At 63.8% G+C, this 56543-nt stretch carries 54 protein-coding genes and 4 pseudogenes (1 of these 58 running past the window's edge); 31 read left to right on the top strand and 27 right to left on the bottom strand.

Features of this window, described 5'->3' with window-relative positions; genetic code table 11:
• The 6 genes from AC1DFE_RS19225 to AC1DFE_RS19200 form a co-directional block, all read left to right on the top strand.
• Positions 1 to 743, top strand: partial view of an aldehyde dehydrogenase family protein gene (locus AC1DFE_RS19225; RefSeq protein WP_476907462.1) — the 3' portion only. Its footprint begins 637 nt before the window's first position; only the last 743 of its 1380 coding nucleotides appear in the window; the start codon falls outside the window, past its left edge; it ends in the stop codon at positions 741 to 743.
• Between the two features lie 29 nt (positions 744 to 772).
• The gene (locus AC1DFE_RS19220) at positions 773 to 1699 is read left to right on the top strand and encodes an MBL fold metallo-hydrolase (RefSeq protein WP_476907461.1); all 927 of its coding nucleotides are present in this window, start codon (positions 773 to 775) and stop codon (positions 1697 to 1699) included.
• Positions 1700 to 1742: 43 nt separating this feature from the next.
• Positions 1743 to 3023, top strand: coding sequence for an MFS transporter (locus AC1DFE_RS19215; protein WP_476907460.1), 1281 nt, complete (start codon positions 1743 to 1745; stop codon positions 3021 to 3023).
• An 87-nt stretch (positions 3024 to 3110) separates the two neighbouring features.
• A complete protein-coding gene (locus AC1DFE_RS19210; protein WP_476907459.1) occupies positions 3111 to 4556 on the top strand; it encodes an MFS transporter in 1446 nt (481 codons plus the stop codon).
• Between the two features lie 108 nt (positions 4557 to 4664).
• On the top strand, positions 4665 to 5063 hold the full coding sequence (locus tag AC1DFE_RS19205; protein ID WP_476907458.1) for a YidH family protein: 399 nt from the start codon (positions 4665 to 4667) through the stop codon (positions 5061 to 5063).
• A gap of 3 nt (positions 5064 to 5066) precedes the next feature.
• A complete protein-coding gene (locus AC1DFE_RS19200) occupies positions 5067 to 5414 on the top strand; it encodes a DUF202 domain-containing protein (protein WP_476907457.1) in 348 nt (115 codons plus the stop codon).
• Positions 5415 to 5715: 301 nt separating this feature from the next.
• On the opposite strand, the gene AC1DFE_RS19195 is transcribed toward AC1DFE_RS19200, so the two are convergent.
• Positions 5716 to 6015, bottom strand: coding sequence for a hypothetical protein (locus AC1DFE_RS19195; RefSeq protein ID WP_476907456.1), 300 nt, complete (start codon positions 6013 to 6015; stop codon positions 5716 to 5718).
• Positions 6016 to 6041: 26 nt separating this feature from the next.
• On the opposite strand from AC1DFE_RS19195, the gene AC1DFE_RS19190 reads away from it, so the two are divergent.
• Positions 6042 to 7286, top strand: coding sequence for an FAD-dependent oxidoreductase (locus tag AC1DFE_RS19190; protein WP_476907455.1), 1245 nt, complete (start codon positions 6042 to 6044; stop codon positions 7284 to 7286).
• A 644-nt stretch (positions 7287 to 7930) separates the two neighbouring features.
• Here the strand turns inward: AC1DFE_RS19190 and AC1DFE_RS19185 are convergent.
• The 13 genes and pseudogenes from AC1DFE_RS19185 to AC1DFE_RS19125 all read right to left on the bottom strand — a co-directional run.
• Complete coding sequence (locus AC1DFE_RS19185; protein ID WP_476907454.1) at positions 7931 to 8080, bottom strand: aldehyde dehydrogenase family protein; 150 nt, start codon at positions 8078 to 8080, stop codon at positions 7931 to 7933.
• 73 nt (positions 8081 to 8153) lie between these two features.
• Positions 8154 to 9437 (bottom strand): annotated as a pseudogene (locus AC1DFE_RS19180) (aldehyde dehydrogenase family protein); the annotation flags it as partial.
• On the bottom strand, positions 9434 to 10171 hold the full coding sequence (locus AC1DFE_RS19175; RefSeq protein ID WP_476907453.1) for an HD domain-containing protein: 738 nt from the start codon (positions 10169 to 10171) through the stop codon (positions 9434 to 9436). The gene AC1DFE_RS19175 and the pseudogene AC1DFE_RS19180, both read right to left, overlap by 4 nt.
• Positions 10172 to 10201: 30 nt before the next feature.
• Complete coding sequence (locus AC1DFE_RS19170) at positions 10202 to 11503, bottom strand: NAD(P)/FAD-dependent oxidoreductase (RefSeq protein ID WP_476907452.1); 1302 nt, start codon at positions 11501 to 11503, stop codon at positions 10202 to 10204.
• Between the two features lie 2 nt (positions 11504 to 11505).
• Positions 11506 to 11826: a 2Fe-2S iron-sulfur cluster-binding protein gene (locus AC1DFE_RS19165; protein WP_476907451.1), complete on the bottom strand. Its 321-nt coding sequence runs from the start codon at positions 11824 to 11826 to the stop codon at positions 11506 to 11508.
• Between the two features lie 45 nt (positions 11827 to 11871).
• Positions 11872 to 12648, bottom strand: coding sequence for an SDR family NAD(P)-dependent oxidoreductase (locus tag AC1DFE_RS19160; protein WP_476907450.1), 777 nt, complete (start codon positions 12646 to 12648; stop codon positions 11872 to 11874).
• Complete coding sequence (locus AC1DFE_RS19155; RefSeq protein ID WP_476907449.1) at positions 12641 to 14509, bottom strand: PEP-utilizing enzyme; 1869 nt, start codon at positions 14507 to 14509, stop codon at positions 12641 to 12643. Before AC1DFE_RS19155 ends, AC1DFE_RS19160 begins: the two co-directional genes overlap by 8 nt.
• 104 nt (positions 14510 to 14613) lie before the next feature.
• Positions 14614 to 15729: a PEP/pyruvate-binding domain-containing protein gene (locus AC1DFE_RS19150; RefSeq protein ID WP_476907448.1), complete on the bottom strand. Its 1116-nt coding sequence runs from the start codon at positions 15727 to 15729 to the stop codon at positions 14614 to 14616.
• 3 nt (positions 15730 to 15732) lie between these two features.
• Entirely contained in the window at positions 15733 to 17013 is a 1281-nt protein-coding gene (locus AC1DFE_RS19145; RefSeq protein WP_476907447.1) for a cytochrome P450, read from the bottom strand.
• Positions 17014 to 17169: 156 nt separating this feature from the next.
• Entirely contained in the window at positions 17170 to 17964 is a 795-nt protein-coding gene (locus AC1DFE_RS19140) for an IclR family transcriptional regulator (RefSeq protein ID WP_476907446.1), read from the bottom strand.
• 60 nt (positions 17965 to 18024) lie between these two features.
• On the bottom strand, positions 18025 to 18189 hold the full coding sequence (locus AC1DFE_RS19135; protein WP_476907467.1) for a hypothetical protein: 165 nt from the start codon (positions 18187 to 18189) through the stop codon (positions 18025 to 18027).
• Entirely contained in the window at positions 18170 to 18577 is a 408-nt protein-coding gene (locus AC1DFE_RS19130) for an HD domain-containing protein (protein WP_476907445.1), read from the bottom strand. The genes AC1DFE_RS19135 and AC1DFE_RS19130 overlap by 20 nt, the downstream gene beginning before the upstream one ends.
• A 7-nt stretch (positions 18578 to 18584) precedes the next feature.
• Positions 18585 to 18959 (bottom strand): annotated as a pseudogene (locus tag AC1DFE_RS19125) (cbb3-type cytochrome c oxidase subunit I); the annotation flags it as partial.
• A 1274-nt stretch (positions 18960 to 20233) separates the two neighbouring features.
• Between AC1DFE_RS19125 and AC1DFE_RS19120 the strand changes: the two are divergent.
• A complete protein-coding gene (locus tag AC1DFE_RS19120; protein ID WP_476907444.1) occupies positions 20234 to 20632 on the top strand; it encodes a VOC family protein in 399 nt (132 codons plus the stop codon).
• A 417-nt stretch (positions 20633 to 21049) separates the two neighbouring features.
• Here AC1DFE_RS19120 and AC1DFE_RS19115 read toward each other — a convergent pair whose 3' ends face one another.
• Positions 21050 to 21202, bottom strand: a complete 153-nt coding sequence (locus AC1DFE_RS19115; protein WP_476907443.1) for a hypothetical protein — start codon at positions 21200 to 21202, stop codon at positions 21050 to 21052.
• A gap of 346 nt (positions 21203 to 21548) precedes the next feature.
• Between AC1DFE_RS19115 and AC1DFE_RS19110 the strand changes: the two genes are divergently transcribed.
• The 6 genes from AC1DFE_RS19110 (at position 21549) to AC1DFE_RS19085 (ending at position 25888) form a co-directional block, all read left to right on the top strand.
• Complete coding sequence (locus AC1DFE_RS19110) at positions 21549 to 21947, top strand: cation-transporting P-type ATPase (RefSeq protein WP_476907442.1); 399 nt, start codon at positions 21549 to 21551, stop codon at positions 21945 to 21947.
• On the top strand, positions 21904 to 22563 hold the full coding sequence (locus AC1DFE_RS19105; RefSeq protein ID WP_476907441.1) for a P-type ATPase actuator domain-containing protein: 660 nt from the start codon (positions 21904 to 21906) through the stop codon (positions 22561 to 22563). The genes AC1DFE_RS19110 and AC1DFE_RS19105 overlap by 44 nt, the downstream gene beginning before the upstream one ends.
• An 11-nt stretch (positions 22564 to 22574) precedes the next feature.
• Entirely contained in the window at positions 22575 to 23135 is a 561-nt protein-coding gene (locus AC1DFE_RS19100; protein WP_476907440.1) for a hypothetical protein, read from the top strand.
• Positions 23136 to 23282: 147 nt separating this feature from the next.
• Positions 23283 to 24257: an HAD-IC family P-type ATPase gene (locus AC1DFE_RS19095; RefSeq protein WP_476907439.1), complete on the top strand. Its 975-nt coding sequence runs from the start codon at positions 23283 to 23285 to the stop codon at positions 24255 to 24257.
• Between the two features lie 390 nt (positions 24258 to 24647).
• A complete protein-coding gene (locus AC1DFE_RS19090) occupies positions 24648 to 25514 on the top strand; it encodes a universal stress protein (RefSeq protein ID WP_476907438.1) in 867 nt (288 codons plus the stop codon).
• Between the two features lie 83 nt (positions 25515 to 25597).
• Positions 25598 to 25888, top strand: coding sequence for a hypothetical protein (locus AC1DFE_RS19085; RefSeq protein ID WP_476907437.1), 291 nt, complete (start codon positions 25598 to 25600; stop codon positions 25886 to 25888).
• 62 nt (positions 25889 to 25950) lie between these two features.
• On the opposite strand, the gene AC1DFE_RS19080 is transcribed toward AC1DFE_RS19085, so the two are convergent.
• Together AC1DFE_RS19080 and AC1DFE_RS19075 are read right to left on the bottom strand one after the other, a co-directional pair.
• Positions 25951 to 26367: a VOC family protein gene (locus AC1DFE_RS19080; RefSeq protein WP_476907436.1), complete on the bottom strand. Its 417-nt coding sequence runs from the start codon at positions 26365 to 26367 to the stop codon at positions 25951 to 25953.
• Positions 26368 to 26437: 70 nt separating this feature from the next.
• Positions 26438 to 27151, bottom strand: coding sequence for a helix-turn-helix transcriptional regulator (locus AC1DFE_RS19075; RefSeq protein WP_476907435.1), 714 nt, complete (start codon positions 27149 to 27151; stop codon positions 26438 to 26440).
• A gap of 85 nt (positions 27152 to 27236) precedes the next feature.
• Between AC1DFE_RS19075 and folE the strand changes: the two genes are divergently transcribed.
• The 12 genes from folE to AC1DFE_RS19015 all read left to right on the top strand — a co-directional run bounded on the left by folE (position 27237) and on the right by AC1DFE_RS19015 (position 36001).
• The gene (gene folE / locus AC1DFE_RS19070) at positions 27237 to 27869 is read left to right on the top strand and encodes a GTP cyclohydrolase I (protein ID WP_476907434.1); all 633 of its coding nucleotides are present in this window, start codon (positions 27237 to 27239) and stop codon (positions 27867 to 27869) included.
• Between the two features lie 46 nt (positions 27870 to 27915).
• Entirely contained in the window at positions 27916 to 29169 is a 1254-nt protein-coding gene (locus AC1DFE_RS19065; RefSeq protein ID WP_476907433.1) for an NAD(P)/FAD-dependent oxidoreductase, read from the top strand.
• Positions 29169 to 30167 (top strand): dihydropteroate synthase, encoded by a 999-nt coding sequence (folP, locus tag AC1DFE_RS19060; RefSeq protein ID WP_476907432.1) that lies wholly within the window; start codon positions 29169 to 29171, stop codon positions 30165 to 30167. Before AC1DFE_RS19065 ends, folP begins: the two co-directional genes overlap by 1 nt.
• Positions 30164 to 30970, top strand: coding sequence for a pyrimidine reductase family protein (locus tag AC1DFE_RS19055; protein ID WP_476907431.1), 807 nt, complete (start codon positions 30164 to 30166; stop codon positions 30968 to 30970). Before folP ends, AC1DFE_RS19055 begins: the two co-directional genes overlap by 4 nt.
• A gap of 96 nt (positions 30971 to 31066) precedes the next feature.
• The gene (locus AC1DFE_RS19050) at positions 31067 to 31543 is read left to right on the top strand and encodes a hypothetical protein (RefSeq protein ID WP_476907430.1); all 477 of its coding nucleotides are present in this window, start codon (positions 31067 to 31069) and stop codon (positions 31541 to 31543) included.
• Positions 31540 to 33417: a glycoside hydrolase family 15 protein gene (locus tag AC1DFE_RS19045; protein ID WP_476907429.1), complete on the top strand. Its 1878-nt coding sequence runs from the start codon at positions 31540 to 31542 to the stop codon at positions 33415 to 33417. The genes AC1DFE_RS19050 and AC1DFE_RS19045 overlap by 4 nt, the downstream gene beginning before the upstream one ends.
• A 24-nt stretch (positions 33418 to 33441) precedes the next feature.
• Complete coding sequence (locus AC1DFE_RS19040) at positions 33442 to 33843, top strand: DUF488 domain-containing protein (RefSeq protein ID WP_476907428.1); 402 nt, start codon at positions 33442 to 33444, stop codon at positions 33841 to 33843.
• A gap of 343 nt (positions 33844 to 34186) precedes the next feature.
• Complete coding sequence (locus tag AC1DFE_RS19035; RefSeq protein WP_476907427.1) at positions 34187 to 34495, top strand: DUF3040 domain-containing protein; 309 nt, start codon at positions 34187 to 34189, stop codon at positions 34493 to 34495.
• 64 nt (positions 34496 to 34559) lie between these two features.
• A complete protein-coding gene (locus AC1DFE_RS19030) occupies positions 34560 to 34700 on the top strand; it encodes a hypothetical protein (protein ID WP_476907426.1) in 141 nt (46 codons plus the stop codon).
• Between the two features lie 86 nt (positions 34701 to 34786).
• Entirely contained in the window at positions 34787 to 35068 is a 282-nt protein-coding gene (locus AC1DFE_RS19025) for a YegP family protein (RefSeq protein ID WP_476907425.1), read from the top strand.
• Between the two features lie 130 nt (positions 35069 to 35198).
• A complete protein-coding gene (locus tag AC1DFE_RS19020; protein WP_476907424.1) occupies positions 35199 to 35672 on the top strand; it encodes a hypothetical protein in 474 nt (157 codons plus the stop codon).
• A 110-nt stretch (positions 35673 to 35782) separates the two neighbouring features.
• A complete protein-coding gene (locus AC1DFE_RS19015) occupies positions 35783 to 36001 on the top strand; it encodes a hypothetical protein (protein WP_476907423.1) in 219 nt (72 codons plus the stop codon).
• Positions 36002 to 36511: 510 nt separating this feature from the next.
• Here AC1DFE_RS19015 and AC1DFE_RS19010 read toward each other — a convergent pair.
• From AC1DFE_RS19010 to AC1DFE_RS18995, 4 genes are all read right to left on the bottom strand, one after another.
• The gene (locus AC1DFE_RS19010; protein ID WP_476907422.1) at positions 36512 to 37537 is read right to left on the bottom strand and encodes a DUF695 domain-containing protein; all 1026 of its coding nucleotides are present in this window, start codon (positions 37535 to 37537) and stop codon (positions 36512 to 36514) included.
• A 418-nt stretch (positions 37538 to 37955) separates the two neighbouring features.
• Positions 37956 to 38162, bottom strand: coding sequence for a hypothetical protein (locus AC1DFE_RS19005; protein WP_476907421.1), 207 nt, complete (start codon positions 38160 to 38162; stop codon positions 37956 to 37958).
• Between the two features lie 259 nt (positions 38163 to 38421).
• Positions 38422 to 38796, bottom strand: coding sequence for a hypothetical protein (locus AC1DFE_RS19000; protein WP_476907420.1), 375 nt, complete (start codon positions 38794 to 38796; stop codon positions 38422 to 38424).
• 556 nt (positions 38797 to 39352) lie between these two features.
• Entirely contained in the window at positions 39353 to 39943 is a 591-nt protein-coding gene (locus AC1DFE_RS18995; RefSeq protein WP_476907419.1) for a DUF1508 domain-containing protein, read from the bottom strand.
• A 1290-nt stretch (positions 39944 to 41233) separates the two neighbouring features.
• On the opposite strand from AC1DFE_RS18995, the gene AC1DFE_RS18990 reads away from it, so the two are divergent.
• Positions 41234 to 41464, top strand: coding sequence for a hypothetical protein (locus AC1DFE_RS18990; protein ID WP_476907418.1), 231 nt, complete (start codon positions 41234 to 41236; stop codon positions 41462 to 41464).
• Positions 41465 to 42468: 1004 nt separating this feature from the next.
• A pseudogene (locus tag AC1DFE_RS18985) lies at positions 42469 to 44625 on the top strand (amylo-alpha-1,6-glucosidase).
• A gap of 218 nt (positions 44626 to 44843) precedes the next feature.
• Here the strand turns inward: AC1DFE_RS18985 and AC1DFE_RS18980 are convergent.
• Together AC1DFE_RS18980 and AC1DFE_RS18975 are read right to left on the bottom strand one after the other, a co-directional pair.
• Entirely contained in the window at positions 44844 to 46187 is a 1344-nt protein-coding gene (locus tag AC1DFE_RS18980) for an MFS transporter (RefSeq protein WP_476907417.1), read from the bottom strand.
• 24 nt (positions 46188 to 46211) lie between these two features.
• Positions 46212 to 46463, bottom strand: coding sequence for a hypothetical protein (locus tag AC1DFE_RS18975; protein ID WP_476907416.1), 252 nt, complete (start codon positions 46461 to 46463; stop codon positions 46212 to 46214).
• Positions 46464 to 46730: 267 nt separating this feature from the next.
• Here AC1DFE_RS18975 and AC1DFE_RS18970 point away from each other — a divergent pair, with 267 nt between their 5' ends.
• Positions 46731 to 47555 carry an IclR family transcriptional regulator gene (locus tag AC1DFE_RS18970; RefSeq protein ID WP_476907415.1) on the top strand — a complete coding sequence of 275 codons (825 nt, stop codon included), beginning with the start codon at positions 46731 to 46733 and terminating at the stop codon, positions 47553 to 47555.
• 118 nt (positions 47556 to 47673) lie between these two features.
• Here the strand turns inward: AC1DFE_RS18970 and AC1DFE_RS18965 are convergent, their stop codons facing one another.
• Both AC1DFE_RS18965 and AC1DFE_RS18960 read right to left on the bottom strand, forming a co-directional pair.
• Positions 47674 to 48552, bottom strand: a complete 879-nt coding sequence (locus AC1DFE_RS18965; protein WP_476907414.1) for an IclR family transcriptional regulator — start codon at positions 48550 to 48552, stop codon at positions 47674 to 47676.
• 145 nt (positions 48553 to 48697) lie between these two features.
• On the bottom strand, positions 48698 to 49471 hold the full coding sequence (locus AC1DFE_RS18960; protein ID WP_476907413.1) for an N-carbamoylsarcosine amidohydrolase: 774 nt from the start codon (positions 49469 to 49471) through the stop codon (positions 48698 to 48700).
• Positions 49472 to 49954: 483 nt separating this feature from the next.
• Between AC1DFE_RS18960 and AC1DFE_RS18955 the strand changes: the two genes are divergently transcribed.
• Entirely contained in the window at positions 49955 to 53821 is a 3867-nt protein-coding gene (locus AC1DFE_RS18955; RefSeq protein WP_476907412.1) for a hydantoinase B/oxoprolinase family protein, read from the top strand.
• Between the two features lie 117 nt (positions 53822 to 53938).
• Positions 53939 to 55303 (top strand): MFS transporter, encoded by a 1365-nt coding sequence (locus AC1DFE_RS18950; RefSeq protein ID WP_476907411.1) that lies wholly within the window; start codon positions 53939 to 53941, stop codon positions 55301 to 55303.
• A gap of 286 nt (positions 55304 to 55589) precedes the next feature.
• On the opposite strand, the pseudogene AC1DFE_RS18945 reads toward AC1DFE_RS18950, so the two are convergent.
• Positions 55590 to 55886: pseudogene (locus tag AC1DFE_RS18945) on the bottom strand (glycogen debranching N-terminal domain-containing protein); the annotation flags it as partial.
• 434 nt (positions 55887 to 56320) lie between these two features.
• Positions 56321 to 56543, bottom strand: a 223-nt coding sequence (locus tag AC1DFE_RS18940) for an MFS transporter (protein WP_476907410.1), incomplete at its 5' end; no start/stop codon positions are given.

Here is a 56543-nt window from a genome sequence, read left to right as displayed (position 1 = left end):
TTTCCATTGCGCAGCAGGCCGCCACCACGGTCAAGCGCGTCACCATGGAGCTCGGCGGCAACGATCCTGCCATCGTGCTGGACGACGCGGACCTCGCCGTGACGGCCCGCGGGATCGTCGGCAGCGCCTTCCGCAACGCCGGTCAGGTGTGCATGGCGGTCAAGCGCGTCTACGTCCCGCGTAGACGCAGCAGGGAACTGGCCGAGGCCATCGCCGCCGAGGCATCCCGCCACGTGCTGGGCCACGGCATCGCGGACGGCACCACCATGGGCCCCATGCACAACGAATCGCAGCTCAAGCTGGTCCGGGGCCTGGTGGACTCCGCCGTCGGCAGTGGCGCCCGCATCATCACCGGCGGCACCCCCGGATGCGACCTGCCCGGATACTTCCTCTCCCCCACCGTAGTGATCGACGCCGAACCGGGCATGGACCTGGTGGAGCAGGAACAGTTCGGGGCAGCGCTGCCGATTGTTGCCTACGACGACCTCGACACCACCATCGCCGCGCTCAACGCCGGGGAATTCGGCCTCGGCGCGTCCGTCTGGAGCCCGGACCCGGACCGCGCGTACGCCACCGCCTCCCGGATCGAGGCCGGAACAGTCTGGGTCAACCAGCACACCGTGGTGGAGCCGGATGCCCCGTTCGGCGGCTGGAAGGCCTCCGGCGTAGGCCGCGAACGCGGCCGCTGGGGGCTGGAGGAATACCTGGAAACCCGCGTCATCAATGCCCGCCCCCATTCCTGATCCCGCACCAACCCTGTGAAGGACTTACAGTGAGCGTCGAACTGATCACCCTTGGCACCGCCGCCGGGCCAGCCATCCGCGGACCGGAAAACGGTATCTCCAGCGCCCTCGTGGTGGGCGACGCCTTCTACATGGTGGACTTCGGTTTGGGCTGCTCCCGCGCCGCCCACGAGGCGGGACTGCGCGGCAAGGATTTCGCGGCCGGCTTTGTCACCCACCTGCACTCGGATCATGTGGTGGAACTTCCCGGCTTCCTGCTGTGGAACTGGGGCAACCCGGTGGAGGGCTTCACCGGACCGGTGTCCGTGGTGGGCCCGGGCAAGGATCACACCCGCGACGGCGGCGCGGGGCTTGCAGGCACCAGCGAACTGGTCTCGCACTCGCTGAAGGCGTTCTCCTATGACATCGACATCAGGGTCCACGACGAGGCACGCCCGGATCTGGCCTCCCTGCTGCGCACCGTCGACCTCAACACGCCGACGCACGGCACGCCCGCGGCGGCCCGCCCGTTCGACGTCTACGAAGATGACCGGGTCAAGGTCACGGGCATCCTGGTGGAGCACCCGCCGGTAAGGCCCGCGCTGGCATTCCGCTTCGATACCGACGCCGGATCGGTGGTATTCTCCGGCGACACCGCCGAATGTGAAGCCATGGCCGTGCTCGCCACCGGTGCCGACGTCCTGGTGCACGAAGCGGTGAACCTGGGCTTCTACGCGGGCAAGGGCTTCTCCCCGGAGTTCCTGAACCACCAGCGGATCGCGCACACCCCGCCCGAGGGCGCCGGGCGCGTTGCCGCAGCCGCCGGCGTGGGGCGCCTGGTGCTCTCGCACCTGGCCGGCCGGGCCGAGCCCGAATGGTGGCGCAACCGGGCCGCCTCCAGCTTCGACGGCCCCGTGGACGTGGCAGTGAGCGGGCAGCGGTTCGGCATCGGCAGCCCCGTCCTGGCCCCTGCCTGAGGAATCCTGCTCCCACCCCGTCATCCTCCTGTAAGGACAGCTCTTGGCTCTGCCGTCGCTCACCACCGGAACACCAGCTTCAGGAACGACCACGGCGGACGCGTCCTGGCTTGCCGTGCTCGCCGCAGGCACCGCGGCGGCCATGCACATCTGGAAACTCCCGGCCGCCCTGGCCGCCATCCAAGCGGATCTGGGCACCACGCTGGTCCAGGCCGGGCTGCTGCTGGGCATCATCCAGCTGGCCAGCATCGTGGGCGGCCTGGCCACTGCCGTGGGCGGGGAGATGGTGGGCCTCCGGCGCCTCCTGGTCTCCGGCCTGATTCTGCTCAGCGCCGCCTCCGCGCTCGGAGCGGCCGCCCCCAGCACGGAATTGCTGATGGCCGCACGGACGCTGGAGGGCGTCGGGTTCCTGTTGGCCGTCGTCGTCGCACCTGCCCTGATCCGCAAGGTGGCTCCGCCGCAGCGGCTGAATGTGGCGCTGGCGAGCTGGGCAACGTTCCAGGGCATGGCCACGCTGATCGGCCTGTCCGCGGGTGCGCTGTTCCTCCAGGCCGCCGGCTGGCGCGAGTGGTGGCTGGTGATGGCCGTTGTTACGCTGCTCCCGGTGCCGCTGCTGGTGCGCCGGGTGCCCCGGGATGTGCTCCCGGCCGACGCCGGGTTGCGCTCCGCACTCCGCCGCGTCGGCCGGACCCTGGCCACCCGCCGGCCGTGGATCATCGGGGTGGTCTTCGCCTGCTTTACGGCGCAGTGGATGGCCGTGCTCGGCTTCCTGCCGGCCATCTACCGGTCGGCCGGTCTGGATGGCCCCTGGCCCGGCATCCTCAGCGCCGTCGTCGGCGGCGTCAACGCCATCGGTGCGGTCAGCGCTGGCCCCTTCATTCAGCGCGGCCTGTCCGAACGGAAGATCATCCTCTGGACCTTCCTGGCGATGTCCGCCGCCTCCGTGGCAACGTTCGCCGTGGACTGGGGGACCATCGGGAACGGCATCCTCATCCAGTTCGGGCTCATTGCTGTGTTTTCCGCCGTCGGCGGCCTGATCCCTGCCGCGGTAACCAGCTACTCGATGCGCATCGCCCCCGCCGACGGGTCCGTCACGGCTGTGCTGGGGCTGACGCAGCAGATCTTCAACGTGGGAAATTTCCTGGGCCCCATGCTCTTCGCCCTGCTCGCTTCTCGCGCCGGTGGCTGGGGCACCACTTGGTGGCTGACGTGCGCATTCAGCGTCCTAGGGATGGGCCTGCTCACTTTCCTGGGAGAGACCGACGGCGGCACAGCCCTGGGTGATTCGCCCCAGAAAGCGGCTTTCCACCCAACGGAAAGCTAGAATGTAAGGCTCATCACACGAGCCTAGAGTCAAGGAAAACGCCGCTGCAATCCAGCAAAGGCTCCCTCTTCAACGATTGGGCATACTGTGTCTGAAACTCCCCATCCGGACGTGGCTTCGGGCTCCGCGACCTCCCGCGATCCCCGGACCTGGTCTCGGGCCAAGCGCAACCGCTACGGCTGGTTCATCACGTTCAGCTTGCTCTTCCTGATGATGCTCAGCTGGGCGGACAAGGCGGTGCTGGGCATCGCCGCCGTGCCGCTCATGAAGCAGCTGGGCATCACGCCGGAGCAGTTCGGCCTGGTGGGCAGCGCCATGTTCCTGACCTTCGGCGTGGCGCAGATCGTCGCTGCACCGATCGCGAACAAGGTCTCGAGCAAGTGGATCCTGCTGGTGCTGTGCCTGCTGTGGTCACTGGCGCAGGCCCCCATTCTGTTGTTCGCATCGCTGCCTGCCCTGTGGGCCAGCCGCCTGCTGCTGGGCGCCGGCGAGGGCCCGCTGGCGCCGGTGCTGATGCACGGAATCTACAAATGGTTCCCGGAGAAAAAGGGAGCCACCCCTGCCGCCTTGGCGTCCTCAGGTGTGACGCTGGGCATCGTGGCGTTCGCCCCGGTCCTAGCATGGGTGATCGGGCAGTTCGGCTGGCAGACCGCGTTCGCAGTGCTGGCCATCGTGGGTCTGGCCTGGACCCTCTTCTGGTTCATCGTGGGCAAGGAAGGCCCCTACACCAGCCGAAAGGCCGAGCAGGACATCGACGGCATTGCCCCTGAAGAAGTCCCTCTCGTGACGGAGACCAAGATCCGCTACTGGCGCACCATCCTCTCCCCCAGCTGGATCTTCGCAGTCCTGGCATCCTTCTTCGGCTACTGGACGTTCACCCTGGCCATGTCGTGGGGGCCAGCGTACTTCCAGACTGTGCTGGGCTTCAGCGGGCAGCAGGCAGGGACCATGATCGCTCTGCCCGCCGGGTGGGGCACCATCGCCACCGTGGGCTTGAGCGCGCTGACCCAGCGCCTGCACCTGAAGGGAGTTCCTACACGGAAGGCCCGCGCCCGGGTACTCGGCGCCGCCGGCGCCTTCGCCGGCGCCTGCCTGGTAGGAGCAACAATGACAACGTCCCCTGTCCTGTCGATCACCCTCATGGTCTTCGGCTTCGGCACGGCACCAGCGCTGTTCGCTATCACCTACCTGGTAGTGGCTGAGCTGACCACCATTGGCCAGCGTGGCGCCAATCTCTCCATCGCCAACGCGGTACTCACCACCGGCGGAGTCTTCGCACCTGCAGTCTCAGGTTTCCTGATCGGCGGTGCGCCAACCCCCGCTGAGGGTTACCGTGCGGCCTTCGCCCTGGCCGGTGCCCTGATGTTTACCTTCGGCGTCCTGGCTTTGGTGTTCGTCAACCAGCAACGCGACCGCCGCAGGCTTGGCCTTGACGCCGCCGCTGTCCCCAATCCGGGTGCGTCCACCCCGGTTGGCTCCGCCCCGAGTGCCGGAGCGGAGCCAGCATTCCTAAAGACGGTCACTAAGTCATAGGCATAAGGCACTACGGCCCCGAAGACGGCGGACGGTGGCAATCAACTCTGTTCCCGCATCCTGCCCTGAGCTGAAAAACCATATGACCAAATCTGGAAGGAACGACCCATGGAGGATCTTAAGTCACGTAGCGGCGGCGGGCGCACCGGCCTCTCGCAGCGGATCCTGGGTGGCGGCATCGAACCGGACCCACGATTTACATTGGCCAACGAACGCACCTTCCTGGCCTGGATCCGCACCTCGTTAGCAGTGCTCGCCGGGGGCGTTGCCGTGGAAGCATTCATGGCGGACCTCTTCGGTCCCGAACTCCGCAAAGCCATCTCCGTTCTCCTGCTCGTGCTCGCACTGCTGATTGGCGGTGGCGCGTTCTTCCGCTGGCTAAGTGTTGAACAGTCGATACGCCGTAAAGCTCCGCTCCCTTTGCCTTGGATAGCCCCCGTCCTGGCTATCGGGGGGGCACTCGTCGCCGCCATGATGGTGGTCTTCGTCCTCGTCCGTCCCCTCTGATCCGTGTCTTCGCGACATGACACGCCAACCCACAGCGACGGCGGCCTGCAGCCAGAACGCACAGAGCTGGCCTGGGGCCGGACCACAATGTCCATGACGGTCGCGGCTGCCGTCTTCCTGCGGTGGATGCCCCACCATGGCTGGTTCGTAGGCACCCTCGTCGCGGCCTCAATTGTCACAGCCACGGCCATCAGCAGCACCCGCAAGAAACGGTTCCATCGCGCCATCCATGGAATTAACCAGGAAGCAATCACACCCACCATGACCTCTATAGCCGCCCTCTCCGCCAGCGTCGTCGTCCTCGCAGGGCTGGGAATTCTCACCGTATTGCTCTTGCCGGTGCAACCATGAGCTGAACCGGTGATCAAATAATGAACAGTTTCCTCCCCGCCCGAATGTGCAGTTTCAATCACCCGCCGCATTCTCATGACCGATGAAGCCGGCAGGCGACGTTCCGTGAACGCCACAGGGTGGCCCGGGCTCGGCCGCTCCCGCAGGTTGACGGAAGGCCGGTTATCGGCGTTCAAAGCACGGGAGTAGAAGTGGCCGCGCAAACTCCCGTCCTAGGAAGAACTTCGCGTTTCCGCGCAAGTCCTGGAGTTCATCGCGGGGTCATGGGGTTTAGGTCGCGCCAACCCAGGTAGGGAGCAACTCAGACGGGTTTCGAGGGCGGCAAACGACCGTTGTCGTCGTCCGCATTCCTGCTCGACGCGGCACCTAGACGCGCGGCCGCATCTTGCTGGATCCTCGCAGCTTTGGATGAATAGTCCGCGATGACTTGCAGTTCCTCGTCGCTGTAACCCTCCAGCAGGGTCGCCAGCCCGTTCATGAAGTCGACGAAATGGGGCATCGCTGCAGTTGCTTGGTCCCCCACCAGCTCGATCAAGACCTTCCGCTTGTCCTCCGCGTGCTGGACCCGGCGGGCCACGCCTTTGGCCTCCAGGCGTTGCATCAATCCCGTGAAATAAAGAGTCCGCCATGCTGAAGTGTCTTGTCATCGGGTCCGGAATCGCCGGACTCGCCACCGCCATCTCACTGCAGAAAGGCGGCCACCAGGCCGCCGTCTTCGAGGCTTACGGTGGGCCCTCGGACGGCATCGGCGGCTTCCTCACAGTTGCCGTAAATGGCTTCGACGCCTTGGATACCCTCGGGCTCAAGGGCGCAGCCGCCAATCTGGGCTTCAGCACTCCCCGGATGTCCATGTATTTAGGCAGCACCGGGAAACACCTCATCGACTTTGACTATGGTGGGTCCCTCCCCGACGGCACCACCGCCCGCACCATGACTCGTTCGGAGCTGTACGGCATGTTCCGCGAGGAGGCCAGCCAGCGCGGCATTCGCATCGAGTACGGCAAGCGGCTCCTCACCCTGGAAGAAACGCCCGACGACGTGACGGCCGTTTTCGAGGACGGCACCACCGCTTGTGGAGACCTGGTGGTGGGCGCCGACGGCCTTCACTCGGCGGTGCGACCGTTGATCGACCCTACATCCCCGGCTCCGTCCAACATCCCCTTGCTCAACACTGGCGGCATTGTCGCAACCGGCCTGCTCCCACCTGAGCTGCTGGACGTCGAGGCCGGGCGCATGAAGATGGTCTTCGGCAAGCGCTGCTTCTATTGCTACACGAAGGACCCCGAGGGCAGGATCTGGTGGTTTGCCAACCCGCTTCAGCGTTCATCCGAGAATCCGGCCACACTAGATCACGCCGCCCGCAAGTCCTGGCTGACGCAGCTCGTTGCCGGGGACCGCACGCCCATGGCCTCCATAATCGCTGCCACTGACGACATCATCCGGCCGTACACGACCTCCGATTTTCCGAGCATCCCCAGTTGGCACCGGGAAAGGTTGGTCCTCGTGGGAGACGCTGCCCACGCGGCATCGCCGTCGTCCGGGCAAGGAGCTTCGATGGCCATCGAAGACGCGGTCACGCTGGGACGAGCGCTCCGGGGCGTCTCGCATGAGGAGATCCCGGCCGCTCTGTCCCGCTACGAGAAGGAACGCCGGAGCCGCGCCGAATTGGTGGTCGAATGGGGCCGCCGGAACGCGGCTCCGAAGATCCGCGGCCAGTTCAAGCGTGTCTTCGAAGACCTTGTGCTGAAGGCGGTCTTCCGCTCGCTCACCCGGAAAACCGCCGACAACTTCGATTGGGTCTATCGACACCACATTGATTGGGGTGCATCGGACACTGCACCGGCCGTCCTTGGTGAATCCACTGCTCCGTAACCGCGCGTTTGGGGCCCAGAAGGGCGGTTACGGAGCCATCGATTTGTCAGGAGGGGATTGGATTTACTTCATCCAAACACGAATCCCCCAACGACGTAGACCGCCGACATTGCCGCGGCCGAGGTGAGCCAGCAGCGGCCGCCTCCGCGACCCTTTCGACTTTGACGCCGCAGGGCGCAAGACTCCCATTTGTCGCGGTAGCTGTATTAAGTGGCCTTCCGCCTCACTCATCGGGCCAAAAACACATTCTGCTCAACGTCAAACAGAACGCCGTCCAGGGCCAGCAAAGCCGCTCAAGAATCCCGTGAGGCTCGCCCAACCAATCAACCCACCCTGGCCCCATCGGAGTAGCCAGACCCGGGAGGCCCGCATGGTCAGGGCAGAACTTGACACCGAATTGGCGCTCCATGTCTTCGAGCTCGCCATGAGTAAGGCCCGCCCAACGGAATTTGCGTTTCATAGAGCACGTCGATCGCTGTCTCGACGATAGATCCCACGCCAGAATCATGTCACCAATCACCCCCGGTCCCCAGGGAACCGCCGGGGACGACAGGGCCGAGATGCTTCATTCCATTCAATTCGATGGCTCGGGTTGCTCCGGAATAGCGTCCATTTAGGGCGACGCGGCCGTCGGATGGGCCTGTCTACGCACGGCGATGGATGGACTTGTAGCTCAGGTAGGCGTTCAGGCCTTCAATCCCGTACTCGGTCCCCAGACCGGAGTCGTGCCTGCCGCCGAACGGTGCGGCATGGTTGGAGGCGAAAAAGTTTAGGCCCACAGAGCCGGTGTCCATGCGGTCCGCAAACGTTCATCGCCGCGGCCGGGTCAGAGCCGAACACCAGCCCGCCCAAACCGAACTCGGTGTTGTTGGCCAGGACCACTGCATCGTCGACGTCGTTGTATTTAAGAATGCAGATCACCGGCCCGAAGATTTCCTCGCGGGAGATCCGCATGTCAGGGGTGACGTCGGCGAAGACCGTGGGTTCCACGAAGTAGCCGTGTTCCAGGCCCCCGGATAAGGTCGCGGCGCTGCCGCCGGTGGTGGCGCGGGCTCCTTCGGCCAGCCCCGAGTCCACGTATTCCAGCACGGTCCGGTACTGGGACTCCGTGGCGCAGGGGCCGAACACGGTGTCCGGATCGAGCGGATCACCCTGCTTCCCGGCGGCGATGGTGGCCGTGACCATGTCAACCACGTCGTCATAGCGGCTTGCCGGGGCGAGGATCCGGGTGGCGATGTAGCAGGTCTGGCCGGTGTTGCGCATGGAGGACTTGATGAGGACCTCGGACATGGCGTTCAGGTCAGCGTCGGGCAACACAATGGCGCTGGACTTTCCGCCCAGCTCCAGTGTGACCGGCCGCAACAGCTCACCGCAGGCCGCGGCAATTTTCCGGCCCACCGGCGTCGAACCCGTGAACGCCACTTTGGCTACGCCGGGGTGCTTCACCAGCACATCCCCGAGCCGGCCGGATCCGGTAACAAGATTAACCACGCCTGCCGGGACACCGGCCGCGGCGATCGCATCGATGATCACGCGGATGGACAGCGGGGTGGGCGATGCCGGTTTGATCACCACGGTGCAGCCGGCGAGTAGTGCCGGTGCCAACTTGATGATCACCAGGTTGATGGGGAAGTTCCACGGCGCGATCAGCGCGCAGACTCCGAGGGGTTCGCGCCGGACCACGGACTCACCACCCCCGCGGGGGAACGGTCGGACGTCCTCTTGTTCGAGGTACTCGGCGAGTGTGGCGAAGTAGCGGAAGATGCCTGCCGCGTTGGCCGCCGCCCCGGCAGATTCGGCCACGGGAGAGCCGTTTTCGCGGGAGTTGGTGAGGGACAGCGCCTCGGCCCGCTTCTCCACCTCGTCGGCGATCCGGAGCAGGTACGCGGCGCGTTCGGACGGTGACAGGCGGGACCACTTCCCCTGAAACGCCCGCTGGGCGGAGCCGACGGCGGCGTCCACGTCTTCGGGAGTTCCGTCCGGTACCGAGCCCCACACCTCGCCCGTGGCGGGGTCGGTCACCGGGTTCCGGCCGGTGCCCCGCGAAGGGCGCCAGGCACCGTCGACGAAGATCGTGTCCACATGTGTGTGCGGTAGGGACAGCTCCGTGCGGGCAAGCAGGGCAGGAGCACCATGGGTGGCGGAGGTCATCGGATCACTCCTGTCTTAAGCAGGGCGTTGGAACGGTTGAGGTCGGCCGTCGCCATGTCCACGGCGGCCTGGGTGATGAGTTCGGGCACGATTTCGGTGGCCAGCCTGTCGGTGTAGGTGGCCGGGTCCATGGCGAACCACGAAGACGCGAGGGAGATGCCGGCGCGGTCGAAACGCCACAGCCGGTCGGCGTCGCGCATTAGAGCATCCTCCAGGGACCGGGCCACCTGCCGGGTATCGTGACCGTCGATGATTTCACAGACACGTTCCACGAACTCCGCGGAATAGCCCAGGCCCGGGAGTACCCGGCGCGCAACGTTGCAGCCCTGCTGTTCATGCTCGTAGCGGATGGTGGCCTTGCGCCAGTCACCGGTGAACCCCTCGGAGATGATGCGGGATTCATCCACGTGGGCCCAGCCGGTGTCGTGCAGCAGGGTGGCCACGCGCACCAGTTCGGCATCGGCGTCCGGGTATGCCCGGCACAGCCGTTCGGCGTAGGCCAGGGAGATTGGCAGGTGGATGTCGTTGCCGCGCGTCCGGGTTTCCTGAACAACCGTCTTCCACAGCGCGTCGAGCTCCTCAAGGGCAGCGGGGGTATTGCAGATGGGGGTGGTGTCCACCGGCCCGGCGGCGGGAACGGGCCGGACGCTGTACTCCACGACGAAGGCCTGGGCCAGCACGTCGGTTTCAGGGGTGGGGCCGGCTGGGGCGATCGGAGTCTTGGGGGTGCTCATAGTGCTCCTTGGGGTGGGCCGGCCTGGCGGCTAGCTGTCCGTGGTGATGGTTTTGAGGGGTGTGGCGGTGTCGGCAGCGGCGCCGGCGGGGATGTTCTGTCCTTTGGCCAGTGCGTTCTTTACGGCCATGAAGTCCAGTGGGGCATTGACGCAGTCGGCGGCGATGATCTGGCCCTGCCGGTAGTAAAGGACGGTGAACTTTCCGCGTTCCTCGTCGCGGCGGATCACGGTCTGGTCGTAACCGTTGCAGAGGCCCGCGATCTGCAGCTTGAGGTCGGCCTGATTGGACCAGAACCACGGGATCCCGGCGTACTCCTCGCGCCTGCCCATGAGCGAGTAGGCGGCCACCTTGGCATGCTCGATGGCGTTGTTAACGCTTTCCAGCCGGATCCGTTGACCGGGCTCAGAACCGGGGACCGGGTTGGGCATGTTGGCCACGTCCCCCACCGCAGCGGTGGTGCCGTCAGAGGCCAGGGCGAACCGGTCCACCACCACGCCGCTGTCCACTTCTAGGCCGAGCTGTTCGGCCAGGGTGGTGTTGGGGATGACGCCGATGCCGATCAGCACAATCTGCGCTGGAAGCACCGTGCCGTCCTGGAGCTCGACGGCGGCTACTTTCGTGCCGGTGTCGTTCGCGGTGAAGCGTGCGGCAGTGGTGTTGAGCCGGATATCCAGACCGCGGGAACGGTGGGCCTGCAGGAAGTACTCCGCAGTCTCCTCCCCCACAGCCCGGCCTACGAGCCGCGGACCGAACTCGAGCACGGTGACGTTCTTGCCCATCTTCTGCAGACTGGACGCGGCCTCCAGGCCGATGAACCCGCCGCCGATTACCACCACGTCCGTGGCGTCACCCACCCGGGCCTTCAGCGCCAGAGCGTCGTCGGCGTTGCGCAGGTACAGCACGCCGTCGAGGTCCCCGCCGTCTATCTCCAGCTTGCGGGCGCGTGCACCGACGGTCAGGGCCAGCCGTTTGAAGGGGAACTGCCGTCCGGAGGACGCATGCGCAACCCCGGAACCGTCCGCTTCCTTGTCGATCCGGACGATGTATTCGCCTTTGACCAGGTCCACGTTGTGCTCTGCCCAGTACTCGTTGGAGCGGAATATCAGGGACTCGCTCTCGACCGTTCCTTGGAGGAACTCCTTGGACAGCGCGGGGCGCTGGTATGGGCGGTGGTCCTCGTCCCCCAGCAGTGTGATGTGTCCATCGAAGCCCAGGGCGCGAAGTGACACCGCAAGCTGAACGCCTGACTGGCTCGCGCCGATGATCAGCAGGCCGGTCCGGGTGCGGGTTTCGCTGCCGGATACGTTCTGTTCCGCCATAGTGGTGTCCATCTTTACACCTGCGTTTCCGGGGTAGTGACGAAAAGTTCGGAGCTTTCGGTGAGGCGGAGCTGGCAGGACAGCCGGGAGTTCTCCTCGCGGTCCACGGCGGTGCCGTAGAGCATCTCGTCCTCCATGTCCTCCATCGGCGGCAGCTGTTCGAGGCAGTCCTCCCGGACGAAGACGTGGCAGGTGGCACAGGACAGCGAGCCGCCACACTCGGCCACGATTCCGGGGACGCCGTTGCGCACCGCGGTTTCCATGACCGAGTCGCCGGGATTGCCTTGGACGTCGCTGACGACACCTTCGGCGTCAGTGAAATGAACCGTTGGCATGTGGTTCTCCTTGGGGTTGAAGTCGGTTATGGGGTGGGGCGGAGGCTAGATGAACTGCCGGCCGCCGTCGACCACCATGGTCTGGCCGGTGTAATACGAGCTGTCGGGTCCGGCGAGAAACAGCGCGGCACCCACGATGTCCTCGGGCTGGCTGGCACGTTTGATCGCACCGCGGTCCACGCCGTAGTTCTCAGCGTTTTCCATCAGCCCGTAGCTGGCCTCCGTGAGCGTGAAACCGGGGGCGATCGCGTTGACCGTGATCCCCCGCCGGCCCAGTTCCTTGGCCATGACCCGGGTCAGGGCCACCACGCCACCCTTGGACGCGACGTAGTGCAGCCACTGCTCGGATCCGCTGAAAATAGTGGCGCTGGAGAGGTTGATGACACGTCCGCCCTCCGGCAGATATGGACTCGCGGCGCGGGTCACCAGCCAAGGGCCCTTGAGGTTCACGTTCATCACCAGGTCCCATTCCGCCGGATCGATGTCCTCAAACCGGCTGCGTGTCACCCCCGCATACACCGCGGCGTTGTTAAGCACGACGTCGATGCTCCCGTTCCCGAACTCCCCGCAGCTTTTCGCCAGGTTCTCGGTGGAGTCGAGACTGGTAACGTCCGCGGAGAAGGCAGCGGCGTCGGCGCCGCTTTCGCGGACGAGTTTCGCGGTCTGTTCAGCGCCCTCGAGATTGATGTCCGCCACTGCCACCCGGTATCCCCGGCCGGCAAAGCCGAGCGCAAACGCCCTGCCCAGCCCGCCGGCGGCACCGGTGATGAGGACGGTTTTGCCCGCTTCTCGCCCGGTTGCGGGCACAGTCACCTCAGACATGGCTGTGGCTGTGGGCGCCGGGGCCGGTGACCAGCAACTCGTCCTCGGCGTCAAGGATCTCTACCGTGCCCTTGGTCCCGTCCACGCGCAACCGCTGGCCGGTTTTGATGGTGGTGGAGGCGGATCCGGTGCCGGTGACGGCCGGAAGCCCGTACTCGCGGCACACAATCGCGGCATGGCTCATCATGCCGCCGATGTCGGTGACCGTGGCCTTGATCTTTCCAAAGATCGGCCCCCAGGACGGTGCGGTGACGGTTGCGACCAGGATCTCGCCCTGCCGGACCTCGGAGAGCTGGTCAGCATCGTGGACCACGCGGGCCAGGCCTTCGACGACGCCGGGTGACGCTGCCATGCCGCGCAAGCCTCCGCCTTCAACCGCTTCGCCGGCACCCAGCCATTGCTGGACCTGCTCGGTGGTGATGCCCCAAAGCATCCGGGTGAAAGGTTCGGTGATGGATTCCGGCGGGGTGTTCAGTGCCGGGGCGGGGCGGGCCGTCTTGAGGGCGTCCACGATGCCGCGGCGGCGCTCGATCTCCTCAGGCCAAAAGTCCGGGCCGATGGGCTTGGCGCCCACGCCCCAGCCGGTGACCAGGTCAAAGAGGGCGTCGCGGACCTCGTTGCGGCCCAGGTACAGCAGGTCGTCCGGCTCGGTCCAGAAGCCTTCCGCCTGCATCATGCGGGACAGCTCGCGGATCTTGCGCCAGAAGACACCCATGGTCCAGTGCTCGATGTAGAAGTTGTGGTTCTCCACGTACGGGTAGGCGGTGGCGGCAAGCCCGCGCTTGGCGTCGAAGATCGCCTGGTTTTCGCCTTCCAGCAGGTCGCGGTATTCCTCGATGATGCGGTCGCGTTCGGCGATGAGGGCTTCAACAGGCCGCATGATTTCCTGGCCTTCGTCCAGGCGGCGGATGTAGTCCGCGATGTAGCCCAGCGGGATTTCCTGGTGCTCATTCCAGTACTTGTCGTGGCCGTAGAAGCCGTTGCCTACGGTGAAGTTGAACCACGGGTCCTTGGCCCCCTCGTACTGGGCCATCCACTTTTCCCCGCCGGGGGCTGAGGCGATGGCAGCCAGGGTGGCGTCGACGTCGTCGGTGTTTCCGAAGTGGGCCTGAAGCCCGAGTTCCACGGCGAGCTTGGCCAGCTGCTTGAGCTCGTCGTCCGGGCGGAACAGTTCCATGTCGACGCCCTGCACCATGGTGGCGATCGACTGGTCCGGGACGTTGGGGAAAACCTGCTTGCAGAAGTTGAAGAAGTCCAGGTAGGCGATGTAGCCGAGGTTCAGGAACTCGAAGTGGTACTGCCAGTTCTGGTAGGCGAGCTGGATGAGGCGGTCGTAGCTTTCCAGCAGCTTCTCCGAGCCGTCTTTGCCCTTGCCCGCGACGATGTCCTCCATGGGGACGAGGTCCGGGAGCTTGGGGAAGGAGATGGTTTCCATCTCCGCGATGGTGCCCTTGACCTTGATGTGCCAGTCCTTGAGCAGCTGCTCCCAGTTCTGGAAGTAGTGGCCCACCCGCTGCTCAAACAAGGGCACGCGGGCGGCGATCTGGTTCTCGGGCACGGGGATGGGCGACATGTAGAGGTAGCCAAGGTGGATGCGGAACTCGATGCCGTTGGCGTTGGGGATCATCAGATGCCGGGCGTTGTACTGGCCGAGGCATTTGACCGCGAATTCGCCGCCTATGGTTTCAAAAGGCTTGAAAACCGTGGGCCAGTGCTGGCTGTCGCAGAACCAGAACTTGGCGTCTTCCTGCTCCTTGAGCTTGTCCTGGAATACCAGATAGTAGGGGTAGATCTTTTCCCATCCCTCGGCTCCGGCGGGAACCGGAAGCTCGGAGGGTTTGGGGAAGGACTTGAGGGACATGGCGGTCCTTTCAATGGGGCTCGGCGTTGAGCCTGGTGTGTGGAGGTTTGCTTGGGAGCTTGGGAGCTTGGGAGCTTGGGAGCTTCGGTGGAGCGTTGGTGTGCTTAAACGGAGGGCTTGAGCAGGGAGGCGGTGATGCTGCCGAGGCTGAAGCCGCCTGCCGCCGGGGTGGGGTTGGAGATGCCGCCGAAGTAGCCGCCTGCGGTGGCGGTGGGCTGTGCGGCCGGTTTGGAGGAGTGCACGGTCTCCGGGCGGCTCTGCAGCAGCAGGAGGTTTTCGCCGTCGGGCAGGTCCGCATCCAGGGCCCATTCGATGTCCTGCGGGCACTTGTAGTGCTTCTCGGCCCGCTTGGCCATCTGGGCCACCGAGGTGAGTTCCGCGTCGGTGAGGCTGCGGCGGCTGCGGCGGTCGGCGTCGACCTGGCGTTCAATGAGGCGCCTGGCGCCGATATCGGGAACCAGTTCGACGTGCTTGTCGCCGAGGTGTTCGTTCACGACGGCGAGCGTGACCTTGTCCAAGACCATGTTGTCCGGGGTGACCTGGCCCGAGACGACCATTTCGCCCACACCGTAGGAGGAGTCGATGGTGATTTTGGAGCGGTCACCGTTGGTGGGATCCATGGTGATGGCGACGCCGGAAACGCGGGAGTTGACCATCTTCTGCACCACGACGGCCATGGAGAGGCCCTCGTTGGGGATGCTGTTCTTCACCCGGTAAATAATGGCGCGCGAAGTGTAGAGGGAGGCCCAGCACTGCCGGATGTGCTCAGTGACAGCCTTGACGCCGTCGAGCCAGAGGTAGGTGTCCTGCTGTCCGGCGAAGGAAGCGTCCGGCAGGTCTTCCGCCGTGGCGCTGGAGCGGACGGCCACCGGGACGGGGGCGTCGAATCGGGACATTAGCGACTCGTAGGCGGTGATGGTCTGTTCGCGCAGGGCCTGGGGCACCGGGCGGGAGCAGATGTCCTCGCGGATGGCGGCGGAGAGCATGTCTACCTGGGAGGTGTCCTCCGGCTCCAGGCCGGCGAGCAGCTGGTTGATTTTTGCTGTGATGCCGGCTTCGTCCATGAAGGCATCGAACTGGGCGGTGGTGACCACAAAGCCGGGCGGGACGGGCATGCCTGCAGAGGTCATGGTGACCAGGGATGCGCCCTTGCCGCCGAGGTATTCCAGTTTCGGCTCGATCCCGCCGTCGAAAAACTGGATGTAGTCGTTGCTTTCCATGGTTTAGGCCTTCCAGGTGACGGGGACGGTTTCGGGGACGCGGAAGGAGAGGTTTTCGCGGAAGTCGATGGATTCCGGATTCTCCAGCTGCAGCTCCGGGGCGAGCCGTGCCACTTCCTCGAGCGCGATTTTGGCTTGGAGTTTGGCGAGCATGTTGCCCAGGCAGTAGTGGATGCCGAAACCGAAAGAGAGGTGCTCGGGGGCGTTGGGGCGGGTGATGTCGAAGTCCTTGCCAGCTTCGAATTTGCTCTCGTCGCGGTTGGCGGAGCCCATCAGGAGCAGCAGCTGGGCGCCTTCGGGGATCTGTACTCCGTCTAACGTGGTGTCTTTCAGTGCTTTGCGGCGCCAGCCGACGATTGAGCCGGCGTAGCGCAGGACTTCGTCAATAGCCCCGGGGATTTTCTTGGGCTCCTCAACCAGCTGCCGCCACTGCCCGGGGCGGGCGAGGAGTTCGCGCAGGGCGTTGGATATCAGGGTGGTGGTGGTTTCGTGGCCGGCGAAGAGCAGGCTGTAAAGCACGGAGGCGATCTCATGGTCGGAAATCCCGGCGCCACCCTGCTGAGCTTTGACGAGGTCTGCGCTGAGGTTGTTGTCCCCGCCCTGCTCGTGCGCCACCTTGACCAGGCGCAGGCATTCCTGCCAGTACTCCACCAGGTTGTGGGCGTGCGGGATCTGCTCCTCATCGCTCAGGTCGCCCCAGGTCATGGCCGCCCGGGAATCACTCCAGCGCTTGAAGGTGTCCACCTGCGAGACGTCGGCACCGATCAGGGTCAGGATGGTGATGGTAGGGACGTCGTAGGCGAGGTCTTTCACGAGGTCACCGCGGCGTTCCGGCCGGGCGAGCATCTGTTCGATCAAGGTGACGACGTTCTGCCGGATGAAGGGTTCCAGTGCCTTGTAGCGTCGGGGGGTGAACGCTTTCTGAACTACCGCGCGGATCCGGGTGTGCTCCGGCGGGCGCCGGGCCGAAAGGCCTGAATAGGCGGTAAACCCGCCGTCTTCCATGATTTTTTTCGCAGCGGGGCCCCGTTCCCGGACCGGCGCCTGGGCGTTTTCGCTCGAGAACGTCTCCCAGTCCTCGAAGACAGCCTTGACGTCGTCATAGCGGGAGACAACGTAGAGGCCGACGCGCTCATCGAACATGACGGGCTGTTCCGCCCGGAGTTCGGCATAGGCCGGGAAGGGATCCTTCATCTGGAACGGCTCGTAGCCGTGATGCCCGGCGGGGGCCTCGGCGCTGTAGCCGAGGGGACAGCGGCCGGCCGTTTCTGTCGACGATGACATCTGGACTCCTGGTGGTTTGGGGCCGCCGGCAGCGTCAGGCACGCCGGCGATTTCTACTCACCAGTGTGTCCCCCATCACCCCCGCGTGACAGGGAATACTTCCACTGGGTGGAAACCAGTGTGGTCTTTGCTGGTTTCCACCCAGAAGCTTTCCGGTCAGTCCTTGGGTGCGTTCTGACTGCCGAGCAGAGTCTCCAGCGGGATCCGGGCGGTGGCGCGCTCGATCTGGGCTGAAATTCCCTTCAGCACCGGCAGGTGGCGGGTCATCGTGGCGGCCTGGTTGGTGGGCAGCACCAGTCCGATCGAGGCCCCGATCCTTCCGGTGTGGAACACCGGGACGGCGATGGAGCAGGATCCCAGCCGCACCTCCTCCAAGGTAGTGGCGAATCCCTGCTCACGAATTTGGACGAGTTCCTCGGCCAGGCGCTTGGGGTCAACATGAGTGTGGGCGGTGTGCCGCTCCAGCTGCAGGTTCAGGTAAGCGTCGCGGACCCAATCCTCGTCAAAGGCGAGAATGACCTTTCCGACAGCGGTCGCGTGCATCGGGAGCCGGCCACCGACACGGGAAGCGCGCGGGACTCTCTTGGAGCTGTAGACGCGGTCGATATAGAGCACCTCATGGCCCGCCCGAACGGCAAGGTGTGCGGTTTCCCCTGTGAGGGAGAACAGATCCTGTACATAGGGGCGGGCTGCGTCGCGCAACTGCCGCCCGGTGTTCTGCGCAAGCTCCCAGAGCCGGATGCCCGGCTGGTAGCGTCCGTTTGGCTCGCGGGAAAGGAAGCCCCAATCCGTCAGTTCATTGACCAGCCTGTGTGTCGTGCTCAAGGGCAGGCCGGACTTCGCTGCGATATCGGTCAGGCTCAGGGCCCCGCGCGATTTCTCGAATGCCTCCAGGATGGCCAGAACCTTGGATGTCACGGTCCGCCCTGGTTCGCGGCTGCCGCCAGCCATCGCGACTCCTTCTCCGGTACGTGTCCATTTCAGACCGCCTCCCCGCAGTCTGGTCAGAGTCTAGTCGGCGCTCAGGAGCGCCCGTCGTTGAGGCCACAGCGTGACGGACTCCAGTGCGGACAGCGCGCTGGCCATCACTTTCGCTTCCTGAGTGAAGAGGTGGCCGTGGACTCGTTGGCTGCACAGCCGGAGGGCCTGGTCCCGGTCAAGTCCGAACCAGTCCATCACGGTGTCGAGGCCGTGCGGGCTGAAACCTCCAGGTCTTATCGGAGTCCTTCACGATCGCGTCCTCGATAGAGAGCGCGGTACGCCGGGAGTCGTGACCGTCGATGATGCCAAGAATCTCCGGCACCTTCGAGGCGTCATAAGAGGTCTGGGCCAAGATCTTGGCAGCCAGCCTCGCGCCCTCCTTTTCATGAAGAAGGACCAGGTCCGGCCTTCCGCCCCTTGGAGCAATGGCCTGCAGAACCTCATCCGGCGGCACCTCGGACCACCCGACGTCGTGGAGCATGATGGCCGGCAGGACAATGGCAGCGTCCGCTTCGAGGTGCGATTCCAACAAGGCATGGGCAAGACCAAGTGCATACAGTGTGTGCGCGTCGTTGTCGCGCACACGAAGCAAAGGCCAGCGCGTTCAGCCGGGGGAAGGCGACGTCGGGTGCGCCGATCTGCAGGGGCATGACGACGTTCGCAAATCCGGCGAACAGCGGCGTCGCGAACATCAACAGCATCACGGTGCCGTGCATCGTGAACAGCTGGTTGTACTGCTCCTTGGTCTGCAGGATCTGCATGCCGGGTTCGAACAGTTCGGCGCGGATCAGCAACGCCATCACGCCACCGAGGCAGAAGAAAACAAACGACGCGATCAGGTACATGTACCCGATGGTCTTGTGGTCGGTCGACGTGATCCAGTTGACGACGGCGCTGCCTTTGCGCTTCGGGACCACGCTCGGGGCTGCCGTGGCGGCTGGGGATGAGTATTCATAAGTGGCCATTTCCTCTGCCCTAACTCTGAGGATGGGTACCGGCTGGCGTGTCTGGCGCTCTGCACCCTTACACTGAGGCGAGCCTCCATGCCGGTTCACCAGGGGGCGCCTGGGCCTCCAATGATAGGCCCGCCGGCCAGAGCACAACACAGTGAGCGTGGCTCATCAAAGATGCCCGGGTAGCTGCTATCGAAGAGTCAGTTGATAATGTCCGCGTAGCGTCGCGTCTGCCGGGACGGCACCCGCCGGACCAGAAGCGAGCAATGGAGGTTTCGATGAGCCACCGCAAGAGCCGTCACGAAGACCACCGCCCCCGGTACGCCCGCGCAGAGCGGCCGCCAAGAAGACCATCCTGGACGAGCTATGCGCCCTGACGCACTGGCACCGCGACCACCCGTGCAAGGCGCGGCCTATGGTCCTCAAGCAGGTAGCACCCCGGGCAGCACTGCCCCCGCTCTACTGGAACCAGTGATCGAGGCCATGCGGTTCATCTATGCGTCCAGGGACCCGTACCGCCTCGCACCCCAACACCAATTGGGTATTCCGCGGAGCCTCACCAGGCCGGCACATCCACCCCGGACACCTCACAACCCGTCTCACCAGGATGTTCAGCACCCGGGCAGCACGACTCGGAACCCTCTACGAACTCACCAAACTCGCACCCGTAGCCATCATCGCCGAGACCCTCGGCTACTCACCTGTCACGATCGAACGCCACGCCACCGACTCACCCTCTGCCTCTGCCTCTGCCCAGTACGTCGCAGCAACCAGAACCTCGCGACGAGACACACCATGCCTCGGACAAGCATCAGGTCAAATTGGCAGTACTGCTTGTGGGGCAATTTGCTGTCGCTGGGCCGAGACAAGGTGCCCGTTGGGTAGATATTCGAGCCCGACCGGCCCCGGACGGGATCGGTTCAGAAGTCGAAGCGCATGCATTCGATAGTTAGAGCATGAGGATAGCCTGCCCAATAACGCGGACAGAAAGCAGCGCAAAACTACCGAGGAGGGGCCGGCTCCTGAAATTCCTGAGACCTTGGAGCCAGCCCCCCGACGGCGCCCCGATGAAGGCTAGAAGGACCCTCCCCAGCGAGGCAGAACACCGCCACAAAACATAATTCGCTATGTGCCGGCCAGAGGCAATGTCCTAGCCTCGGGCCGGCACAAGGCGGAGCGATTAGCTCCAGTGGCGACGCGCCCCTGTCGGTTCGTTGACCGATCTCTTGTTGATACGACCCGGAGCGCTGGAGCAGATCCAGGAAGTCGGCTTACAGAGTGAGCGCATGACGATCCTGCAGCCCTATGTCATTTCTCCGGGAACGGCTCGAGCGCTCACTTTTTACAGTGACGTTTTCGGCGGTGAGCTTTCTTTGCACACGTACGAGGACTTTGGCAGGCGCGACGGCGCCCCATGCGCAATAGCCCACGGTGAGCTCCACGGCGAAGTTGCTTTGGCCGGAGCCGATGCAGCAGCCGGCGAGAAACCGGTCCGGGTTGAAGGCCATATGCTCTCGTTGCTGGGGACCGCTGAACCGGCAGTTCTCCATGAATGGTTCGACAAACTCTCTGTTGGTGGATCGGTGGTCGATCCCCTCGCGCCGAAGCCCTGGGGCGCGTCAGACGGCCAAGTTATCGATCGTCACGGACTTCACTGGCTCGTTGGATATGAGCAGGGGGCGTGAACGGAGCGCCAATCCATCAAGATTCGCTCAAGAATGATCCGATTAGGGCTAATGAGTCGTACCTGCCCGACGCCCGCTGTAACTTGTTCTGCAGGAACTCGGCTTTCCCCAAGCGCTGCGGCGTCCAGGAGCCCCTGCGTTGAGGTCGTTGAGCTGGCGCAGGGGCTTCGTTTCACTGCAGCAAGCAACCTGACCTCCGGAGGGCAACCTCATGCCCGGCCTCCTGCATCGCGGCGGGCCTTGGCCAGCCCTCCGGAGTGTTGTGCTGGACAGTGCAGTGCTGGAATGGAGGGCTACGTTTTGCCACTCCCCCAAGTGAGATTCAACTATCAATAATCTCAATGCGAGCTGAGGGCGCAGAGGGGCTCTGATCAGTGCTCCAAGGTCCGTCGGACGACCGGCTTGTGAACAGCAGATTCAGCTGGATGACGCAGGCTGGTCAGGGCTGGCCCAGTCGGGGTCCGTCCGCTCCAGCCGTCCCGGGTGAGCCGCCGCGGCCCAGTCGTACCGCGCCAGCACCCAGCAGACACAGTGCTCCCCCGCAGCCTTGGTCATCTTCTTGTCGGCCATGTCCTGGAGCGCAGCAGCGACCGCCGGCCAGCTCAGGACGGCGGCTTGACCTCGGTATGGGTTGCGAGGAAAATAAATGTGCCGTCCGTATCCGTGATCGTGGCGACGCCCTGCTTGATAGCTGCCTTTGAGCACTTCTTGCAGCCTCGCAGGAGGAACCAGGCGCGGGCCGCAGGAGGACCGCCGGAGGCCCCTCTCACCCCTCCACTCCCCCCGCTCGTGGTCAAAGCTCACGACGGATGCCGTGAGACCCGGCAGCCGGTGCTTTCGCGGCCAACAGATGCCTGGCCTATAGCTTGAGCTCAAGCGCAACTATGCTGAAAATTCGGTGGAAGGACAATTAGTGATGCGTTCGGGCACTTCCGAGAATGATTGGCATAATTGCTCACCGTCCGAGGTCGTGGCCGCCTTGGATGTGGACCCTTCCGTGGGACTCGCCGCCGAAAGCGTGAGTGCCCGGGAGGAGAAATTCGGTGCGAACGTGCTCGCGGACGAGGCTAGGGTGCCGGTTTGGAAAAAGGTTCGGAGGCTGTTCGCGGACAAGATGAGCGTGGTGCTCATCATCGCCGCTCTTGTCAGTGCGGTCGTCTCCCGGGAATGGGAAACCCCGGTTGTGATCCTGGCGGTGATCGTGCTGAATACAATCCTGAAACTATGCGCAGGAGAGCCGGGCCGAGAGCAGTCTGGCCGCTCTGCGGACCATGTACGTGGATACTTCACGGGTCCGCAGGGACGGACAAGATGAGATTTCCAATGAAGAGCTGGTTCCGGGTGACATCGTGCTGCTGGAAGCCGGCGACACGGTTCCGGCGGATGGACGTCTCCTCGAGGCGGCTCGCCTGGAGGTCATTGAGGCAGCCCTGACCGGTGAATCGCAGCCAGTGGAGAAAACCGGCAATACCCTGGAAGATCCGGATCTGCCGCTCGGTGACCGAACGAACATGCTTTTCATGAGCACGGACGTAAGCCGGGGACGGGCCGTCATGGTGGTCACTGGCACCGGTATGTATACCCGGATCGGCAATATAGCGACACTGCTGGAGGGCGCAGGCGATGAAAGGACGCCATTGCAAAGGCGGATCGGGCAGCTGGCCCAACTGTTGACCGTCGTTGCATTGGTGGTAGTCGTCGTCGTCTTTGCCCTGGGACTTGTCCGCGGGCAGCCCTGGTCTGAGTTGCTCATCACTGCAGTTTCGCTTGCAGTGGCCACCATCCCGGAAGGCCTGACGGCGGTCGTCGCCTTCACTCTCTCCATGGGCGCCTCGCGAATGGCGCGCCGCGGCGCGATCATCAAACAGCTATCCGCCGTCGAAACCCTGGTAGCACGACGCATATTGCCACCGACAAGACCGGCACACTGACCTTGAACGAGATGACGGCACGGCGCCTGTACATGATGGGGCGTTCGGTCCGCATTACCGGCCAGGGGTACACGGCGGAGGGAAAGATCCTCAGTGGCGACGGCGAGAAACTGCCGGCCATGTCCGACGCTCTGGTTTCCATGACTCTGTGCAATGATGCCTGGATCCGCGATGGCACGCTGGTCGGTGATCCCACCGAGGGCGCCCTCCTGGCGCTGGCCGAGAAGGGCGGGATCGACGTTGATGGCGTCCGCGGCAACCACCCCCGGGTGGCGGAAGTGCCTTTTGATTCCGCTTATAAGTTCATGGCCACCTTTCACGAACAGAACTTCACCAAGGGGGACAGCACGCCGGCCAGGTTCCGTTGTTTTGCCAAGGGCGCGCCGGGAGTGCTCCTGGAACGGTCGGATTCGATCCTCGCATCCGACGGGATTCTGCCGCTGACCGACGAAGGCCGGACGTCGGTCCATGAGGACATCCGGGCGATGGCGGCCGAGGGCCTGCGTACGCTGATGATCGCCGGTCGCCGGCTAGTTGCCCTCAGACGGCGACGAACTGCGTGCCGCTGCTGACCATCTGACCATCTACGCGATAGTCGGAATTGTTGATCCGCCCCGCGCGGAAGCGGCAGAGGCCATCCCTACAGCCCGGGCCGCCGGGATCACCGTGCACATGATCACTGGCGATCATCTGGTCACGGCCTCTTCCATCGCGAGGCAGTGGGTATCCCGGGCGAGGCCGCTTCGGGTGCAGCCCTCGATGATCTGGACGACGTTCAGCTCAACCGGCGGGCCGCAGGATTCGGCGTGTTGGCACGCGTGGCCCCCGAGCACAAGATCCGTGTGGTCAAGGCTCTGCAGAAGGACGGCAATATCGTGGCCATGACGGGCGACGGCGTGAACGACGCGCCGGCGCTGAAGCAGGCGGATATTGGCATTGCCATGGGCATTACGGGCACGGATGTGTCCAAGGGTGCGGCGAAAATGATCCTGACGGACGACAACTTCGCCACGGTTGTTTCCGCTGTCCGGGAGGGCAGGGGGATCTATGCGAACATCATCAAGTTTGTGAAATTCCAACTCACTACGGCGTGGGGTTTCGTTCTTATCTTCCTCATTGCCGTGGTGCTCGGCCTCTCGGGCGGGGCGCCCTTCAGCGCGTTGCAAATCCTCTGGGTGCACATCATTATGGACGGGCCGCCCGCACTTGCCCTCGGTGTGGATCCGCCGGAACCGGACATCATGACACAAAAGCCCCGTCCAGCCAACGAGCCGCTGCTGCCTCCCAACCGGCTGCTTCGGATCCTGGGACTCGGTGTGGTGATGGCAGCCGGAACCACTGCGGTCCTCGTGCTGGCGCCCGTCCTGTTCCCGGAAAGTCCCACCGATCCGCTGGTGGGGACCACTCTTGCCTTCACCACCTTTGTCTTTTTCCAGGTCTTCAACCTGCTCACCGTACGATCGGAATCCGGTTCCGTGTTCGCACTGCAAACCTTCACCAACGGGAGTATCTGGGTGGCCTTGCTGGCTGTAGTGGTCCTACAGTTCCTGGTCGTTACCCTCGATGTGTTCCAGCGATTCTTCGGCACCACCGCGCTCAGCTCCACTCAATGGGGACTGGCTCTGCTCGTGGGGTCCTCCGTGCTCTGGGTAGATGAAATCCGGAAGGTAATCGTCCGGTCCCGGAATCACTAGGAGGTCATTCATGGACCGGGATCCGGCCGATCAACGCCCTCGAACGGGTATCTGGCAACCGGGCGCCCGACCTGTTCCTGCAGGAGATTGAGCGTCAAAGTCATCGTCACCCCGAACTTTGGATTCTTTCTGTTCGGTCTGGCATGGGATAGCATGATGGCCCTTCTAAAATTAGATACGCCGGACTTAGAATGGAGGCTTGCTTGCGTCAAGGCTCGTCGGAGGGGATGGATCCACTTGTAAGTTCTTCCTCCACTCCCTCCCGGCCACCGTTGACTCTTGTCCCTTCGGACTGGAGTCAGCAACCCACTTCAGGAATGCAGACCGGCCGACGCCGCCCGGAACGCGGGTACGAAGCTGGATTCTGCCCAGACCCAAAGGGGTTCAGGGATGCGATACGTAGTTGGCTACACGCTAAAAGAACGCAGCGCCGACGCCGTTGCTTTGGCTTTGGCGATGGCCCGGGCCGAGGGCGCACGTCTTGACCTGATCTATGTGGTGGACCAGGGCGCACCGCACGTTGCGGGGAATCCCGGCGGCGGGCAGGTCAGCCCGGAAGAGCAAGCCGTCCTGACCGCGCAGCGCCAAGGGCTCAGTCTGGCCCCCGAAGACATCAGCGTCGAGTTCCACGCGCGCAACGCCGATTCATTCGCCGCTGGCCTGATCGACGCCGCCGTTGGAGCGGAAATGATTGTGGTGGGCGCGGCCAACAATGGGTTGTTCAAGCGTCACACGGTGGGCAGCGTGGCCAACGCACTGCTGCATTCCTCGCCGGTCCCGGTTGCGCTGGCGCCCCGGGGGTACCGCCGTGCGGAGGCTGTGAGCCGGCTAACCCTTGCCGTGGGGCGGCGGGCCGGTGCGGATGCCGCCATCGACTCCGCCGTTGATTTCGCCAACCGGTGCAGTCTTCCGCTGCGCCTGGTTTCGCTCGTTGAGCTGGATGCGGAAGGGGACAGCGGCGACGTAGTGAACGCCGCGCACATCCATGCCAACACCGTACTGGCCGAAGCCTCACGCCGGCTGGCGAAGGGACACAAGGTCACCGTTGAGGTGGCTCAAGGCCGAAGTATCGAGGAGTGCATCGATGACCTGGAATGGGATGACGGGGAGATACTGGTCGTGGGATCCTCCCGTCTGGCTGAGAAAAACAAGCTGTTCATCGGCAGCACGGCTTATAAGGTCCTGCGCGCACTGCCCGTTCCCATGCTGGTTATCCCGCGCGACTACCACCGCCTGGCCGCGATGTCCGCGGACTAACCTCCGTCAGTCAGGAGCTAACGGGCGCTTGAACCCGGCCCAGGCCTGGCCCGCCATAAGCCGTCTTGGCGTACGCTTCTGACATGGAAGCTCAGTTTGAGGTTGAGGCGTTACTCGAGCACGAGTATCTGGTGCGTGCGCAGGCGGACGGGGAAGTGGTCGTGTCCAGGTTCAGAGTCGATCCTGGCGTGCTTGAACAGCTTGAGCTGGAGGGCGCCGACGAGGAACAGGTGATCAGGGAGACGGCGGTGTTTCTGGCCGCCCATCAACCGGTCATCGATTTCCCGCCCATGCTCGATCTGGCCGATGTCATCGCGAGCTACGACGACTACCCCGAGCGGCTGCGCCGGCAGCTGGCAGCGGACTCTGACTGAACTGCCGGCATCCCATCCTCAGGGCACGGCGGCTTGCCCCCCCTGTGCGAGCTTGAAGAAACTCAGGTGTACAAGCGGCTGGCGAAGACCGAACGCGGCCTTTCTGAGGGGTCCGGGTGGGCGACGATGACCCGGAGGCCATCGGGGTCAAGGCCTTCGACAAAAGTGACTCCACCGGCTGTGTGGGTGTCCGTGTATCGCCCGGTCTCCTTCAGAGCCTGCTGAAAATATTCCAGTCCCTCGACGCTGTCCGTGGCCCACATCAGCACGTGAAAGCCCAGCCCCCCTGGGTGACGCTCGGCCCTGGGGCCCCGCTCGATGAGATACAGCTGGAAGCCGCCGGGGGCCAGAAGAAGAGCTGCATCCCCCTCGGAGAGCAGCGATACTTCACAGCCGAACACGTCACGGTAGAACGTTACAGACCTGTCCAGTTCGGCCACGAACAGGACCGAGGACGCGACCCTTGCTGAATACCCCATCCCGTCATTATTAACCTGCCGACGCTATATGGCCAGCCTTCCCGGACGCACCTGCCAGCTACGGCACTCGTCACGGATTAGTCCGCCCGCCCCCCTGGGCTTTCCCCTGCAGTGCCGCTTCCTCCGTCCCGGTGGTCAACCGGGCGCAGCAGGGTGCACTCTCCGGCGCGGCCTCGACTCGGTGCTGCGTGTCGTTGCAGGCGTCCAGCGTTCCCTGGAGGAGCGAGGTATTGAGACCGCAGACGAGCCGGGTGTGGTCCTTGGCGAGGCGGTGGAACGGGCAATTGCCCAGAACCAGTCCGTGCGCGTCGGCCTCTGGTTCGAACCCGTTGTCGGCCAGCGCCTTCTCCGTGCTTCCTGCGAGCAGCCCCAATCTTTGGCCTTCGTGGTACGCAATCGTGCGAAGGGCTTCCTCGACAGGTTCGCCGGTCACCATGGACGTTTCTATCGCAGAAGCGAGCAGGCGGGCCGCGAGTTCGTATTCACGGGAGGGAAAGGAAACGCTGACCTCGTCAACTACGGTTTTGTACAGCTTCGTCGGCCGTCCGGATCCCGGGCCCCTGCGCGCGCCCAGCTTTCTGCTTTCCGTTTCCAGCAGGCCCTCACGGACCATCTTCTCGAGATGGAAAGCCACGGTGCTCGGAGCGAAGTTCAGCATCCTGACCAGCTGATCCCGGGAGAGTGGACCCGGGCTGCGGATGAGCGCCCGGTAAAGAGAGCGCCGTACCGGATCGGCCAACGCCGCGACGTCGGGGTCTTGAGATGAAATCGACGAAGCATTCATAAGGAAATTCAACCACCCCTAAGAGGACTTGACGGACCCAATTATACGTTCTAAATTCAGTAGACCCAAGTTTAGAAGGGGTATCATGTTATCCCCTCAGTATCAGGACGGGCAGAGCCAGTACGCAGACTCCATTGACGGGCTTTCCGGGCTTGACCTTGCACAGGAGGGCAGGGCCGGGATCGACGTGGAGGGTGCCCGGGCAGCCGTTGCCGCTTTGCTAGGTGCCCTGGGCCGTGACATCCCGGATCCGCATCTGGCGGAAACTCCCCGCCGCGTGGCAAAAGCCTTTGAGGAGATGCTCACTGCCCGGCCTGCTGTGTGGACGACGTTTCCGAATGCGGACGGGTACACAGATCTGGTGATCCTGAAAGGCATCCCCTTCCATTCGCTCTGCCAGCACCATCTGCTGCCGTTCCGCGGCGTGGCCCATATCGGCTACCTTCCCGGGGGAAGGCTGATCGGGCTCTCCAAGCTTGCCCGAGGGCTGGAGTTGTTCGCCAGGGACCTTCAGGTTCAGGAACGTCTGACGGTGCAGGTGGCGGACTGGCTGATGGAAACACTGGACGCCCGGGGTGCCGGCGTGGTTCTGGAAGCTGAACACCTGTGCATGTCGCTGCGGGGCGTGGAGGCTAGCGGCACGCTGACGACGACGTCGGCTTTCCGTGGGGAGCTCAATATCCCGGGGCCTCTGCAGGACCGCTTTTTCTTTAAGTGATGGTCCATTTTCCCGGGCAAAGTTTTGGATCCGGATATGGGAGGAGATGGTCAGGATGAAGGTCGTTATCGTCGGAGCCGGCCTTGCCGGGGCGACTGCCGCACAGACCCTGCGGGCTGAAGGGTTCGAGGGCACCATCACGCTGGTGGGTGCGGAAAAGCACTACCCGTACGTCCGTCCGCCTCTGTCCAAGGACTTCCTGGCCGGGCGGGAGGACGAGCAGTCTCTGCTGCCATACACACCTGCCGACTATGCGAACAAGCAAATAAAAGTGGTGCTGGGTGAAAGCGTGGAAGCCATCGATCCGGAATTTGGCCTGGTGCCTCTGGCAGGAGGCGGCGTACTGGAGTGTGAGCGGCTGCTGCTGACGACCGGCGCCGCGCCCCGGACCCTTCCCGTCCCCGGCGCCACCTTGCCGGGCGTGGCATACCTGCGCACCCTTGAGGACAGCAAGCGGCTGCGGGCATCCCTGAGCCAATCCGGAGATCACCGCGCCCGCCGCGTCGTTCTGGTCGGCTCGGGCTGGATCGGCATGGAAGTCGCCGCCACCGCCAGGACTCTCGGGGCCGAGGTTACGGTCCTGGGGCGCGAGAAGGTCCCGCTCGAAGCTGCCATCGGACCGGAACTCGGAGCCGTCTTCATGCAGCGGCACGAAGAAGCTGGAGTGTCTTTCCACACCGAAACCACAGTCGCCGAAATCACCGAAACCGGCGGCCGGGCAGCCAGCGTCATCACAGACACCGTCCAGGAACTTCCGGCTGACCTGATCGTGGCCGCCGTCGGCGTCACCCCCAACACCGCTCTGGCCAAAGCGGCAGGGCTCACCATTGACAACAGCATACTCACAGACCGGTCAATGCGAACGAGCGATCCAAACATTTTCGCGGCCGGCGACGCGGCCAACGCCTACCACCCCGTCACCGGCAGGCATCAGCGAAGCGAACACTGGGCCAACGCCATCAACAGCGGCAAGGTCGCGGCCAAGGCCATGCTCGGGCAGGCCGCCGTCCTGGATGACATCCCCTATTTCTACACCGATCAGTTTGACCTGGGCATGGAATACTCCGGCTACGCCTCCCTGGCGCGCAACGCCACGCTGGTCCTGCGCGGGGACCCGTCCTCACGCAAATTCATCGCGTTCTGGGTCACTCCCGTCTCATCCACTCGCGGCACCGTGGTGGACGGGATGAACGTCAACGTCTGGGACGTCCAGGACGACATTAAGTTCCTGATCACCACCGCGCGCGCCGTCCGGACCCAGCAACTTTCAGACCCCGCCACACCACTGGGCGGCCTGTGATGAAACAGGCAACACCGCAGACAAGGGAACCGCCAGGAGCGAGGGCAGCCGCATCGCCCGGGACAACCACGTACGAGCCGGCGCTCCTGCACCCCGTGCACCGATTCGGGAGCCGGATCATCGATTTCCGCCGCCAGGCAGCACTGATGGCCATCATCAACCGCACCCCGGATTCGTTCTACGACACAGGACGGACGTTCGGACTCGAAGCGGCCATCGATGCGTCCATGGCCGCAGTGGCAGAAGGCGCGGACTGGATTGACGTCGGCGGGCAGCCGTTCGCAGCAGGGGCCCGCCTGAGCACGGGCGAAGAAGCGGACCGCGTCATTCCCGTCATAACAGGGGTGCGCCAACGCAGCAACACCATCATCTCCACAGATACCGATAACCCGGAAGTTGCCCGACTGAGCATCAAAGCCGGGGCCAATGCCATCAATGACACCTCCGGGCTCCGGAACCCGGACATGGCTGGGGCAGTCGCAGAATCCGGGGTGCACCTGGTCATCACCCACAGCCTGGCTCCTCCGTGTGCCTGGGCCCGGCCCAATGACCAGGACGTAGTCGTGGTGGTCCGGGACTTTCTGTGCCGAAAAATTGATGAAGCGGTCCGGCTCGGTGTCACCGAAGAGCAGATCATCATCGATCCCGGGCACGACCTGAACAAGAACACCCTTCACTCGCTGGAACTCACCCGCCGCCTTGGGCGCATCGCGGCATTGGGCTTTCCCGTCCTCGCAGCTGTCTCCAACAAGGACTTCATCGGTGAAACGCTGGGCAAGGGAATGGACGGGCGGGTGGAAGGTTCACTCGCTGCGGCCGTTATCTGCCTTCTGAACGGTGCGCGTATCCTGCGCATGCACAACATTGCGGCCGCAGCTGACGCCCTGCATCTGACAGAGGCGGTGCTGGGCTGGCGGGACCCGGTGGCACTGCAGCACAACATGGGGCACCACAAGATGGGCGAACCGGTGCGCAACCACTTGGGAGGGCTGCTGTGATTGATTGTCTGCTGCCCAGGCACGTTACTGGCCTCACCGACGAGCAGCTGGTGGACTGGTACGCACACCCGGCAGCAACGGGCCCCCGGGTCAGTTTCAACTTCGTCTCCAGCCTGGACGGTGCCGCCACGCTTAACGGCCGCTCCGGGGAACTGGGCGACGCAGCGGACCGACGGATCATGAAGCTTTTGCGCCGTGCCGCCGACATCATCCTCATTGGTGCAGGGACGGTCCGGGCCGAAGGCTATTCCGGGGAACTCATCGGCCCGGAAGACAGCCTGTGGCGCCAGGGCCACGGCGGGAGCGTCCGGCCTGCACTGGCCATGGTCTCCGGACGCCTCAGTGTTGACCCGGGCATGCCCTTCTTCACTGACGCCGCCGAACGGCCCCTGGTTATCACCACCGCGGAGGCTGATCCCGCCCGGAAAAGGAAACTGGAAAAGGTGGCGGAGGTGCTCGTCTGCGGCCGGCGGAGCCTTGACGTGGAGATGCTGATCCACGAACTCGGGCTGCGTGGATTTTCCCGGCTCCACTCAGAGGGAGGGCCACATCTGTTTGGGACGTTCCAGCAGGCGAGCCGTGTTGACGAACTCTGCCTCTCGGTCAGTCCCGTACTTGTGGGAGGGCCAGGGATGCGCATTGCGGTGAGTTCGTCCCAGAACCCCGGGCCGTGCCACCTGCACCTTGACCACGTGCTCCGTTCCGGGGATATGCTCTTCCTCCGCTATCTGGCCCGGCAGCATGGCGACCTTGCCGAACACCCGGCAGCGCCGGGAGTACCTACTCCGAGCAAAGGATCATGACCATGAACGATCCGTTGACCTCCTGGGAAGCACTTCGCAAGCAGCTGTCGGGGCGGCTTTCATCCTCCCTGGCGGAAGCACCCTGAGGCGGCCGGGATGGACTGGCAGGGCTGGGCCCTCTTCGGTCTGCTGGCCACCAGCGTACTGACGGCTGTCATGATTGCCGCGCAAATGGCCGGCTGGACGCGTCTTGACCTGCCGTTGGTGCTGGGCGCCCTGTTGACCCCGGACCCGGACCGGGCACGCGTCGCGGGATTCTTCGTCCACCTTGCCGCGGGTCAGGCATTCGCCCTGGGATACGCCGCTACATTCGCCCTGCTGGGCCAGGCCACGTGGTGGATGGGGGCGCTGCTGGGGCTGGTCCACGTCGCCGTCGCCCTGACGGTCATCCTGCCCCTGCTGCCTGGCGTCCACCCGCGCATGGCCTCTATGAGGGCGGGGCCGGCCAGCAGGGCCGCGCTTGAACCACCGGGTCTGCTCGGCCTGAACTACGGCGTTCAGACACCCGCTGTCGCCATCGTCGCCCACGTAGTTTACGGCACAGTTCTCGGGCTGCTCCTGAGGGCGTCATGAGAACACCGCGGAGAACGTACGACGCCGAAAAGGGCGAAAGGATCCCCCCTGCAGCCCCCGCCCGGGAGCCCTCACCCATCGCGGACTACGGGCTGCTCGGGGACACCCGCACCGCAGCCCTGGTCTCCGCCGATGGTGCAGTGGACTGGCTCTGCGCCCCCGCGTTCGATGGCGAGCCTGTATTCGGTGCGCTCCTGGGTGGTGCCGAGGCAGGGAGCTTCGTGGCCGGCCCGGTCCTGCCTGCACGGATCGTTTCCCGCCGGTACCGCCACCACAGCGCAACGTTGGAAACAGTATGGTCATCGGGCGAAGGCCGACTCATCCTCACCGAAGCCATGGTCGCTGAAGTCGCCGGGCGGCTGCTGCCCACATCGGTTCTCATCAGGCGCCTCACCGCGGAGGGACCGCCCATGGCCGCTGTCATCAACTTTGACCCGCGGCTGGGTGAACAGCATCGTCGTCCGCGCGTGCGCCGTGGGCGCGATCTGGTCTGCGCATGGGGTCCGCTGGCCATGTCCCTTGGCTGCAGCCCGGAGCTGGAACTGGAGCCGGGCCGCCAGTCTTTCCTGACAGTCCGCCCGGGCCAGCCGGTCACTCTCGTGCTGGCGCTGGCCTACGGAGAACCGCTCATTCACCTCGATCCGGAATCCGCCTGGGATCTCGTCGAGGATGACGAGGCCCGCTGGCGGGATTGGACGGACGGCATTGATGAGGAAATTCCCTTCCGGGAAGCGGTCCTGCGCAGCCTGCTGACACTCCGGCTGCTGACCTATTCCCCCTCCGGTGCGCCGGTGGCCGCGCCTACCACCTCACTGCCCGAGTATCCGGGCGGCATACGCAACTGGGATTACAGATACGCCTGGCCGCGGGACGCCAGCATCGGCGTCGGCGCCTTCCTGGGTGTCGGCAAATCCGTAGAAGCACGGAAGTTCCTCGGCTGGCTGCTGCACGCGAGCCGGCTCCAACGGCCCCGCCTGCCGGCGCTGCTGACCCTTGCCGGAGGGCATGTGCCTGCCGAACGCACCCTCCACTGCTGGCCCGGCTACGCCTGCAGCACCCCGGTGCGCACCGGCAACGGCGCCGCTGAGCAGCACCAGCTTGACGGCTACGGATGGGTCCTTGACGCTGCGTGGGTACTCGTGCAGGGCGGGCACCGGCTGTACTCAGAGACGTGGCGGGCCATGCGGGGTTTCGCTGATTTGGTGGCCCTGCGGTGGCAGGAGCCCGATGCGGGAATCTGGGAGCTGCGCGCCGATGCCGCCCAGCACGTGCACTCTAAAATGATGGGCTGGCTCGCCCTGGACCGCGCACTTCGCATCGGACGCACCCACCACCTCAGTTCGCGGCGGCGACAGCGGTGGCAAAGGGCCAGGGACGATATCGCCGCCGAGATCAGGGCCAAGGGCTTCGACCCTGCCAGGAACAGCTATACCCGCGCCTACGGATCCTCCGACCTGGACGCCGCGCTGCTTGTTCTACCCGTCATCGGCCTCGAAGACACCAGGTCGCCCCGCGTCAAGGGAACAGTGGATGCCGTAAGGGACGAGCTGTCCGCCGGCTTCCCCTTCCTCTACCGTTACCCGCCCGGCCGGGACGGACTGGACGGAACGGAGGGCGCATTTCTGCCCTGCTCATTCTGGCTCGTGCAGGCCCTCGCCCGTACCGGCAGGCGCACCGAAGCCACCGCACTCTTCACAGCGCTCCTCGAGAGAGCCACCGTGCTCGGGCTCTACAGCGAAGAAATCGATCCGGCCACCGGAGTCCTGCTGGGCAATTTTCCCCAAGCCCTGACTCACGCCGCACTCGTCCAGGCAGCGCTTGCCCTCCGCGATTCTCCAGCAGAAGGTGAACGTGATTCGGACAAGCACAACTAAGCCACCAAGAGAGGGGACACCCCCATGACTACCCGGCTCGACGTGAAAATACGGCGAATCTATGAGGAACCCCTGGAAACGGACGGTATGCGTATCCTCGTGGACCGTCTCTGGCCGCGTGGCCTCAGCAAGGAAAGGGCGCACATCGACGAATGGTGCAAGGCGGTAGCCCCGTCAGCTGAGCTACGCAAGTGGTATGGCCACGACCCGGCCCTCTTCGAGGATTTCAGCCGGCGCTATCGCAAAGAGCTCCAGGAACCTGACCCGGCAGCCGCCCTTACCCGGCTCCGAAACCTGGCCGATCACGGTCCCTTGACACTATTAACGGCAACCAAGACACCGGCCATCAGTGAGGCAGCGGTACTCTGCGCAATGATTCAAGAGAACCTCCCGCGGCCGGTGGCCGGACATGGACCGTCGCAGTAGGGAACGAATCAGGACCGGGCACAGGCCAGACCGCTTTGAGGACAGGACTACCGGCGAAGTCCCAAGTAGCAGGGAACACTGCATATCCAGCCGCTCACCACCCAGTGCGCGAAACGGTGCGGATGGCTGGAGGCCACGCCAACCGGCAGAAACTGCCTACGGCACGGGGAACACTTCACAGCACGGGACAGCCTCTGGAACGGGTGCCTTGACTTCCATCAGGAACCCTCCTAAGGTCGATAATACTAACATTAAGGATGTTAAATTTAGAAGCAGTCCGCAGCCACTGTGAGCTGCGACGCCTCGCCACAGGTTGAGGAGAGGTATCCAGAGGAGGTTCCCGATGCCGTTGTCGGACAGAGAGCGGAAAGCGCTCGAAGAACTGGAACTGGACCTGGCTGCTGACAATCCACGCCTGGCCCAGGAACTCTCATCCGGTTCGTTGGAGAAGAGGTTCAGGGCAGGCTCCTACTTCGGCGCCATGGCGTTCCTGATTGGCGTCGCGTTGCTCATCGCGGGAGTCGCCTCACAAATTGTCGTCGTCGGCGTCGGCGGTTTCCTCCTCATGGGGACAGGTACCTATCTTCTTGTGGGGAGCGGCTACACCGTCCATGTTGTCCGGCCCAAGCCAATGGAGCCCCCTTCAGGTTGATGCGACTGCGGCCTCAGGATGTCACTGGAACGCAGCCAGAGCCGGCCACAGAAAGGTATGAACGTTGGACACATCAGAGACAGCACCAGACGACATCCGGGTCCACAGCGAGGCACCGGCCGAAGGGGACACCTCCCGGGAATATCCCGAGATCCGCTCCCATTCCCAGGACCCCGCCGAAGGACCTGACGGCGTCACTAGCTGACACCAACAAACAATTACCAACGGGGCCCTAGCCCCGGTACTCAGCCGGCCCTGGCTCCTGGGCTCACCAGGTCCTTCACGTGGCCGATGCCAACCCCAGGAGGATGCAGAGCCGTGACAGGAATATTCGAACTGGTGGAACCCCGCCATGGAGCCTTTGAGTTCAGGCTGCTCTCCCATGCCGGGAAAGTACTGGCCGTGTCCGGAACATACAGCGACAAGGACTCCGCCGTCGCGGCCATGCGCCTCGCACGAGAAAGTGCAGCAATGGCACTCATCCAAGACCGCACCACTAGAGCGCCGCAGCCTCCAACGCCATTAAGGACAAAACCACGGCACGACCACGGGCCGTCGCGATGGTTCGGATGAAACGGGCCAGGGCTTGAGCCGTTTGCGCATCGTTCCCTCTGCCGGGAACGGGTGAATCATGCTGGGGCAGTTCATGGAAGACGCGCTCCCAGCTCAGTCAAATAGCAACATCAAATAAAAGGAGACTATCGTGGCTTCCACCTCAATTCCCGCCCCCACCGAAGGCTGGATCAGCCGTACCCTGCACCGGGCACGCACAGAACCTGCCTATGGCGCCTTTCTGACCTTGTTGACCGGTTTCGTTGTCCTGCCCATAGTTTTCGGCCTGGACAAGTTCACCAACATCCTGACGAACTGGGAAGGTTACCTGGCTCCATGGCTCGTCGGCTTGCTGCCTTTCAGCGCGCACACGGCAATGCTCATCGTGGGCGTCGTGGAGATTGTCGCCGGGATCCTGATTGCCCTCAAACCGCGCTACGCAGCGTACGTGGTGGCACTCTGGCTGGCGGGCATCATCATCAACCTGTTGACATACTCAGGTTTCTACGACGTTGCCCTGCGTGATTTCGGACTCCTCGTCGCCGCACTGGCACTGGCGCAGCTGGCACGTACCTATGACCCCGGGAGCAGCCGGCGAGACCACTCTAACGCTGAGAATCGGTAGCTCTGATACAGGCCGTCGACGTTAGAGATGGCTTCGCTTCCAGCCCTGTGGCCATTGAGCCGGGCTGCTCCATAGACAACTCTGATAGCCACGAGAGGAGAGCACTTCACATGGAGAATCCGGATCGCCTCACCAGGTTGATGCAATGGACGCAGCGACTCGCGATGAATGTCTTTGGGTCTGCGGACAGAACCGATGCGGAAACGCCGATCATCCACAGAAACGATGACGGGGAAAAAGCATCCCAGGAGCAACTCGCTTATATCGAGGTCGAACGCGACAACGAGGGGCATGCCTGGGCACACCGGAAAACGCGCCCAGAGAACTGACCCCTCATGGGTACCACGCGGCAGGGCCTGTTTGTGAGCGCGGACCCGCCAAGATGGGCAGACTATAGAAACCGCGGGCCGGCCGAGGGCACAGTCACGCAGGTCACAAAAGGAACATTCAATGCTTAGCGCCAGCGAATGTGCGGAGCACCAGTAGGTGGTCTCCGACCAGCAAGGCGTCGGCACGAGCCACTGCTTCAACATTTCGCCCTATTGACTGTTAACACCCCCGTTAGAGGGGCTGGCACTGATGATCGATACCTGCCCCAACGGACGATAGTTGACTCCACCGTACTGCGGATAAAGTCATGCAACTGTGCCCGGCAGCCTTCGCAATGTGGCCCGGCTTAGGCCTGGGTCAGCAGCCGGGCACCTCTCCCTGCGTGGACCCGGCCCCTCCCATGAAGCACCGAAGCAGGGCGCACGGCTCAACAAAGCCCGTCCTTCCATCGTCCGCAGGATGGAAAGTGCCGGGAAATGGCGGGCATTTCCTGCGGCTGGGGCCTGCGGTTAAGTGAACGGGCTTATCAGGGTCCATCCGGGGTCGTTGGTGTGGGCGACTTCGACATGGGGCCGGGTTCCCGCGAAGCGGTCGATGGTGTCCCGGCCGTTCTGGTCTTCAGAGTCGGTGTAGCAGTGCAGGATGCGCCGGCCATTTGATGTCTGGGTAGCGACCAGCAGGCCGCGGGGTCCGAGGGCTGCTGTCAGGCCCTCTTCGATCCGGTGCAGGTCTATCGCTTCGTCGTAGTCCGGCAGCCCGTCCGGGCGGGTCCGCGGGTAAGGGACGTGGAGGGCCGTGTGTAGGTCCAGCAGGGGGTGGTCGATCCACCGCAGCGGACGCAGGGCTCTGATGATCGTGCGCGGTCCCGGGTTTGTTCCGGCGTCCTTCAGCGTCCAGGCGATGCGGGCGTGCCGGGCGGCCATGGCGTCGATGATCTCGGGAAGGGCTGTTGCCGGCAGGCTGTCCGCGGGTGCGGTCCCGGCGGCGGTGATGGTGCCGATCCATCGCTGGATGTTGTCGTCTCCGATCAGCCAGGCCAGCAGCAGGCAGGAGAGCTGGTGCCGGTAGCCGGGGGTCAGCCGGGTGAAGGCCGGGTGGTGGAAGCTGACGTGGGCCAGGGCCCGTTCCTCGTCCAGGGTCACCGAGACCCGGCTCAGGCCAAGGTTGATTGGCGTCCCGGCGGCTTCGAGGGTGACGGCGAGCATGCCAGGTTGGCGCTGTCTTGCGGCGGCGAATTCCCACATCGGCGTGGGTGTGGGAGCGGCCCGGCGCCACCGTTCGGCCAGGACCCGCAGTCCTGGCTCCCCTCCGCCTGAGAGGCAGAACTGGTGCCGTGCACCGACGCCCGGTGCGGTCTCCCAGCCGAGGCCCGGGCCGATCGCCTTGACCATGGCATCGAGGGTGTCCGGAAGGTCCTGGTAGTCACCTGTGGTGACGGCGGCACTGAGGAACCTGGCCCCTTCTGTTGACCACCACCGCCAGAACGCGGAAATGGCTCGCCTCTGAACCGTATCGTTCCGGCGTTGCACACTCACCGTGGCCTCCTGCCTTTCCGGCCACAGAAGTGGCAGCTCTCCGCGGCTTTGGGGTTCATCCGGTCCCAGATGGGACTAGTGCCGGGACCGGATGTCTGGAGGGCATTCGCGGCCACCGTCGACCAGATCTCCAGAGCCTGTCAGTGGCTGCCTAGGAAAAAGCGGTATGTCCCGGTCCTCCTCAGGCCCCCTGCCCCGCAAAAGAGTGCCCCCATGACCGTTTCCGGTGCAGGTCCTCTTGAGAACAATCTGCTGGGGTGCATGGGGTGTTGACTAAGTGGGCGGAGGTAGTTGGAACCCATGCTCTGGTCACCGGCGTCCCTCTCCCCCTGCCGTCTCTGGTCTCCTGGATCGAGCCGGGTTACGGGACGCTTCGCTGCCGCTGCTGCCGAATCGCGTGACTTCAGGTGGCGGCCTGTCAGTCGCCTGCCCCCTGAACATCGTCGTGCTTGTCGTTGTGCCGGGCATCGGCCAAATGGTGTTCCAGCTTCTCTTCGGCATCCCGCCGACGCCTGCCGACCGCACGCAACTGCTGCGTGGCTGGCGAAGTCCCATAATCCTGGTCAGGCCCAGGCTTCTGAAGCGTGTCCGCGCACGGGACAGCCTCGTCCTTTTCATCCTTCATTACTGTTCCCACGCTGAGTATTTTGACTGTTGGGATACAGAATTGATGCCACAAACTACGAAGTGGCCGCTTTAGCTGCCCATTCTGCGTTTCGACTGAGTTTTCTTTCCAGTCATTGACGCGTATATCTGCTCGCTGCAGTTTAATTGCTCTTCCATGTTTCTGCATTCACCCCGGGGGCGGTACTTATTCTTCTCGCCTGACCGAGGATTACCTGGAGTTCACCGTTATGGGGACCTGAGCCGATTCCGCAAGCAGTTCATCCGTCGCGCCCTTCAGTCGAAGCCGCCCGAAGGGCCTTGTGTAGTTGCTGGACGGCATGGTCCATTTCCTGCTGGCAGGTTTCAATCCGCGCAGCGGCGGCCCACACCTCTTCTCCCGGATCCGGCTGCGGATGATCCATGCGGAACCCGCATTGGCATTGCCACACGAGATGCAGGTCGGGCACGGGGTCGTCCAGGCCTGGTGGCAAAGAGTCCCCTGCAGCGGCGGCGCTATGCATGGTTAGCTGCATAGCGCCACCGCAATGGCCGGGACGGCTCACGGGCGGCAGTGGGGTTCCCGAGTCCCCTGAAGGTTCCTCTTCCTGACCTGATTTACGAATTGTGCGATCATAACCAAAGAAAATCATCACGTGTTTCCTCCGAACCATTCAACACGAAAAACGCCCTCATTTGATATTGGCAGCGTGAAAGAAGCGGCAGCGTAGCAAGTCGAGGTGTCTGGACTTCTTCACGGGTCCATTTGCTCAGCCTGCCCAAGAACCTATCGGTTGAACCCGTTGAAGCTCCGGCAAAAGATTGTCTCGGATCAACATGGTTACCCCTTACATATTCTTCTCTTGCGAGTGCTTGCAGATGGGCTGATGACCGGCACCCGTGTTCTGATGAACTCGCGATCTTGGGCTGATAACTCCAAGCGCCCGTGTCGATCCTGGTTAGCGTGGCCGCCTGCCACCTCGCAAACGTTGTTGGCTACCGTTCGCGGGAGAACCAGGCAACCGGGATTTTCGGCGAACCACTTGTGGATCACCGGGTCAAGGTCACCCCACCGCTCTTCAATCGGACGATGCGCCATCCTGGATCCTCCTCCTCAGACTTGCAGTCCCGCATGGTTACTCGGGTGATTGGATGTGAAAGCCGGGTGTGTGGTGCCGGCAATTGCCATCCAGCTTCGGGGCTCTTCCCTCTCTACCCTGCGGCTGGTTCCAAGATCTCAAGCAGGCACGGTGTGGACTCCGAGCCCGTTGCCGAGGGCAATTGGCCGGACCGAGAGGCAGAACGCAGTTCTCCCAGCGGTTTCATTCCCACGGCCGCGTGGCGCAGGTCAAGGACCACGGCCAGTCCGTTGATGATGGTGCTGGTGCGTCGGGCCACGGCATACACAACCCCGAGGTTGCGTTCGGTGACACGGCCCCGGACCTGGATGTGCGCCCGGGTCATGTCGACGTCGAGGCGGATCAGAATCTTCAGCTTTGACCGTGTGGAGGGACCCGTAGAATTGCCGCGGAAGTGCGGTATCCCCCCGGGTCGTGTCGGCTGTCGGGCAGCCCTGCGGGCCAGCGGGGAATAGGTCTTTGCAGCGGGCTCTGCCGACGCTGCGGCCGACGACTTGTCCACTATGTGCCCGGAGGCCGCATTCTCCCGCACGGCCATGATGGCCTTGGCAGCCTCGGCCTTTTCCGCAAATGCACCCGAAACCGCCAGAACCTCGCGTTCCTCTCCGGTGAGCCGGAACCAGAAGCGCGTTCCGTTCCGAAAAATTTCAAACTGTCCCGTCAATTGGATGGCCCTTCTCTTGAACTCCGGCAGCGGCCCCCCGCCCGCCTTTGTCCTTGCAATTTCCTCGCCGAAATCGCTCGCGGCACCAGTCCTCGGCAACCTTCAGTCTCAGACCGTCACCAAGTGTGTTGCTGTATTAACAATATAGTTGCTGGACTTGCAACGCGCAAAAAAACATACCCACCAAAAAAGCATCCCCCACGAATTTTCGTCGCGGACTCATGCTGTAAGCCTGCCGACGGCGCTTCCCGGATTCCTGCCTCAATGGCGTCCTAGCGTGTACCCCGGATAAGCAGGGCCACCAGCCAAATCAACACAATGATCCCGACGGTAAGCCCATCCTCCGGCCAGCAGGTCATCCCCGCTCATCGCTTCCACCCCTCTGATCCGTCCGATGCCGGGACCAAGGCCCAAACATCCGCTCGCGCTTGTGGCCAGGGGTGTGCGAATGTCAACGCCGCGCACGTGCTCGCGCGCGCGTGACGACCGCCCCTGCTTTCCTTTTTTAGATGCCCTTTCTGCGTTTCGGCATAAAGTCTTCGGGGCGTTTCGCGCGCTTATCGGCCCGTTTCTCCTTGATCGTCTTTCGCGGCTTCTTGCCATTTCCCGCAGTGGGAGCTTTGTTAGGCATTTCGACTCCTTCGCTCAAAAAGAAAAAACGTGAAATTTCTTACGAAGCGCCGCAGCCGGCGGCGGCTTTTCTTCGCTTCAACTGGCAGAGGATGATCTTAAGTTCACCGAGCGGGAGCTGGGCCCATTCCGCAAGAAGCCCATCCGTCACACCCCTGCCCGACGCTCCACGAAGAGCGGCATGCCAGCTGCTGAACGGCATGATCCATTTCCCACTGACAGGCTTCAACTGCAGCAGCAGCGGCCCACACTGTTTTCTCCGATCCAGCCGAGGATCCAGGCGGAATCCGCATCGGCATTGCCACACGAAGCGCAGATCCCGCACGGGACCGCTCCAGCCGGGCGACAAGGACTCCCCCTGCGGTATGCATGGTGAGCTGCACAGCGTCACCGCAATGGGCGGGACGGCTCACTGGAGACAGCCGGGTCCATGAATCCGGTTCCCCCTCCTGGCCAAATTTTCGAATTTTACGATCGTTACCAATAAAAAGCATCACTCGTTTCCTCCCGAGCGGTCAGGACAGAAACCGCGTTCCTTCATTTATAGCCGATTTTATTTTTAAAGCCAGTCCACAAATTTTCTGTGCACGTAAAAAGGCAGAAAAATCTGGCTCTCGTCCACTGCTGTGCCTTTTCTACAATTTCTGACATAATGGAGCGATGGTTGCCATAGACCCCGTAATGCAAGCTCAGGCCAACCTCAAAGAGGCCGAGAGGCAGTTTAAGCACGCCGAAGAGCAGTTCCAGCGCGACGAGATTCCCAAGGAACGGCTCGACGAATTAGGCAGGCTCCGCGATATCGCTGAAGAGGACCTACGCCGCACGGAGAAGGTATTCGGAACCCCGATTCCGGACGAAGCGAGATGGAGCGGAAACTTCAGACCAGCCTGAAGATAGCCGCCTCGGCGGAACGGCTGGTTCGGCGGGCAAAAACGAAAGAGTCCGCCCGATGGGTTATGCCCGTGGCGGACTCTTTCGTGTGAGCCTAGTCGGCTGGAACGTCCGCCTTTGGCTCGGTTATCCCGGCTGTAAGCGGGGACTGTTTCGATGTTTCGCGGATCATGAAGGTTGCGATCAGCGCAGGCTGCGATGACGGTGCGATAGATCGCGGGAGCCAGCGTGTTTCCGGTGGCGGCGATCAGATAGGTGGCGACAAAGGGTGCTGTCCCTCCAAAGATTGCGTAGCTGACGTTGTAGGTGAGCTCCTCTTGTGGACAACGCCCACAGAATCGGCACCTTCTCTTCGTGGAACCGGTCGCCGCTTTGCTGAGGCACATTCCACAGCTCCCTTGGGATTCGTCACCGCCATCCGCGTGCTATTCCCGTTGTCTTGGGCCGCCCGCCGTCTGGCTGGACAAGTAGCCGAGGGGCGTTCCTGGCAGCCGTGGCCCCTGGGGCCACTTCCAGCTGACGCCAGATTTCTGGCTCGCTGTCGACCAGCTCCACGAACAACCAGGACCGATTCCGGTCGAACGTCGGGACTGGCCCCAACAAGTTTGTCCATGGCGACCATTCTTTCAAAACTCCACTGCCGAACTCGGAAGATCGTGACCTCTTTCCTGCCGTCACACGGTAGCTTGACGAAAGCCCGGTTATCGGCCTTGGAATCTGCGCGAGAGTTCACCCGGATTGCTTTGGCACCCCGGGTTTCAACTGAAAAAAGGTGACGCTGAGTCGTCAGTTTCACGTCACCGGCGCCTGCCAAGGAGGCTGCGGATCTGCGGACCACCGGCCCTCCAGTCAGGGAGATGACCTGCTGGCCGATGGCGCTCTTGTTTGGCTGGCACCACGCGGCATACGGGCGTAGCGTCGGTAGCGTAAACGAAGGCGGCCGACGTCCTCATTGACGTCTGTTTCCAAGCCGTTGAAGTGAAAGTTCCCTTGAAGGAGACGGGATGGCTGGATGGAATGCCGACACGGCTGCCGGGCCCCTGGGATCCGGGACGGTCACTCTGGTCGAAGGTTCCTCCTTCTGTATTTCCTCGGCGAACGGGGATATCTATCCGGAATATCCGCACGGGGCTTTCCATGAAGACACCCGCATCCTGTCCCGGTGGATTCTGACCGTCAATGGCCAGCCGCTGGAGCCGCTGGGGGCGGAGACGAAGGAACCGTACCGTGCTTTGTTTGTCGGCAGGGTTCCCCGCCCGGATGGGCACGCGGACAGCTCTCTAATCGTGGAGCGACTGCGCGAAGTGGGCGCGGGAATCCTTGAGGAAATCACTGTCGGCAACTTCTCTTCGGTCGCCGCTGACTGCATGGTGGTCTTGAGCATTGAATCGGATTTCGCGGACCTCTTCGAGGTGAAGGAGGCACGGATCCAGCGTCGCTGGGACGAATCGCGCGAAGCTGACGGCGAGGCTCTGGTCATCCGAGCCGCCTGGCAGGACGTCAGGAAGGGCGTCGTTGTTTCGGCCGAGGGTGCCGACGTAACGCCGGGAGCCCTGACCTACAGGACGGTCATCCCCCCGCATGGACAATGGGGCGCGACCGTAAGTGTGATGCCCACGGTGGACGGCACCGGTCCCGCGCTCCCGTTTGTCCATCCCTCGGCGGGTGAAATGTCCCCGCGTGACCGTCGTCGGCAGGAGTGGGTGTCGAAGATTCCGGTCCTGCAGATAGGTAACCGCACCATCGGACGGACCCTTCGACGTAGCTATGACGATCTGGGCGCTCTTCGCATTCAGGATCCCGACCACCCGGATCGGATCGTGGTGGCGGCCGGGGCGCCTTGGTTCATGGCGCTGTTCGGAAGGGACTCGCTGTAGGCGTCCCTCATGGCAATGCCGGTGGATCCGTCCCTGGCCCTTGGCACTGTCCAGACCCTGGCCGACCGCCAGGGCAGCGTGGTGGACCGGATGAGCGAGGAGGAACCGGGCAAGATCCTGCACGAGGTCAGACTCGACGTCTCCAGCGGACTGGCGCTGGGCGGAAAGTCCGCCTACTACGGCAGTGTCGACGCCACGCCGCTGTTTCTGATAGTGCTCGGTGAGGTGAGTCGCTGGGGTTTTGCCGCTGAGACCATGGCTGAACTTTTGCCCCATGCGGATCGGGCGCTGGAATGGATCCTGGACTATGGAGACCGCGACGGCGACGGGTTTGTCGAGTATGAGCGCCTCAACGACCAGGGGCTCATCAACCAGGGCTGGAAGGATTCCTGGGACGGCATCAACTTCGCGGATGGCAGGATGGCCGAGCCACCCCTCGCCTTGTGTGAAGTGCAGGGTTACGTCTATGGCGCCTACATGGCAAGGGCCTGGATGGCTTACGACGTCGGCGATGACGCTTTGGCCAGTGAACTGCGGAATCGTGCTGCGCAGCTGAAGAGGCAGTTCAACGAACAGTTCTGGTTGCCTGACCGTGGCTACTACGCCATCGCACTTGACCGCGATAAGCGGCCGGTCGATTCATGTGCTTCCAACATGGGCCACTGCCTGTGGAACGGCATCATCGACCAGGAGAAGGCGCCGGCGGTGGTTGAACGACTGATGTCCCCGGAGATGTTCAGCGGGTGGGGAGTGCGGACCTTGGCAACCGACATGGGCGGCTACAATCCGGCGAGCTATCACAACGGGTCGGTTTGGCCCCATGACAATGCCGTCATCCAAGCCGGTCTACTGCGCTATGGGTTCGTGGAACAGGCGCAGCGTATCTCCACAGCTCTGCTGGAGGCGGCCGAGTACTCGGAAGGACGGCTGCCCGAACTGTTCTGCGGTTTCGACCGTGAGCGCTTCGCCGCGCCTCTTCCCTACCCGACGGCTTGCTCGCCGCAAGCCTGGGCGGCCACAGCACCGATATTCCTGGTGACGAACTTGATGCGCTACTACCCGCACGTTTCCGTCGGCGGCCTTTGGATGGATCCCGTACTCCCAGAGTCATATGGCGACCTTCACATCAAGAATGCCCCTATGGCCGGCGGCCGCATTACTATCGACATTGCCGGTTCTAACGCGAGCGTTCAGGGGCTGCCTGAGGGGATGGTCTTTCACCGCGGAACCCGGCCGTGGATGTCCGAGCTTGTGGAGCGTGCCAGGACGCGCCGAAGGGCCTAGCCGGACCTAAACCGGACAGTCGGTGGAGCGGACTGCCTCACACAGCATCGATAGCTTGCCGTATCTGACCACGAGCAGGTTCAACACTCTTCACCTGTGGCCACCTCGGCCAGCCCTTGGGCACCCTGACGGTGCTGAAGTCCAGCGGGGCTGGAATCGGGCCGCAGAGAAAGAGTCCGCCGGGAGGTTCAACTCCCCGCGGACTCTTTCGTGTGCCCCTAGCCAGCAGGAATATCCGATTTTGGTACGGCTGCCCCGGCGGCGTGCAGGGATCGTTTTGATGTTTCGGGGATCAGGAAGGTGGCGATCAGCGCGCAGGCTGCGATGACGGTGAGGTAGATCGCCGGCGCAAGCTTGTTCCCGGTGGTGGCGATCAGGTAGGTCGCGACGAAAGGTGCTGTCCCACCGAAGATCGCGTAACTGACGTTGTAGGTGATGGCCGAGGCCGTGTACCGCACAGCGGTCGGGAAGACTTCCGAAAGCAGGACCGCTGTCACCACGTTTGCGGTGACGGCGCCGGTCGCCAGAAGGACCTGTCCCACGATCGCGTTGCCCATGCCGCCCTGGCTGGCCAGCAGGTACGCCGGAATGCCAAGGCCGCCAAGCAACAGGGAGGAAGCCGTCATCATCTTCCTCCGGCCCACCCGGTCACATACCCGCCCCAGGAGGGGCGAGAGTGCGGCGGCGAAGGCCAGGGCGAGGACATTGCTCATCAGCACCTGGTCTGCCGGCAGGTGCACGACCTCCCGCAGGAACGTGGTCATATACGTCGAGAAGGTATAGAAGGAAAGGGCCGTCAGGGAGATGTAGCCGCCCAGGATCAGCATCGGCCGCCATTGCTGGTGCAGGGTGCGGCCCAGAGATGCGTGCGTGACTTCCTTGTCATTGGCGATTTCCTGGAACAGCGGGCTCTCGTGCAGGCGCTGGCGGATGTAGAAGGCGACCAGTCCCAGCGGGGCTGCTACGAGGAACGGGATGCGCCAGGCCCAGTCGTTCATGGCCTCGGTGCCCAGGTTCGCTGTCAGCAGGTAGCACAGGAGGGCGGCGCCGGCGAAGGAGCCGAAGGTTGCCGCCGGCATCCAGCTGCTGTACCGGGAGCGCTGGTTGGCAGGTGCGTGTTCGATCACGTAGGTCACGGCACCGGCGTATTCGCCTCCTGCAGAGAGCCCTTGCAGGCTGCGGGCAAGGGTCAGCAGCACTGCGGCCCAGATGCCGATGGTTGCGTAGCCGGGCAGGATGCCGATGACCATGGTGGCGGAGGACATGAGCAGCACGGTAAGGGCCAGTACACGCTTGCGGCCGATCCTGTCTCCGAGCATGCCGAAGAACGCTCCCCCGACCGGGCGCAACGCGAAGGCCACGGCGAAGACGGCGAAGGTCTGGAGGAGGGCGACGACGTGGTCGCCCTCAGGAAAGAAGACCCTGGCGATGATGGGCGCCAGAAAGCCGTAGATGGCGAAGTCGAACCATTCGACAACGGTGCCGGCGCCCGCCGCAAAGGTCACTTTGCGCAGAGTGGCCGGGCTGGACGGCGCCGGCTCGGTGGTTTCTTCGGATTGCATTGTTTCTCCCGTAGTGGGTGCCTGTCAGGCACTGGCACTGATGCTAAGGCCGGCTGAGGAATGCATAGCATCCGGGCGACCGGGGCTGGAACTTGAATTGTTGCTGGTGAGGCTGCCACCCGGTATCTGATGGTGGCCAGTGGCTGCGATGCTTTGGTGGCGGGGGCGGGTGCCGTAGCCAACGCGCTCGAAACTCAGCTCTCGGTGCTGCTCGGTTCCTGCTGCGACGGCTTTATCCAGCAGTTCGTTCAGCTGCTCGCTAAGGTTCTGGCTCACAGTGACACTCCCTAAGCCGAGTATGGTTCGTGCAAGCGGGGCAATACAGTACGGCGACTCAGACCACGTGATTGTTGCTATGTGTCCAATATAGTTGCTGTGACGGCAACACGGAATAGGTGGAGCTACTTTTCCTTAGAATCCGGCTAAAGCTTGTACCAACGCTCTTTCGCGACGGCTTTGTAACCTTTCAGTTGCCAGTCTCCGCGCCGCATCTGCCGTCTCTGCGGCGGGACTGCGGCATATGATGGCCAAAAGAGTGGCGGGATGGTCACGCCGCGCGAAAGGATGCAGATGGTAGGCAGGCCGAGGCAGGACAATGGGCAGGTCCAGGGAGCTGCGGCGTCGCTGTTGAACGGCCTTGCGGTACTGGAAGCTTTTTCCGTTCAAAAGCCGGTTCTTGGTGTGACTGAGGTTGCCCAGCGCGTTGGCCTCCACAAGAGTACGGTCTCACGCATTCTTGGTGGATTAACAGAAGCTGGATATGTTCAGCGGGATGAGGAGACGGGCAGGTACCGGCTCGGGCTCGGCCTCCTTGCGTTGTCCGCCCCTTTGCTGGCGGACCTTGATGTCCGCCGCGCTGCGGTTCCGTATTTGGAGCAGTTGACCGAAAGCACGCAAGAGACCTGCGCAATCTCGGTCTGGAATGGTCATGAGGCCATCGTTGTGGAGCAGGTTGCCAGCCCGTACCAGGTCAAACACACTGCCACTATCGGAACCCGGTACAACAAATTCGAGAGCTCCTCAGTCCGCGTGTTCCTGGCGGAGCTGGCTCCGGCCGTCGTGACCGAACTGATTGAATCCGGGCGGATACTGCGCACGGCAGGAGATGGCCTGCCCTTGGACCACACTAGTCACCTGCAGGAGGTCGCCCGCCAGGCATTCGCCGTCAATGACGGTTCGACTGCCGAGGAGGAGTTTGGGGTCTCCGCTCCGGTTCGCGATTACCGGGGCAAGGTGGTTGGGTGCATCACCGCATCCGCTCCCCGTTCGCGCGTGCGCAAGCACGCCACTGGGGACGCGCTGGTTCAAGCGGTACAACATGCTGCTTCGGAAGTATCCATCCGTTTGGGCTGGTCGGCCGCGAGCTAAGGCACGGGGGAGAATCAAGTCCGGCGGTCTCTCCTGGCGGCCAATTCGCGGGACCAGCGGAAGGACGCCCCCATCCGGGGCGGTTCATTCACGCTTCCTAGGCGAGTGCCAGCGTCCCTCACCGCACACTGGCTGCTGGACGTAATGGTGGGGCTTGCTTCCCCCGGGGAACCATAAGGGCGGTCGGCACACTGGAGTTGTTTTCCGCCGGCCAGCTGCCCAGCCGGGCCGACACCCGCTCAGCGGCCTGAAGCACGGCACCGCGCAGGATCGACTGGCTCTGCTGGTATTGCACTCGGGCCCTGGGCGCGCTGGCTGTGATGCAGCCGACGACTGCGCCTCTGTAGTCGCGCACGGGGGCGGAGACGCCATATTCCTCGAAAGTGGTCTCGCCGTCGTTGATCGCGTAACCGTGTTCCCGTACGCCGAGCAAGTGTTCGTGGGCCGGATCATCGAGACCAAGGTAGCCCTCCTGCAGGACCGTCCGGCCGGCAAGCAGACGGGCAACCTCCTCGGGTGGCAGCTCGGCGAGGAACACGCGGACTGAGGAACTGGCGAACTTGTTGTAGCGCGTGCCGATCGCCGCGCTGTGCTTGACCTGGTGCGGACTGGCCGTCTGTTCTACGACAATGGCGTTGGTGCCGTTCCAGACGGCGATCGCGGCCGTCTCCCCGGTGGCCTCCGTTAGTTCTTCCAGCTGTGGCAGGGCGGCACGCCGGACGCTGAGCTCGGCCAGCAAAGGTCCAGCCAAACCGATCATCCCGAGTCCGAGGCGGTATCGCCCGGTGTCATCGTCGCGCTGCACGTATCCGGCTTCGGTTAGGCCCGTGAGCATCCGGGAAACGGTGCTCTTGTGCAGGCCGACGAGTTCGGAGATCTCCGTGACGCCCAGGAGGGATCGCTTGGCGACGGAGAAGGCTTCGAGGACCGTCAGGCCGTTGAGCAGCGATGCTGCCGCCCCTTGCGGTTTGTCGGCGGTGGTTTGTGGCTCCAGCATGAGTTCTCCCTCTTCGAGCGCGAGTGCAACTGTTCCGACCTCGGCGAACCCGGTCAAGACCAGCCGGCACCCGCTGAGGGGTGCCGGCTGTCGTCGGGTCGGCCTGGGGATGCCGGGCCGCGGGGCTCCGAGGGTGCGGTGCGGCTCAGGCAGGATCCGCGGGGGCCGCCACCTCGGGCTGGGGATCCGAGAGGGTCTTCGGGACCGTGTCCTCGAACTGCGGGAGGCCGTTCAGGTACTCCACCACCGAATCCGTGGACTCCACGTCACCGAACTTGTTGTCGATGTCGTAAAGGTTCCACTGCACGACGCCCGGGACGCGGTCGCCGATGGTCTCCCGGGGGATGATCGGTCGGAAGCCCTTCGCGATCGCGTCCTCGACGGTGTGGCGCACGCACCCGGCCGCGGTCGCGCCGGTCACGATCAGGGTGTCGATGCGGTTGGAGGTCAGGAAGAGCTCAAGGTTCGTCCCCGGGAACGCCGAGGCGCGATTCTTCTCGATCACGACCTCGCCCTCCGCGGGCGCAATGCGGTCGTCAATCTGCGCCCAGTAGGAATCCGCCGGAAGGGTCTCCGTGGGGATCTTCGAGTACCACAGACCCATGTCGTTCGTCCCGGAGGTGGCGTCGCGGTTGCGATACACGTTCGTGGTGTAGAAGACCGGGACATTCTTGGCGCGCGCGGCCTCGTTGATCCGCTGGACGTTCGGGATGATCTCCTCCATGCCCGGGCAGCTGAACGGGTGGCCCGGGCGGGTCCAGGCGTTCGCGAGGTCGATGTGGATGACGGCGGGGCGGTTGCCGTAGCCGATCCGACGCCTGAAGCCTCGCTCGTTGTAGATGTCCGTGCCTGCTTCGAACGCCTCCTGCAGAACTGCTGCTAGACGGGCTTCGATGTCGTTGAACGTCTCTGTTGTCATGGGTGTCTCCACTCTCTCGGGGACCGGGCTTTCCCTGTCCCAGCTTGTTGCTGTGCCATCACAGTAGTTGCTACTTGTGCAACGCGCAACCCTTTCTCCCGCGTTCGGCGGATAGCCCGCACCTTTCCTTTTGGCCAGGCCGAAGGCGGCGGGAACTGCGGTTCAAAGTGCAGTGGCGTGCATTGCCGAACGGGAGGAGCATTGCTGAGGCAAGGCCGAACCGCACAAAGAGGACTCGCGCGACCTCCCCGATCGACGGGATGGACCCGAAAAAGGATTTTGAAAAAAACCATTGCGTGTTGTTGATAAAGGAACTAAATTGCTTAGTGAGCAACGATGTGAGCTAAAGCACATCGGATTGCGGGACCGGATCCCCGGCGCAGTGGACTCGAGTTCCAATCGTGGGGCAGAGCGGGCCGGCCGATTGGTCCCCCGCTTTCCCTTCAAACCCAGTCCTGAACCCAACTTCCGAAAGGACCCCTTATGAAGCGCATCGGAGTAGACGTCGGCGGTACATTCACCGACTTGTATTTCTCGGACGACGACCAGCGCATCGCCGTGGTGGAAAAGGTTCCCTCGACCCCGCATGACCCGTCTGAGGCCGTGGTCAACGGCATCATCAAGCTCTGTGCGAAGGCCGGGGTGTCGCTTTCGGAGATCGACCAGCTGGTGCACGGGACCACGGTCGCCACGAACACCGCCCTGACGCACACCGGTGCGGAGGTCGGGATGATCACCACCGAAGGTTTCCGGGACATCCTGCACATCGCCCGCCACAAGAAGCCTTACAACTTCTCCCTCCAGCAGGATCTGCCGTGGCAGACCAAGCCGCTGATCAAGCGCCGTCACCGGCTCACGGTCAAGGAGCGCATCACGGCACCCAACGGCGACGTCCTGGTTCCCTTGGACGAGGATGAGGTCCGTGAGCGTGTGCGGGAGCTGAAGGCGGCCGGCGTGGAGGCCATCGCCGTTTGCCTGCTGCACTCGTATCTGAATCCCGCCCACGAGCAGCGGATCGGGGAAATCGTCGCGGAGGAGTTCCCCGAGGCCTACCTTTCGCTTTCCAGCGAGATCGTGCCCCTCTATCGGGAGTATGAGCGGTTCTCCACTACCGCACTGAATGCCTATGTCGGGCCCCGGGTCTCGCGTTACCTGTACCGTCTGCAGGAGCAGGCCGAAGGCCTGGGTTACAAGCGGGAGATCCTGCTGATGCAGTCCTCCGGCGGCATGGTCCCGATCAAGGAGGCTGCCAAACGGCCTGTCACGCTGATGATGTCCGGACCGGTCGGCGGTCTGATCGGTGGCATGTGGGCCGGTCGTCAGTCCGGCTTCGAGAACGTTGTCACCCTGGATATCGGCGGCACCTCGGCGGACATCGGTGTGGCCTATCAGGGTGAACTGCGCATGCGTCACCTGCTGGACACTAAGATCGGCGACCACCAGGCCATGGTTCCCATGGTGGATATCGACACCATCGGTGCCGGCGGTGGTTCCATCGCCTACGTCGACGCCGGCGGGGTCTTCCGCGTCGGTCCCCAGTCCGCCGGCGCCGTCCCGGGACCGGTCTGCTATGGCCGCGGCGGGACGGAGCCGACATCGACCGACGCCCAAGTGCTGCTCGGCCGCATGCGCCCTGACCGCGTCCTGGCCGGCTCAGGTATGGATATGGATCTTGATGGCGCCCGAAAGGCCATGGAAGGTCTGGCAGAAAAGCTCAACATGTCAGTGGACCAGGCCGCGCTCGGTGCCTTGCAGATCCAGAAGTTCGGCATGACCCAGGCGATCGAGCAGAACTCCGTGCGCCGCGGCTACGACCCGCGCGACTTCACCCTCGTCGCGGCCGGTGGCGCCGGCGCACTGTTCGCCTGCGAGATCGCCGCGGAGCTGGAAGTCCCGAAGGTGCTGATCCCGGCCCACCCCGGCATCATGGCGGCCACCGGCCTGTTGGCCACGGACGAGAAGTACGAGTTCGTCGCCACCAGCCGGTTCACTTTCGCAGACGCCGACCCGGCCGCCATCCAGGCCTCCTTCGAGCAGCTGGAACGCGAGGCCAACGCGCAGCTGGATGCCGAGGACGTACCAGCCGAACGCCGCAAACTCAATTGGCTCGCCGACGCCCGTTACGAGGGCCAAGGATATGAGATCCGCTTCGATGCCCCCAAGGGCCCGGTCAACCAAGCCTGGCTGGACCAGGCCGAGGCTGCCTTCCATGACGCCCACTTCGAGGAGTACGGCCACCGCTTCAAGAACGGCACCGTGGAGGTCATCAACATCCGCGTGGAGGCCAGCGCTGTGATGGATGACCTGCCCACGCCGGAGGCGACAAAATCCGGGTCCCTCAACGACGCACTGGTGGAAACCCGCCCGGTGACCTTCGAACAGGACGGCAAACCGGTCACCGTGAACACCGGTTTCTATGACCGCGACAGGATGGGCGTGGGAACTGCCTTCTCCGGCCCAGCCATCATCGAGCAGTACGACTCCACGGTTGTCATTCCCCCCGGATTCTCCGGAACGGTGGACGCGGCCGGCAACCTCGTCATCGACTGCCCGGCCGCCACCCAGACCGCGGAGAAACTGGCAACCCCGATCCTGATGCGAGTCATCGGCGGGGCCCTGAACTCCGCTGCCAAGGAAATGGCCTCGGTACTGTTCCGCATGGCTTACTCCTCGATCATCCGCGAGTCCGAAGACCTCGGCGCAGGCCTGTTCGACAAGGACGGCAATGTGCTGGCCGAGTCCGACTCCACGCCAATGTTCATGGGCTCCATGCCCAAGATCGTCAAGGGCGTGATCTCCGTCCTCGGAGACGACATCCATGAAGGCGATGTCATCCTGCACAACGATCCGTACCTGGGGGCCACCCACTCCCCCGACGTGGCGATCATCGAACCGATCTTCCACGACGGGGAACTCGTCGGGTTCGCCGGCGCCTCGGGCCAGCTGATCGACAACGGCGGCGCGTTCTCCGGTCTGATGGTGGACATCCAGGACATCCAGTCCGAAGGCACCATCTTCCGGGCGGTGAAAATCTACGAGAAGGGCGTCCGCCAGGAATCGCTGATCCGGCACATCCTCAACAACACCCGGACACCCACCTCCAACGAGGGTGACTTCCAGGCGATGATCGCCGCCTGCGAGCTGGCCAAGTCCCGTTATATCGCCCTCATCGAGCGCTACGGCTTCGGCGCGGTCCGCGAAGCCGGCCAGAGCTGGATCGACTACTCGGAGCGGATGCTGCGCCAGGAGATCGCCAAGATCCCGGACGGCGTCTACGAGACGGAGGTCGGCTACCTGGACGACGACGGCCGCAACTACGGCAAGAAGCTGCCGATCGTCGTGAAGGTGATCGTCGAGGGTGACGAGATCACCTATGACCTCACCGGATCCTCCGAACAGGTGCCGACCGCCTACAACTGCGCCTTCGAGGGCACGACGGTCTCGGCGTTCACGTTCATCACCCGCATGATGTTCCTGGACGAAGTTGCCTTCCCGGTGTTCGTGCCCCAGAACGAGGGGATGCTCAAACCGCTGAAGGTGATTGCCCCGGAGGGCACCATCTTCAACCCGAAGTACCCGGCCGCGACCTTCTCGCGGTTCTCCCAGGTACAGCGCGCCGTCGACCTGGCCCTGCGGGCCCTCGCCCCTGTCATCCCCGATCGCGTCACCGCTGGCAACTCCGCCCACATCCACTTCATCTCCTACTCCGGATGGGACGAGAAACAGGGCGAGTACTGGGTCTACCTCGAGGTCAATGAAGGCTCCTACGGCGCCCGCGCCACCAGCGACGGGCCGGACTCCGTGGACAACCTCATCGCCAACACCCGCAACAACCCGATCGAGGAGCTCGAGTGGCGGTTCCCGATGCGCACCGACCGCTACGAACTGCGCTCCGAGCCGGCTGCGGCCGGCGAGTTCCGCGGCGGCATCGGTATCGTCAGGGAGAACACCTTCCTGACCGACACCGCGATCACCTGCGAGGGTGAACGCCACGAGTCGGATGTGCCATGGGGCGCCTTCGGCGGCCAAGACGGCCTCAACGGCTCACTCGTGAAGAACCCGGGCCGGGCGGGCGAAGAGTCCTGGCCCTCCAAGGTCACCGGTCGTCAGCTGCTGGCCGGAGACTCCCTCCAGATCACCGTGCCCAGCGGTGGCGGATTCGGCGACCCGCACCAGCGGGACCCGCTCAAGGTCCTCGAGGACGTGCTGGACGGCTTCACGACCGCCGAGGCAGCCACCCGGGACTACGGCGTGGTCCTCAAGGAGGTCAACGGCCAGCTCACGGTTGACCTGGAGGCCACCGCGGAACGCCGCGACGTCCTGGTCTCCGAGCTCAGTTCCGCAATCTGAGCCAGAGCAGGAGTAAGGGGGCGGCCTGCAGACCAGTTAGCAACGCTGGCCTGCAGGCCGCCCCCTTCGTTCCGGACTCATCACATCGCCCCCTCTCACCGTGAATTAGGAACCGTTATGACCACTGCCCCAACCTTTCAATTTGTCGAATCTGATGTCAGCCCCAAGGACGTCCGGCTGGCCACCTGGATTTGCTTCTTCGCCTGGACCTTCGCCGTCTATGACTTCGTCCTGTTCGGCAACCTCCTGCCGAAGCTGGCCGCGGATCTGGGCTGGAGCGCTGCCCATTCCACGGGGATCAATACCTGGGTGACCGCCGGCACTGCCCTCGTGGCCTTCGCGATCGGCCCGATCGTGGACCGGATCGGCCGCCGCAAGGGCATCCTGATCGCCGTCGCCGGTGCCGCCGTCGCCTCACTGCTGACCGCCACTGTCGGCTGGGTTGCGGGCATCGCGGCCGGCCTGGGACTCGTCTTCCTGGTCCTCGTGCGTTCACTGGCCGGCCTCGGCTACGCCGAACAGGCCATCAACGCGGCATACCTCAACGAGATGTTCGCCCACCAGAGCGACCCCGCCAAGGCCCGCCGCCGCGGCCTCATCTACTCACTCGTCCAGTCAGGCTGGCCGGTCGGCTCCGTACTGGCTGCCGGGTCCGTTTACCTGCTGTTCCCCATCGGCGGGTGGGCGCTCTGCTTCGCCGTGGCCGCTATCCCCGCCGTCTTCATCATCATCGCCGGACGCTGGCTCAAGGAGAGCCCCCAGTTCGGCCACCGTCACCAGATCGACAAGATGATTAAGGACGGTCGGGTCGAAGAGGCGCAGCAGCTCGGAAACAAATACGGAATCGACGTCTCGGAGAAGGCCAGCCCGCTCGTGTCGGTCTTCCGAGGGGAATCGCTGCGGTCCACCCTGACGATCGGCGGGGCCTTCCTCCTGAACTGGCTGGGCGTGCTTGCGTTCGCGATCCTCGGCACGTCGCTGCTGACGGCACCGGATGGCAAGAACGTCGAGTTCGACAACGCGCTGCTGGTACTGATCATCTCCAATGCCACCGCCTTCGCCGGCTACCTGTTCCACGGCTGGCTCGGTGACCGGATCGGGCGCCGTAACGCGATCGGGATCGGATGGATTCTGTGTGCCGTTTCCTTCTTCACCATGCTTCAGGCCCCGAACGGGGAGTTCCCGCTCATCATCGGGCTCTACAGTGCCGGGCTGTTCTTCCTCATCGGCCCCTTCTCCGCCCTGCTGTTCTTCACCGGCGAAAGCTTCCCCGTCCACACCCGGGCAACGGGCAGCTCCATCATCAACGCCTCCGGCCAGGTCGGAGCGATCGTCGGCGGCCTGCTGATCACCGCCACCCTCGCCGCCGGCGCCGGCTGGCTCAACGCCACCCTATGGTGGGGCGTCTTCCCCATCCTGGCCTCCGGCTTGCTCATCTTTGCCGCCCGGAACGTCGACCCCGGGACAGTCCGCAAGGACTGACAGGGCAGAAGCCGCACCACAAACACCATCCGCACGGCGGGACTCCCTGACCCTGGAGAGCTCCAACCGTGCGGATGACTTTAATCCATAGTGTCCGCTGTCGATTGGACCGCGACGGCGAGATCCAAACGCCCTCAAGCCACTGGCCGGCCCCGACACCGACCTGATCCATTAATGCAACCAGGCCATCAACCGGCGGTCCCGCCGGCTGCTGCTGGCCGGCCTGGGATGATCAGGACGTGACATGCCGAGGTTGCGGAGGAGGCTGTCGGGCCCACTGGTGCCGCTAAGCCTCCTTGCGGAGCTTGGCCTGCTCCACTAGCTCGGTCATCCATGGCCGGTGTCCGCGGTGGAGCACCATGCCCTCGGGCAGCCCGTGGACGGAGGCGGTGGAACCGGAAATGTCGATGGTAATCCGGCCGCCGGCCATGGGCGCATTGGTGATGTGCAGGTCGCCGAAGGCCTCCGGCAGTACCGGGTCCAGCCACAGACCACCACGGGATACATGCGCGTCGTAGCGCATCAGGCTGGTCACCAGCAGGATCGGCGCCGTCGCGGCCCAGGCCTGTGGCGAACACGCCGTCCGGCCCCGCTGTCCTGGCCACGGCTGGGCGCACCGCCTCGGCCAAGTCCCGGCATCGGGGGAAAGCCGCGGGGTGGGAAACAACGGGCGTCATGGCGTTTGGCTGCTCCAGCGGCTCGCCGCAGACGACGCCAACCTGGACCTGGACGTTAAGCCTGGACCTGGACGTTAAGATCGCTCTGCGGTCTGCTGTTCAATTGTCGCGGTTTCGGCGGCCAGCCTCGTGATCGTGCCCCAGTCTTTGGCTGCAACGGCGTCTGCAGGGGTAAGCCCGTTGCCTCCCACGCAGGCAACATTGGGCAGTTTTAACTAGTCCGGAGCGGTGGCCAGGTTGATGCCGCCTGGGGGCTGAACTGCATGTGTGGGATCGGTGCGCCGATGGCGGCGGCCCGAGGGCCTTAGCTCTGACTCGAAGTCACCGTGCAGTCCCGGTGTCAGTGGGAGAAGTCTGCTGAGATCTCGGCGAGTGTGCGGCCCTTCGTCTCGGGCGCGAGCCATTGCGAGAGGCCTGCGCCGAGTAATGCGACGGCGGCGGCTACGACCATGGTTGGGCCCATGCCGATGTTGCTGATCGCCCATGGCAGGGCGAAGGTGCCGAGTGCGGCTCCGATGCGGCTGAAGGCCGCGGCGAAGCCCGTGCCGATGCCGCGCAGGTGG

The organism is Arthrobacter sp. 05T423 (assembly GCF_056396245.1).
Note: the sequence above shows the minus strand (reverse complement) of the source record. Positions and strands in the feature narration are given on the sequence as shown.

Excerpts from the sequence above, each read along its gene's own strand:
- folE (WP_476907434.1), top strand. The coding sequence starts at position 27,237 with ATGTTATCCCCTCAGTATCAGGACGGGCAGAGCCAGTACGCAGACTCC.
- AC1DFE_RS19040 (WP_476907428.1), top strand. The coding sequence starts at position 33,442 with ATGACTACCCGGCTCGACGTGAAAATACGGCGAATCTATGAGGAACCC.
- AC1DFE_RS19155 (WP_476907449.1), bottom strand. The coding sequence starts at position 14,509 with ATGTCCCTCAAGTCCTTCCCCAAACCCTCCGAGCTTCCGGTTCCCGCC.
- AC1DFE_RS19170 (WP_476907452.1), bottom strand. The coding sequence starts at position 11,503 with ATGGACACCACTATGGCGGAACAGAACGTATCCGGCAGCGAAACCCGC.
- AC1DFE_RS19175 (WP_476907453.1), bottom strand. The coding sequence starts at position 10,171 with ATGAGCACCCCCAAGACTCCGATCGCCCCAGCCGGCCCCACCCCTGAA.
- AC1DFE_RS19050 (WP_476907430.1), top strand. The coding sequence starts at position 31,067 with ATGGACTGGCAGGGCTGGGCCCTCTTCGGTCTGCTGGCCACCAGCGTA.
- AC1DFE_RS19035 (WP_476907427.1), top strand. The coding sequence starts at position 34,187 with ATGCCGTTGTCGGACAGAGAGCGGAAAGCGCTCGAAGAACTGGAACTG.
- AC1DFE_RS19185 (WP_476907454.1), bottom strand. The coding sequence starts at position 8,080 with ATGGACACCGGCTCTGTGGGCCTAAACTTTTTCGCCTCCAACCATGCC.
- AC1DFE_RS19015 (WP_476907423.1), top strand. The coding sequence starts at position 35,783 with ATGGAGAATCCGGATCGCCTCACCAGGTTGATGCAATGGACGCAGCGA.
- AC1DFE_RS18950 (WP_476907411.1), top strand. The coding sequence starts at position 53,939 with ATGACCACTGCCCCAACCTTTCAATTTGTCGAATCTGATGTCAGCCCC.
- AC1DFE_RS19085 (WP_476907437.1), top strand. The coding sequence starts at position 25,598 with ATGGAAGCTCAGTTTGAGGTTGAGGCGTTACTCGAGCACGAGTATCTG.
- AC1DFE_RS18970 (WP_476907415.1), top strand. The coding sequence starts at position 46,731 with ATGGTCACGCCGCGCGAAAGGATGCAGATGGTAGGCAGGCCGAGGCAG.
- AC1DFE_RS19140 (WP_476907446.1), bottom strand. The coding sequence starts at position 17,964 with ATGGCTGGCGGCAGCCGCGAACCAGGGCGGACCGTGACATCCAAGGTT.
- AC1DFE_RS18980 (WP_476907417.1), bottom strand. The coding sequence starts at position 46,187 with ATGCAATCCGAAGAAACCACCGAGCCGGCGCCGTCCAGCCCGGCCACT.
- AC1DFE_RS19080 (WP_476907436.1), bottom strand. The coding sequence starts at position 26,367 with ATGGGGTATTCAGCAAGGGTCGCGTCCTCGGTCCTGTTCGTGGCCGAA.
- AC1DFE_RS18955 (WP_476907412.1), top strand. The coding sequence starts at position 49,955 with ATGAAGCGCATCGGAGTAGACGTCGGCGGTACATTCACCGACTTGTAT.
- AC1DFE_RS18965 (WP_476907414.1), bottom strand. The coding sequence starts at position 48,552 with ATGCTGGAGCCACAAACCACCGCCGACAAACCGCAAGGGGCGGCAGCA.
- AC1DFE_RS19115 (WP_476907443.1), bottom strand. The coding sequence starts at position 21,202 with ATGGCCGACAAGAAGATGACCAAGGCTGCGGGGGAGCACTGTGTCTGC.
- AC1DFE_RS19165 (WP_476907451.1), bottom strand. The coding sequence starts at position 11,826 with ATGCCAACGGTTCATTTCACTGACGCCGAAGGTGTCGTCAGCGACGTC.
- AC1DFE_RS19045 (WP_476907429.1), top strand. The coding sequence starts at position 31,540 with ATGAGAACACCGCGGAGAACGTACGACGCCGAAAAGGGCGAAAGGATC.
- AC1DFE_RS18990 (WP_476907418.1), top strand. The coding sequence starts at position 41,234 with ATGGTTGCCATAGACCCCGTAATGCAAGCTCAGGCCAACCTCAAAGAG.
- AC1DFE_RS19195 (WP_476907456.1), bottom strand. The coding sequence starts at position 6,015 with ATGCAACGCCTGGAGGCCAAAGGCGTGGCCCGCCGGGTCCAGCACGCG.
- AC1DFE_RS19065 (WP_476907433.1), top strand. The coding sequence starts at position 27,916 with ATGGTCAGGATGAAGGTCGTTATCGTCGGAGCCGGCCTTGCCGGGGCG.
- AC1DFE_RS19025 (WP_476907425.1), top strand. The coding sequence starts at position 34,787 with ATGCCAACCCCAGGAGGATGCAGAGCCGTGACAGGAATATTCGAACTG.
- AC1DFE_RS19145 (WP_476907447.1), bottom strand. The coding sequence starts at position 17,013 with ATGTCATCGTCGACAGAAACGGCCGGCCGCTGTCCCCTCGGCTACAGC.
- AC1DFE_RS19150 (WP_476907448.1), bottom strand. The coding sequence starts at position 15,729 with ATGGAAAGCAACGACTACATCCAGTTTTTCGACGGCGGGATCGAGCCG.
- AC1DFE_RS19105 (WP_476907441.1), top strand. The coding sequence starts at position 21,904 with ATGTACGTGGATACTTCACGGGTCCGCAGGGACGGACAAGATGAGATT.
- AC1DFE_RS19135 (WP_476907467.1), bottom strand. The coding sequence starts at position 18,189 with ATGGACTGGTTCGGACTTGACCGGGACCAGGCCCTCCGGCTGTGCAGC.
- AC1DFE_RS19205 (WP_476907458.1), top strand. The coding sequence starts at position 4,665 with ATGGAGGATCTTAAGTCACGTAGCGGCGGCGGGCGCACCGGCCTCTCG.
- AC1DFE_RS19100 (WP_476907440.1), top strand. The coding sequence starts at position 22,575 with ATGACGGCACGGCGCCTGTACATGATGGGGCGTTCGGTCCGCATTACC.
- AC1DFE_RS19120 (WP_476907444.1), top strand. The coding sequence starts at position 20,234 with ATGACGATCCTGCAGCCCTATGTCATTTCTCCGGGAACGGCTCGAGCG.
- AC1DFE_RS19160 (WP_476907450.1), bottom strand. The coding sequence starts at position 12,648 with ATGTCTGAGGTGACTGTGCCCGCAACCGGGCGAGAAGCGGGCAAAACC.
- folP (WP_476907432.1), top strand. The coding sequence starts at position 29,169 with ATGAAACAGGCAACACCGCAGACAAGGGAACCGCCAGGAGCGAGGGCA.
- AC1DFE_RS19090 (WP_476907438.1), top strand. The coding sequence starts at position 24,648 with ATGCGATACGTAGTTGGCTACACGCTAAAAGAACGCAGCGCCGACGCC.
- AC1DFE_RS18960 (WP_476907413.1), bottom strand. The coding sequence starts at position 49,471 with ATGACAACAGAGACGTTCAACGACATCGAAGCCCGTCTAGCAGCAGTT.
- AC1DFE_RS19110 (WP_476907442.1), top strand. The coding sequence starts at position 21,549 with ATGCGTTCGGGCACTTCCGAGAATGATTGGCATAATTGCTCACCGTCC.
- AC1DFE_RS19190 (WP_476907455.1), top strand. The coding sequence starts at position 6,042 with ATGCTGAAGTGTCTTGTCATCGGGTCCGGAATCGCCGGACTCGCCACC.
- AC1DFE_RS19075 (WP_476907435.1), bottom strand. The coding sequence starts at position 27,151 with ATGAATGCTTCGTCGATTTCATCTCAAGACCCCGACGTCGCGGCGTTG.
- AC1DFE_RS19005 (WP_476907421.1), bottom strand. The coding sequence starts at position 38,162 with ATGAAGGATGAAAAGGACGAGGCTGTCCCGTGCGCGGACACGCTTCAG.